The organism is Pseudocolwellia sp. G5-9, assembly GCF_055808995.1.
Map to the genome: position 1 here is coordinate 57,672 of NZ_CM147893.1, position 57,671 is coordinate 115,342.

General features: G+C 35.8%; 47 protein-coding genes (2 of these 47 cut by a window edge). 24 read left to right on the forward strand and 23 right to left on the reverse strand.

The features are described from left to right. The 8 genes from AC0L5Q_RS00245 to AC0L5Q_RS00280 form a co-directional block, all read left to right on the forward strand. Nucleotides 1-2,482, forward strand: partial view of a TonB-dependent receptor gene (locus AC0L5Q_RS00245; protein ID WP_473613509.1) — the 3' portion only. It extends 545 nt beyond the left edge of the window; only the last 2,482 of its 3,027 coding nucleotides appear in the window; its start codon lies beyond the left edge, outside the window; it ends in the stop codon at nucleotides 2,480-2,482. Between the two features lie 244 nt (nucleotides 2,483-2,726). Beyond that, entirely contained in the window at nucleotides 2,727-4,313 is a 1,587-nt protein-coding gene (locus AC0L5Q_RS00250; RefSeq protein WP_473613510.1) for a tryptophan halogenase family protein, read from the forward strand. A 47-nt stretch (nucleotides 4,314-4,360) separates the two neighbouring features. After that, the gene (locus tag AC0L5Q_RS00255; protein ID WP_473613511.1) at nucleotides 4,361-5,089 is read left to right on the forward strand and encodes a SapC family protein; all 729 of its coding nucleotides are present in this window, start codon (nucleotides 4,361-4,363) and stop codon (nucleotides 5,087-5,089) included. A gap of 9 nt (nucleotides 5,090-5,098) precedes the next feature. Next, on the forward strand, nucleotides 5,099-6,115 hold the full coding sequence (locus tag AC0L5Q_RS00260) for a cupin-like domain-containing protein (RefSeq protein ID WP_473613512.1): 1,017 nt from the start codon (nucleotides 5,099-5,101) through the stop codon (nucleotides 6,113-6,115). 57 nt (nucleotides 6,116-6,172) lie between these two features. Then, nucleotides 6,173-7,663 (forward strand): tryptophan halogenase family protein, encoded by a 1,491-nt coding sequence (locus AC0L5Q_RS00265; protein ID WP_473613513.1) that lies wholly within the window; start codon nucleotides 6,173-6,175, stop codon nucleotides 7,661-7,663. A gap of 5 nt (nucleotides 7,664-7,668) precedes the next feature. Then, nucleotides 7,669-8,370: a DUF6445 family protein gene (locus tag AC0L5Q_RS00270; RefSeq protein WP_473613514.1), complete on the forward strand. Its 702-nt coding sequence runs from the start codon at nucleotides 7,669-7,671 to the stop codon at nucleotides 8,368-8,370. Nucleotides 8,371-8,558: 188 nt separating this feature from the next. After that, a complete protein-coding gene (locus AC0L5Q_RS00275; protein WP_473613515.1) occupies nucleotides 8,559-9,065 on the forward strand; it encodes a cytochrome P460 family protein in 507 nt (168 codons plus the stop codon). Nucleotides 9,066-9,117: 52 nt separating this feature from the next. After that, nucleotides 9,118-10,320 carry a bifunctional alpha/beta hydrolase/OsmC family protein gene (locus AC0L5Q_RS00280; RefSeq protein ID WP_473613516.1) on the forward strand — a complete coding sequence of 401 codons (1,203 nt, stop codon included), beginning with the start codon at nucleotides 9,118-9,120 and terminating at the stop codon, nucleotides 10,318-10,320. Nucleotides 10,321-10,614: 294 nt separating this feature from the next. On the opposite strand, the gene AC0L5Q_RS00285 is transcribed toward AC0L5Q_RS00280, so the two are convergent. Continuing rightward, nucleotides 10,615-11,301: a TetR/AcrR family transcriptional regulator gene (locus AC0L5Q_RS00285; protein ID WP_473613517.1), complete on the reverse strand. Its 687-nt coding sequence runs from the start codon at nucleotides 11,299-11,301 to the stop codon at nucleotides 10,615-10,617. 376 nt (nucleotides 11,302-11,677) lie between these two features. Here AC0L5Q_RS00285 and AC0L5Q_RS00290 point away from each other — a divergent pair, with 376 nt between their 5' ends. Together AC0L5Q_RS00290 and AC0L5Q_RS00295 are read left to right on the forward strand one after the other, a co-directional pair. Then, complete coding sequence (locus AC0L5Q_RS00290; protein ID WP_473613518.1) at nucleotides 11,678-14,044, forward strand: TonB-dependent receptor; 2,367 nt, start codon at nucleotides 11,678-11,680, stop codon at nucleotides 14,042-14,044. Between the two features lie 103 nt (nucleotides 14,045-14,147). Further along, nucleotides 14,148-15,554 carry an aldehyde dehydrogenase family protein gene (locus AC0L5Q_RS00295; RefSeq protein WP_473613519.1) on the forward strand — a complete coding sequence of 469 codons (1,407 nt, stop codon included), beginning with the start codon at nucleotides 14,148-14,150 and terminating at the stop codon, nucleotides 15,552-15,554. A gap of 116 nt (nucleotides 15,555-15,670) precedes the next feature. Here the strand turns inward: AC0L5Q_RS00295 and qhpG are convergent, their stop codons facing one another. The 12 genes from qhpG to AC0L5Q_RS00355 all read right to left on the reverse strand — a co-directional run bounded on the left by qhpG (nucleotide 15,671) and on the right by AC0L5Q_RS00355 (nucleotide 28,826). Further along, nucleotides 15,671-16,918 (reverse strand): flavin-dependent monooxygenase QhpG, encoded by a 1,248-nt coding sequence (gene qhpG, locus AC0L5Q_RS00300; RefSeq protein ID WP_473613520.1) that lies wholly within the window; start codon nucleotides 16,916-16,918, stop codon nucleotides 15,671-15,673. Beyond that, on the reverse strand, nucleotides 16,908-17,579 hold the full coding sequence (qhpE, locus tag AC0L5Q_RS00305; RefSeq protein WP_473613521.1) for a subtilisin-like serine protease QhpE: 672 nt from the start codon (nucleotides 17,577-17,579) through the stop codon (nucleotides 16,908-16,910). Before qhpE ends, qhpG begins: the two co-directional genes overlap by 11 nt. Then, nucleotides 17,572-19,314 carry an ABC transporter ATP-binding protein gene (locus tag AC0L5Q_RS00310; protein WP_473613522.1) on the reverse strand — a complete coding sequence of 581 codons (1,743 nt, stop codon included), beginning with the start codon at nucleotides 19,312-19,314 and terminating at the stop codon, nucleotides 17,572-17,574. The genes qhpE and AC0L5Q_RS00310 overlap by 8 nt, the downstream gene beginning before the upstream one ends. A gap of 9 nt (nucleotides 19,315-19,323) precedes the next feature. Continuing rightward, nucleotides 19,324-20,451: a quinohemoprotein amine dehydrogenase subunit beta gene (gene peaD, locus AC0L5Q_RS00315; protein WP_473613523.1), complete on the reverse strand. Its 1,128-nt coding sequence runs from the start codon at nucleotides 20,449-20,451 to the stop codon at nucleotides 19,324-19,326. A gap of 4 nt (nucleotides 20,452-20,455) precedes the next feature. Beyond that, nucleotides 20,456-20,782 carry a quinohemoprotein amine dehydrogenase subunit gamma gene (gene qhpC / locus AC0L5Q_RS00320; protein ID WP_473613524.1) on the reverse strand — a complete coding sequence of 109 codons (327 nt, stop codon included), beginning with the start codon at nucleotides 20,780-20,782 and terminating at the stop codon, nucleotides 20,456-20,458. Further along, nucleotides 20,779-22,221, reverse strand: coding sequence for a quinohemoprotein amine dehydrogenase maturation protein (gene peaB, locus AC0L5Q_RS00325; RefSeq protein ID WP_473613525.1), 1,443 nt, complete (start codon nucleotides 22,219-22,221; stop codon nucleotides 20,779-20,781). The genes qhpC and peaB overlap by 4 nt, the downstream gene beginning before the upstream one ends. Nucleotides 22,222-22,232: 11 nt before the next feature. Further along, complete coding sequence (gene peaA / locus AC0L5Q_RS00330) at nucleotides 22,233-23,849, reverse strand: quinohemoprotein amine dehydrogenase subunit alpha (RefSeq protein ID WP_473613526.1); 1,617 nt, start codon at nucleotides 23,847-23,849, stop codon at nucleotides 22,233-22,235. A gap of 182 nt (nucleotides 23,850-24,031) precedes the next feature. Then, nucleotides 24,032-25,720, reverse strand: a complete 1,689-nt coding sequence (locus AC0L5Q_RS00335; protein WP_473613527.1) for an AMP-binding protein — start codon at nucleotides 25,718-25,720, stop codon at nucleotides 24,032-24,034. A 420-nt stretch (nucleotides 25,721-26,140) separates the two neighbouring features. Then, nucleotides 26,141-26,425, reverse strand: coding sequence for a hypothetical protein (locus tag AC0L5Q_RS00340; RefSeq protein ID WP_473613528.1), 285 nt, complete (start codon nucleotides 26,423-26,425; stop codon nucleotides 26,141-26,143). A 180-nt stretch (nucleotides 26,426-26,605) separates the two neighbouring features. Beyond that, nucleotides 26,606-27,493, reverse strand: a complete 888-nt coding sequence (locus AC0L5Q_RS00345; RefSeq protein ID WP_473613529.1) for a LysR substrate-binding domain-containing protein — start codon at nucleotides 27,491-27,493, stop codon at nucleotides 26,606-26,608. A 106-nt stretch (nucleotides 27,494-27,599) separates the two neighbouring features. Continuing rightward, nucleotides 27,600-27,965: a ribosome recycling factor family protein gene (locus AC0L5Q_RS00350; RefSeq protein WP_473613530.1), complete on the reverse strand. Its 366-nt coding sequence runs from the start codon at nucleotides 27,963-27,965 to the stop codon at nucleotides 27,600-27,602. Between the two features lie 90 nt (nucleotides 27,966-28,055). Next, nucleotides 28,056-28,826, reverse strand: a complete 771-nt coding sequence (locus tag AC0L5Q_RS00355) for a hypothetical protein (RefSeq protein WP_473613531.1) — start codon at nucleotides 28,824-28,826, stop codon at nucleotides 28,056-28,058. Between the two features lie 318 nt (nucleotides 28,827-29,144). On the opposite strand from AC0L5Q_RS00355, the gene cysB reads away from it, so the two are divergent. Further along, nucleotides 29,145-30,119, forward strand: a complete 975-nt coding sequence (gene cysB / locus AC0L5Q_RS00360) for an HTH-type transcriptional regulator CysB (protein WP_473613532.1) — start codon at nucleotides 29,145-29,147, stop codon at nucleotides 30,117-30,119. Nucleotides 30,120-30,176: 57 nt separating this feature from the next. Here cysB and AC0L5Q_RS00365 read toward each other — a convergent pair whose 3' ends face one another. The 3 genes from AC0L5Q_RS00365 to pabB all read right to left on the reverse strand — a co-directional run bounded on the left by AC0L5Q_RS00365 (nucleotide 30,177) and on the right by pabB (nucleotide 33,849). Further along, on the reverse strand, nucleotides 30,177-31,556 hold the full coding sequence (locus tag AC0L5Q_RS00365; protein WP_473613533.1) for an L-serine ammonia-lyase: 1,380 nt from the start codon (nucleotides 31,554-31,556) through the stop codon (nucleotides 30,177-30,179). A gap of 182 nt (nucleotides 31,557-31,738) precedes the next feature. Continuing rightward, nucleotides 31,739-32,308 carry a CoA pyrophosphatase gene (locus AC0L5Q_RS00370; RefSeq protein ID WP_473613534.1) on the reverse strand — a complete coding sequence of 190 codons (570 nt, stop codon included), beginning with the start codon at nucleotides 32,306-32,308 and terminating at the stop codon, nucleotides 31,739-31,741. Between the two features lie 92 nt (nucleotides 32,309-32,400). After that, entirely contained in the window at nucleotides 32,401-33,849 is a 1,449-nt protein-coding gene (gene pabB, locus AC0L5Q_RS00375; RefSeq protein WP_473613535.1) for an aminodeoxychorismate synthase component I, read from the reverse strand. 212 nt (nucleotides 33,850-34,061) lie between these two features. Here pabB and AC0L5Q_RS00380 point away from each other — a divergent pair, with 212 nt between their 5' ends. Continuing rightward, nucleotides 34,062-35,585, forward strand: coding sequence for a fumarate hydratase (locus tag AC0L5Q_RS00380; RefSeq protein ID WP_473613536.1), 1,524 nt, complete (start codon nucleotides 34,062-34,064; stop codon nucleotides 35,583-35,585). Between the two features lie 166 nt (nucleotides 35,586-35,751). On the opposite strand, the gene AC0L5Q_RS00385 is transcribed toward AC0L5Q_RS00380, so the two are convergent. The 4 genes from AC0L5Q_RS00385 to AC0L5Q_RS00400 all read right to left on the reverse strand — a co-directional run bounded on the left by AC0L5Q_RS00385 (nucleotide 35,752) and on the right by AC0L5Q_RS00400 (nucleotide 44,327). Next, on the reverse strand, nucleotides 35,752-38,658 hold the full coding sequence (locus tag AC0L5Q_RS00385) for a TonB-dependent receptor plug domain-containing protein (protein ID WP_473613537.1): 2,907 nt from the start codon (nucleotides 38,656-38,658) through the stop codon (nucleotides 35,752-35,754). 988 nt (nucleotides 38,659-39,646) lie between these two features. Continuing rightward, nucleotides 39,647-42,271 (reverse strand): TonB-dependent receptor plug domain-containing protein, encoded by a 2,625-nt coding sequence (locus AC0L5Q_RS00390; protein WP_473618346.1) that lies wholly within the window; start codon nucleotides 42,269-42,271, stop codon nucleotides 39,647-39,649. A gap of 440 nt (nucleotides 42,272-42,711) precedes the next feature. Further along, nucleotides 42,712-43,755 (reverse strand): FecR family protein, encoded by a 1,044-nt coding sequence (locus AC0L5Q_RS00395; protein WP_473613538.1) that lies wholly within the window; start codon nucleotides 43,753-43,755, stop codon nucleotides 42,712-42,714. Further along, the gene (locus tag AC0L5Q_RS00400) at nucleotides 43,752-44,327 is read right to left on the reverse strand and encodes an RNA polymerase sigma factor (RefSeq protein ID WP_473613539.1); all 576 of its coding nucleotides are present in this window, start codon (nucleotides 44,325-44,327) and stop codon (nucleotides 43,752-43,754) included. Before AC0L5Q_RS00400 ends, AC0L5Q_RS00395 begins: the two co-directional genes overlap by 4 nt. 364 nt (nucleotides 44,328-44,691) lie before the next feature. Between AC0L5Q_RS00400 and putP the strand changes: the two genes are divergently transcribed. The 3 genes from putP to AC0L5Q_RS00415 all read left to right on the forward strand — a co-directional run bounded on the left by putP (nucleotide 44,692) and on the right by AC0L5Q_RS00415 (nucleotide 48,822). After that, entirely contained in the window at nucleotides 44,692-46,179 is a 1,488-nt protein-coding gene (gene putP / locus AC0L5Q_RS00405; protein WP_473613540.1) for a sodium/proline symporter PutP, read from the forward strand. A gap of 353 nt (nucleotides 46,180-46,532) precedes the next feature. Further along, nucleotides 46,533-47,915, forward strand: a complete 1,383-nt coding sequence (locus AC0L5Q_RS00410) for a DNA recombination protein RmuC (protein WP_473613541.1) — start codon at nucleotides 46,533-46,535, stop codon at nucleotides 47,913-47,915. A 55-nt stretch (nucleotides 47,916-47,970) separates the two neighbouring features. Further along, nucleotides 47,971-48,822 carry a hypothetical protein gene (locus AC0L5Q_RS00415; RefSeq protein ID WP_473613542.1) on the forward strand — a complete coding sequence of 284 codons (852 nt, stop codon included), beginning with the start codon at nucleotides 47,971-47,973 and terminating at the stop codon, nucleotides 48,820-48,822. Between the two features lie 63 nt (nucleotides 48,823-48,885). Here the strand turns inward: AC0L5Q_RS00415 and AC0L5Q_RS00420 are convergent, their stop codons facing one another. After that, nucleotides 48,886-49,434 carry a DUF2141 domain-containing protein gene (locus AC0L5Q_RS00420; protein WP_473613543.1) on the reverse strand — a complete coding sequence of 183 codons (549 nt, stop codon included), beginning with the start codon at nucleotides 49,432-49,434 and terminating at the stop codon, nucleotides 48,886-48,888. Nucleotides 49,435-49,449: 15 nt separating this feature from the next. Here AC0L5Q_RS00420 and AC0L5Q_RS00425 point away from each other — a divergent pair, with 15 nt between their 5' ends. The 9 genes from AC0L5Q_RS00425 to AC0L5Q_RS00465 all read left to right on the forward strand — a co-directional run bounded on the left by AC0L5Q_RS00425 (nucleotide 49,450) and on the right by AC0L5Q_RS00465 (nucleotide 56,635). Continuing rightward, nucleotides 49,450-50,373 (forward strand): dialkylrecorsinol condensing enzyme, encoded by a 924-nt coding sequence (locus tag AC0L5Q_RS00425; RefSeq protein ID WP_473613544.1) that lies wholly within the window; start codon nucleotides 49,450-49,452, stop codon nucleotides 50,371-50,373. 7 nt (nucleotides 50,374-50,380) lie between these two features. Then, on the forward strand, nucleotides 50,381-51,526 hold the full coding sequence (locus AC0L5Q_RS00430) for a beta-ketoacyl-ACP synthase III (RefSeq protein ID WP_473613545.1): 1,146 nt from the start codon (nucleotides 50,381-50,383) through the stop codon (nucleotides 51,524-51,526). Nucleotide 51,527: 1 nt separating this feature from the next. Further along, nucleotides 51,528-51,932: a DarG family dialkylresorcinol biosynthesis protein gene (locus tag AC0L5Q_RS00435; protein ID WP_473613546.1), complete on the forward strand. Its 405-nt coding sequence runs from the start codon at nucleotides 51,528-51,530 to the stop codon at nucleotides 51,930-51,932. Continuing rightward, entirely contained in the window at nucleotides 51,929-52,933 is a 1,005-nt protein-coding gene (gene darH, locus AC0L5Q_RS00440; protein WP_473613547.1) for a BtrH-related acyltransferase DarH, read from the forward strand. Before AC0L5Q_RS00435 ends, darH begins: the two co-directional genes overlap by 4 nt. Before the next feature lie 3 nt (nucleotides 52,934-52,936). Continuing rightward, nucleotides 52,937-53,662, forward strand: coding sequence for a 3-oxoacyl-ACP reductase FabG (fabG, locus tag AC0L5Q_RS00445; RefSeq protein WP_473613548.1), 726 nt, complete (start codon nucleotides 52,937-52,939; stop codon nucleotides 53,660-53,662). Between the two features lie 5 nt (nucleotides 53,663-53,667). Next, complete coding sequence (locus AC0L5Q_RS00450; protein ID WP_473613549.1) at nucleotides 53,668-54,507, forward strand: MipA/OmpV family protein; 840 nt, start codon at nucleotides 53,668-53,670, stop codon at nucleotides 54,505-54,507. 13 nt (nucleotides 54,508-54,520) lie between these two features. Continuing rightward, nucleotides 54,521-54,961, forward strand: coding sequence for an excinuclease ABC subunit A (locus AC0L5Q_RS00455; protein WP_473613550.1), 441 nt, complete (start codon nucleotides 54,521-54,523; stop codon nucleotides 54,959-54,961). Nucleotides 54,962-55,148: 187 nt separating this feature from the next. Further along, nucleotides 55,149-55,592, forward strand: a complete 444-nt coding sequence (locus tag AC0L5Q_RS00460; RefSeq protein WP_473613551.1) for a DUF4339 domain-containing protein — start codon at nucleotides 55,149-55,151, stop codon at nucleotides 55,590-55,592. A 50-nt stretch (nucleotides 55,593-55,642) separates the two neighbouring features. Continuing rightward, nucleotides 55,643-56,635 (forward strand): DUF4339 domain-containing protein, encoded by a 993-nt coding sequence (locus AC0L5Q_RS00465; RefSeq protein ID WP_473613552.1) that lies wholly within the window; start codon nucleotides 55,643-55,645, stop codon nucleotides 56,633-56,635. Between the two features lie 77 nt (nucleotides 56,636-56,712). Here AC0L5Q_RS00465 and AC0L5Q_RS00470 read toward each other — a convergent pair whose 3' ends face one another. Next, nucleotides 56,713-57,348 (reverse strand): alpha-ketoglutarate-dependent dioxygenase AlkB family protein, encoded by a 636-nt coding sequence (locus AC0L5Q_RS00470; RefSeq protein ID WP_473613553.1) that lies wholly within the window; start codon nucleotides 57,346-57,348, stop codon nucleotides 56,713-56,715. A gap of 48 nt (nucleotides 57,349-57,396) precedes the next feature. Next, nucleotides 57,397-57,671, reverse strand: partial view of a LysR family transcriptional regulator ArgP gene (locus tag AC0L5Q_RS00475; RefSeq protein ID WP_473613554.1) — the final stretch only. The gene runs 619 nt beyond the window's last position; 275 of the gene's 894 nt are visible here — the last part of the coding sequence; its start codon lies beyond the right edge, outside the window; it ends in the stop codon at nucleotides 57,397-57,399.

The following is a 57,671-nucleotide window of genomic DNA, read 5'->3' on the forward strand; positions in this document are numbered from 1 at the left end:
TTCTTCAACTGACCAAGGTAGTACAACACCAGAAATTAGCGGTTTATACTCACAAACGTTTGCCGATGAAATGTTTGGTATTTCAATTTCAGGTAGTTACCAAGAACGTGAAAGTGGCATGCAACAGTTTTTACAAGACCAAGGCTACAGAGCAAGTGATTACACTAACACAGGTTGGGGTGGTGTACCTGCTGGTGCTGACGGCGGTACAAACAGACCAACAAGTGGTAATTATTCAAACCCACAACAACCTCGTTATGTGTTTGAAGAGCGTCAACGTAAACGTTTAAATGGCCAATTAGTATTGCAATATAAGCCTATTGAAACTTTAACAATTACTGTAGATCAGACAATAATTCGTAATGAAATTGAAGAGCAACATACTGATGCTTCTGTATGGTTTAACTATGCCGGCGATCGTAGCGAAACAGTATGGGACGGTTCTCCAAATGCAGTGCCACTAATTTATTCTGAAATTTATGAAATTAATAGTGATGCTGATCTTGCCGATACTTCTTTAACTGTTGGTGCTTGGGGTAATGAACAAAAAACTGACTCAACGGGTTTAAACATCGATTGGCAAGTTAGCGATAAATTAAACATTACTGTTGATCATCATAGTTCTAAAGCGAGTATGCAAGCGACAGATCCGCGCCATGGTACACGTAATAATATGCAATTACCTTCTTACACTCGTACTCGTACAGGTTTAGATTTAACGGGGGATTTACCAGGTATAGCAACAGGTAATATTGAAGCATTTACTCCACAAACTATGCGTTTATCCGGTAGTTGGTTCTCAAATGATAAATACTCTTCAGAAGTCGATCAAACTCAAGTAAAAGGTGAGTACATCTTAAACGACGAAATAAGTATCGATTTTGGTGTATCAGTTAATACGGTTAATAACCATTACCGTCATACACAAGTTCAACGTGCCGATTGGGGAGGAGTTGGTGAAGTAGGTGATTTTGCTGACGTTGATTGGCGTGAAGATACTATTTTAGATAAGTTTGATGCTAAAGCAGGTAACTTTGAAGGCACAGCAACACAAGGTGATTACGATTTATTTAACAAAATTTTCTTTGCTGATTTTGATGAAATTGTTCGCGCTGCAGAGTTTGCAGATCCAGTAGCTAATGTTGATAGTTTATGGGGTGACTGTAAAGCGCCTGCGGGTGCATCAGCAGGACCTAACGGTGAAGGCCATTTCTGTGCATCAACTAACTGGGATGCAGATACCAACCGTTTTACTGAAGAAAAAACCACAGCGTATTTCGTACAACTGAGTTACGAAGGTGAATTAGGAAGTATGCCGTTTAGTGCCTATTTAGGTGTTCGTCATGAATCAACTGATGTTGACTCAATAGCTTCAGCTCCGGGATATAGCAGTGTTGAATGGAACGAAGATACGTCTACATCAGTAACAGGTGTAACAGGCATTGAAACATTAAGTCAATCGGCTGACTACAGTAAAGTGCTACCAAGTTTAAATGTTAATTTAGAACTTACTGACGATATAACCTTAAGAGCAGCAGCGGGTAAAACAATTTCTCGTGCTTCTTATGGCCAATTGCAAGGTGGTACAACGGTTAATACAGGTGGTAGTTTAAGTGGTTACTCAGGTAACTCAGGTAATCCAGGGTTAAAACCATTAGAGTCAGTAAACTTTGACATTTCTGCTGAGTGGTATTACGACGAAGGTAGTTATGTTTCATTAGGTTACTTTAGAAAAGATGTAACTAATTGGATAACTACAGGTACTGTTGATTCAGATATTTTCAGTCTACCTAATCCACTTGATGGCGCTAAATTTAACGCTGCTGTTGCTGCATTAGGTGCAAATGCTTCAAATCAAGATATTAGAAACTATATCTTTGAAAACTACGTTGATGATCCAAATGTTCAACCAAAATTTGACGAAAATGGTGACTTAGACGGCGGAAAAATTATTGGTGACCCGGCAACAGATAACATTGTTAACTTTAGATTAAATGTGCCTGTAAACGGCGATAATGAAGAAACAATTGATGGGTTAGAATTTAATATTCAGCACATTTTTGGTGATTCAGGATTTGGTGGTGTATTCAACTATACTATGGTTGATTCAGGTCTTGCTTATGATAATAACTCTTTACAAGATACTGCTGCATTAACAGGGTTAAGTGATACAGCTAACGTGGTTGCTTTTTATGATAAAAATGGATTGCAAGTACGTATAGCCTACAATTGGCGTGATGAGTTCTTAAATGAACGCCGTGTAAATGGTGATTTAACAGCACCAATTTATACTGAAGCATACGACCAAATAGATTTTAACGTAAGTTATGAAGTGCCAGCCCTAGAAGGTTTAACGGTATTTTTTGAAGGTATTAACATTACCAACGAATATACCAATGAGTATGGTCGTGATGATCGCCTTACTTATAAATTAACCCAAACGGGTGCACGTTATGCTTTAGGTGCAAGGTATAGCTTTTAAAACGTTGTTTTAATTGTTTAAAAAGCTACTTTTTAGTAGCTTTTTTTATGCCTATTATTCGTTAATCTAAGTTAGATTAACCTTATTACGTTTTACATGAGGCTTTAGTTACCTTAGCTAGTAATTCGATTACTTGTTTGTTATAGTCAAATAAACCTTAAGTTGTCTAGTAGTAGATTAAGGTACTAAAGTTATTGATTACAGGGACAGAAACTTAAATTTATTGAATGGTTAAGTGGTGCATATGCAATCAGAAATAAAAAATATTGTTATTGTAGGTGGTGGTACTGCGGGTTGGATCACTGCGGGATTAATTGCAGCTAAACACACTAAACATCAATCTTCTTGCTCTACAGTTTCAGTTACCGTTATCGAGTCTCCAAATGTTCCTACTATTGGAGTGGGTGAGGGAACGTGGCCCTCAATGCGCGAAACCCTAAAAAAAATAGGTATTAACGAAGCTGATTTATTTACTTGTTGTGATGCGAGTTTTAAACAAGCCTCAAAATTTATTGATTGGCAAAAATCACCTTTAAATCATAACAACACTAGCCATTCTTATTTTCATCCCTTTTCTTTACCCCAAGGCACTTCTCAGTTTAATTTAGGTACAGTGATGGGATCTTTAACTGTTGCCGAAACTAGTACATTGTCTTTTGCTCAGCAAGTTTGTTATCAGTCTGTATTATGTGAAGAAAATTTAGCGCCTAAACAAATAACACTAAAAGCATACGACTATATTGCTAATTATGGCTATCACCTTGATGCGACAAAGTTTTCATTATTACTTAAAGATCATTGTATAAAAAAGCTGAACGTAAAACATATTTCAGCCCATATTGTTGCGGTAAATAATGATGACAGCGGTGATATTTCTTCAGTATCAACTCAATGCGCTGGTGATATTCAAGGTGATTTATTTATAGATTGTTCTGGTGCGCAGTCTTTATTGTTAGGTAAACATTTCGGTATTCCTTTTTGTTCAAAAAAATCAATATTGTTTAACGACTCTGCATTAGCGGTTCAAGTACCTTACGTTAATGAAAACTCTCCTATTGCGTCATGTACCTTGTCTACCGCACAAGCATCTGGCTGGATTTGGAACATAGGCCTACAATCTCGTTGTGGTGTTGGTTATGTTTATTCAAGTCAACACACGAGCGATACACTGGCTGAAAGTACACTTGAACAATACCTTAACTCATTAAGTACAAGCCATAAAAAGTCAGAACCTTCAGTAAGAAAATTGTCGTTTAACCCTGGTTATTATGAAAAATTTTGGCACAAAAACTGTGTTGCGGTAGGTATGTCTGCTGGTTTTATTGAACCACTCGAAGCTTCAGCATTAGCAATGGTCGAGCAAGCGGCTCAAATGATCAGTGATCAACTTCCTGTAACTAAACGTAGTATGGCGATAACCGCTAAACGTTTTAATGAAAAATTTATTAAGCATTGGCAACAAATTATCGAGTTTTTAAAACTACATTACGTGTTATCTAAACGAGATGATTCAAACTATTGGTTAGATAATAGAGATCCATCAAGTATGCCTGAATCTTTACAAGAAATGCTTGAGTTGTGGCAGCATCAAGCGCCGTCGTCTTACGATATTCCACATAATAATCCTTTGTTTCCTGCAGCAAGTTATCAATATGTTTTATACGGTATGCAATTTAATACGGTTTCAGCACGAGAAAATAATGAACATGCTGATCTTATTCAACGAACATTAGCTGATGTACAACATAAACGACAGCAGTTATCAAAAGTGATGGAATCAAACAGAATGCTAATTAATAAAATAAAACAATATGGGCTAGCCACCATTTAACAAACAGTAAACAACAATATAATGATAACTATAAAGTGAGGCACCTCATGGCAAACCATGTACTACTTAACAACATTGAACATAAAGATTTAAAAATTAATGCTGAACGTTCAGCAGTTATGGGTGACAACGTGTGGTATGCACAAACGTTCCCTATGGAGTTTAGAAGTGCTCAAGCCCACTATCCTATCTTATTTCATAAAGACAGTAACACAGGGCAGTTTATGCCAATTACTCTGTTCGGTTTTGAAAATGACGATAACTTATTTTTAAAAGAAGGTAAGTGGGATGCAACGTATATACCGTTAGCAGTGCAACGATTACCTTTTTATATAGGGCAACAAAACGTAGTAAAAGACGGTGTAACCGCGCAAGAACGTGTTATTACCATTGATTTAGATTCTCCTAAAGTAAATACAGAACACGGTATCGATTTATTTTTGGAGTATGGCGGTAACAGTGATTATTTAGAACATATGGCGAATGTTTTAGAGTCGTTGCATGTTGGTTTACAAGAAAATAATGATTTTATAGAAGCTATGGTCACCTGCGAGTTATTGGAATCAGTAACCTTAGATATTGAGTTAAATGATGGTAGTAAAAACCAGTTAATGGGCTTTTATACGATTAATGAAGATAATTTAAATGCTCTCTCACAAGACAAGTTAATAAGGTTACACAATGCAGGGTTTCTTCAAGCGATATATATGGTGATTGCATCACAAGTGCATATCCATGATTTAGTCGCACGAAAAAATGCCCAACTAGCGTCTTAATCATCATTTATGTTATCTATAAAAAATACAGTAAAAACGCTTTTTGACGTAACGCCTAATAATATTAGCGAAGCGATATTAACTTCTGACGAGCCTTTAATTCTTAAAGGTTTTGGGAGTAGCTGGCCAATTGTTAAAGCAGCGAAACAGTCTAACGAACATGCTGTTGAATACCTTAAACAAATGGAAAAAGGTATTACTGTTAATACATGTTATTTAGCGCCTAAAGAGCAAGGACGTATTTTTTATAATGATGATATGAGCGGTTTTAATTTTCAGACTAAACCGCAAATATTAAGTGATGTGTTAACTGAAATACTTGAACAAGCTAACTGTAAAATACCTAAAACGATTTATATTGGTTCAACCAGTATTAAACAAATATTGCCTAGCCTTGTAGAAGAAACATTAGCATCGCCATTGTTGTCTAACGCCATTTATAACATCTGGTTAGGTAATAAAAGTAAGGTTGCCGCACATTTCGATTTTTTACAAAACTTAGCTTGTTGCGTGGTGGGTAAAAGGCGTTTTACCTTATTTCCTCCTGAGCAAATTAAAAACCTTTATTGTGGGCCATTAGATAAAGCACCGGGTGGTCAGCCTATTAGTCTGGTTGATTTTGAGCAACCTGACTTTGAGCAATTTCCTAAGTTTAAAGACGCTATCGATAACGCTATGGTTGCAGAGCTTGAAGCAGGTGATGCTATTTTACTGCCAAGTATGTGGTTTCATCATGTAGATGGGCTGGGTGATCTTAACGTATTACTCAACCATTGGTGGAGAACAAGTCCAAATTATTTGGGAAATCCTACTGATGCACTTCATCACGCAATATTAAGTATTAGAGATTTACCTAAAGCACAGCGTAATGCATGGAAACATTTATTTGACCATTATGTTTTTGAGTATGAAAAAGATAATTTTAATCATATTACAAACAGTGCAAAAAGCATTCTCAATAGTCCGTTAGACGAATTACAAGCTCGAATCTTAAGAGCAAACTTACAAAACAAATTAAGACGTTAGTGCTACTTTTTAGAGGCTCTTACTTTTTAATATTATTAACACAGTAGGAATTACATCATGAATTCATCAGCAATTAAAAATGTGGTTATTGCCGGCGGTGGTACTGCAGGTTGGATGGCAGCTGCAGCATTAGGAAAGTTATTAGGCAAAAATCTAAACATTACTTTAGTCGAGTCAGATCTTATTCCTACGGTTGGTGTGGGTGAAGCTACCATTCCTACATTACATATCTTTCATGATCTTTTAAAAATAAAAGAAGCTGATGTTATGAAGGCAACTAACGCTACTTTTAAGTTAGGTATTTCTTTTGAAAATTGGCGTGATGTCAATCAAGACTACATTCATTCATTTGGGTATTTAGGTCAGGGCTGTTGGGCTGCAGGTTTTCAACATTTTTGGGTTAAAGGAAACCAGCAAGGCATCGTTAGCGAAATTGGTGATTATTGTCCTGAACATGTAGCAAGCAGACGCGGTAAATTTGCTGTTGTACCCAATCAAGACCGTAATTATGCTTATCATCTTGATGCCGGATTATATGCTAAGTTTTTAAGAGGTATGGCTGAAGAACATGGCGTTAAACGAGTTGAAGGTAAAATTAATCAAGTTAACGTTAATGAAGAAAACGGCTTTATTCAATCAATAGCATTAGATAACGGTAAGGTAATTGAAGGCGATTTATTTATCGATTGTACTGGTTTTAAAGGCTTGTTGATTGAACAAGCCTTACATACCGGTTACGAAGATTGGAGCCATTGGTTACCGTGTGATAGTGCTATTGCAGTGCAAACCAAAATACATAATAAAACCGTACCGTACACTCGCTCTATTGCGCATAAAGCGGGGTGGCAATGGCAAATACCGCTACAAAATAGAATGGGTAACGGTGTTGTATTTTGTAGTAAGCATTTATCAGACGAAGACGCTAAAGACTCACTTCTAAATAATATAGAAGGAGAGTTGCTTAACGAACCTCGTGTTATTAAGTTTAAAACGGGCACACGTCGTAAACATTGGAATAAAAACTGTGTTGCTGTTGGGCTTTCTAGTGGATTTATTGAGCCACTCGAGTCAACGAGTATTCATTTAATTCAACAGAGTATTATTCGCTTAATGCAAAACTTGCCGTCAAAAAATATGGAGCAAGCAAATATTGACGATTTTAATAACAAAATGCGTTTTGAAATAGATAACATTAGAGATTTTATTGTGCTGCATTATCATGTAACACAGCGAACAGACAGCGCATTTTGGCGTTACTGCAAAAATATGGAAATTCCGGAAAGCTTACAACAACGCATCAATTTATTTATAGAAAACGGCAACGCCTATAAAACAGAACGCGAGTTGTTTGGCGAAACATCGTGGATACAAGTGATGATAGGGCAAGGCCTAATGCCTAAGTATTACCACCAAATAGTCGACATGATGTCTGATACCGAATTAAAAGGTTTTTTAGATAACATAAAAATGACAATTGAACGCCGTGTAAATAGTTTTCCGGATCATAACGAATTTATTAAAAACTACTGCCAATCAAGTGTCATGTAATTATTGTGATTAAGATCAATCGCCAAGCAACGCTTAATGTTGAGTACATAGGACAAGATAAAATACCTGTTATTATTATTGATAACTATGCGGAAAACCTTGATGAATTAGCAGACAATGTTGTTGCAAACGGACAATTTAAACCTGACGAAATAAGCAATTATCCGGGCATTCGTTCGGCAATTCCCAAGGCGCTTGTAGTGGGGTATTTAAAGCCATTAATAGAAGTGTTATATCGTGTATATAAATTTTCAAATCATTTACAACCCGCCCCCAAAGACAATTATTTTTCACTTATAACAAAGCAACCTGAAGATATTTCGGCCATGCAATCGTGGCCGCATTTTGATACGCCTAACCCTAACCTTATCGCTGTTATTCATTATTTAAACAAAGGCGACCACGGTGGAACTGGATTTTTCAAAAATAATAAAAGTGGCTTAGAACGTATAGATGCCAGTACGAAAGATTATTTTTATCAATGTGCAGATGACTATTTTAATTCATTAAATACAAATACTTTTCACTACTGCGGTGAACAGCACAGTGAATTTACTTGTTATAAAAAAATAGCCTACAAAGCAAATCGTTTAATTATTTTTCCGGGACAATTATTGCATTCAACTTTAGTAAATACCGCTACAGATATTAATGGCGAACCTGCAACAGGTAGATTAACCGCTAACTTTTTTGTTGAGTTTAAATAAACCTTTACGATCTCCTAACTATTCACATCTATGGTTTTACTTCATGCTTTCCCCTTTTTATTCAATGTTTTTTGCCATATGTTGTAAGCATTATTCATAAAGTAATGTTGATTTTTTAAATAATTGAAATTTTTTTTATTGGGTGTCTTTCTATATACAGCATGTATGCAAAACTCAAGGAGCCAAACATGAAACCCTTTCATTTATTTATTCTTTTATCATCACTTCTTTCTACAACATCATTTGCTGTCGATACCAAAGTAAAACCAAATTTAGATGGGCTAACATTACCTGAAAATTATAAAGACTGGAGAGTGATTTCTGCCTCACACAGAACAGATAACAAGAGTATGAGAATTATTCTAGGTAATGATATTGCCATTAAAGCATCACGTTCAAATCAAACCAATCCTTGGCCAGACGGTGCTATTTTAGCTAAACTTGTTTGGAAACAAAAAACTGAAAAAAATTGGCCTACCGCAATAGCACCAGAAGCTTTTATTCATGCCGAATTTATGTATAAAGATTCTAAAAAATTTAAATCTAATGGAACAGGGTGGGGATGGGCACGTTGGTTAGGAAAAGATCAAGTTCCTTATGGTAATAAAGATGATTTGAACCAATCATGTATTTCTTGTCATACGCCTGTTAAAGGAAACGATTGGGTATACACTACACCTGTGCAACTACCTTAATTGGTAACGGGTATATAAACTTAATAAAATTACCGAATAAGAGGAATCGTTTATGCGTCAAAAAGTAGAGTTTACCAGTGGTGACCACAAGCTTAGTGGATTACTTGAAACACCTGAAACGAATATTAAATTTTATGCATTGTTTGCTCATTGTTTTACATGTGGTAAAGACGTTGCCGCTGCATCTCGTATCAGTAGAGCATTAACCGCTAAAGGCATTGCCGTGTTACGTTTTGACTTTACTGGCTTAGGTAATAGTGATGGCGACTTTGCGAACACGAACTTTTCTTCAAATATTCAAGATTTAGTGGCTGCTGCTGACTTTTTACGTAAGGAATATAGCGCACCCAAATTACTTATTGGTCATAGTTTAGGTGGCGCTGCAGTATTAGGTGTTGCTGAAAAAGTTGAAGAGTCGGTTGCCGTAGTCACCATTGGTTCTCCGTCCGATGCGGCGCATGTAGCACATAATTTTGCTGCTCATATTGATGATATTGAAGCAAACGGAGAAGCTGAAGTTAGCCTTGCAGGTCGTAATTTTAAAATACAAAAACAGTTTTTAGACGATATTAACAGTTATGGAAATAGCCATATTAGTAAGCTAAAAAAAGCCTTGTTAGTTATGCATTCTCCTGTGGATAGTACGGTTAATATTTCAGAAGCTGAAAAAATTTATCAAGCAGCACTTCATCCTAAAAGCTTTGTTAGCTTAGACAATGCCGATCACCTATTAAGTCATAAGAAAGATTCTGAATACGTAGCAGAAGTTATTGCCGCATGGGCAAGTAGATACGTACCAAGCGACACTAAAACGTATCAAAGCAGTGTTGCTCAAGGACATGTGTTAGTTGAAGAAAAAGATCACAAGTTTGCTCAGCATGTGAGTACAGCAAGTCATTATTGGTTGGCCGATGAGCCTGTTAAAGTTGGAGGTAAAAATTCAGGCCCAGATCCTTACGATCATTTACTAGCTGGTTTAGGTGCGTGTACATCAATGACATTAAGAATGTATGCTCAGCGTAAAAATCTCCCCGTAGATCATATTAAAGTTGAACTAACGCATACGCGTAATTATCAGGAAGACTGTGAAAATTGTGAACAACAAAGTGGAATAGAAGCTATTGTGCGTAATATTAGTTTTGTTGGAAGTTTAAACGAGCAAGAAACTGCACGCTTTTTAGAAATTGCTGATAAATGCCCAGTACATAAAACATTGCACAGTAAAGTGGCTGTGGTCACTCGTCTTGCTGAGTAGCTAAGACTAGGGGCTGTTGAGCTTTGCTGATTATTTTTGAAGTAGTTTATTAGCCTTTAATATAAGGCAGAGTATATGTTTTGTTATTCTACTCTTAATAGGCGGTAACGTAGTAGAAATGGCGAATAAGTGCCGTTTAAATGTTTCTTGCTCATTGTAGCAAGGAATTTATATAGAACAACTAGGCTACACTTCTTGCGCTGCGAGCAACTAGCATTTAATTAGAACAAAATTTAAATATGAAAGTTCAACAGACCTTAATAGCGCTTATGATTAAGCGCTATTTTAAAGGACTTATACGTCAATATTAGCTAATACCATTTCTTTGTCGGTTGTGGAAATGTTTTTCTGATTTGAGCATTCTTCAACAGGTATTTGACCATGTTCAATTAACCAAAAGAAACTTTGCATCGCTATATTTAACATATTCTCTGTTTCTTTTGCCCATGGTTTTTTGTAACCGATAAAAATGGTATGGCCTTCAAGAGATGAAGTTATAAATAAACTTAAACGCTGCGCCTGCAAGTCGGTAAGTTTAGGGTTAATATCTTTAATAATATCGGCAACTATTGCACGGTACTTACCATACATATTATCCATGATCTTACTGACGTGTTTTTCATGATTTGCCATACTCCAAAGCTCAGGAAAAAATACGGTGGTGTGCTTTGTTTTAAGATCTTTTACAACGGCTTTTATTATTTTTATGAACTGTTCCTTAGGCGATAAATTATCTCTAAACTTTTCAAATGTGTCTAAATAATTTTGAATAACCTGATCAAGTAAAGATTCTAATAAGCTATCTTTTGACGGAAAATAATACTGTAAATTGCCAACACTTACACCAGCTTTAGTGGCAACTTTTCGCATTGAAAAATTATGATAGCCACTATCAATCAATAATTGCTCTGCAGCTTCTAAAATAATTTTTATTCGCCTTTCACCTTTGGTGTAGCCCTTGGAAACCGCTTTGTAAGTCACATCAACCCTTTTCTGATAACACTAATATTAGAATGTATACGTTGCTTTATGATAAATCAATTATGGTAATAGTGAAAATATATTTAAGACTATTTTCATATTACTTAATGTTTTGAAATATAAGATTAAAAATTAAATTTAACTACATAAAAATATAAATACGATTGTACTAATAAAAAATACGCTTGACCTAAAATTGGGTTTGTTCTACAGTTGATTTATGCGTAATGATGCTTAAAAAACACACTACTCATGCCGCTTTGAAAAATCATTAATAAAAAATGCAGAGCAAAGGGGGTTAGCACTTTGAAAAAAATAATAAAAGTTAACGCTCTGTTAGTTGTTAATAAATTTAATTTATTATGGGGAATTAAAGATGTTTAAAAAATCAAAATTGGTTATGTCTATGGCTGCTTGTTTAGGCGTTCTCTCCGCCGGTACATCAGCATCAGTTATTGAAAAAATAGAAGTCACGGCTCAAAAACGAGTTCAACCATTACAGTCCGTAGGTATTGCAGTAACAGCGTTAAGTGGGGACCAAATGGATGCATTAGGTTTAGACAATGCGCAGCAAGTTACTGCAATGGCTCCAGGAGTTACAACCATTCAACCCAATGGTCCATCATCATTTTTTGTAAGTATTCGTGGTGTGGGCCAAAACGATTTCTCAGGTGACCATCAAGAATCACCTGTAGCTATTTACCTTGATGAAGCTTATATCAGTGCAGCATCAGGAGCAGGGTTCCAATTATTTGATATGGAACGAGCTGAAGTATTACGCGGCCCACAAGGTACTTTGTTTGGCCGTAATGCAACGGGTGGTCTTGTTCATTACATTACTAAAAAACCAACCAGTGATGTTGAAGGTTATGTAGATTTAACGTTAGGTGCTTACAACCAACGCAGGTTTGAAGGTGCTATAGGTGGTGGACTTACCGAAGACATTTCAGGACGTTTATCTTTTGTTAAAAACAAGCATGATGGTTATATTGAAAACCGTATTGGTACAGACCTAAATAACGGTAACGATTGGGGGGTAAGAGGTCAGTTACTGATTGAAAGTTTTGAAGATATTGAGTGGCTGATTAGCTTAAGAGCTGGCGAACAAGACATTAACTCAGGTTTTTTTGAACACAGTTCGGCACGTTTAAACCCTGTAACAGGTTTAGGTGAACATTTTGATGGTCCTGATTTACAGGCAACGGGCGATTCTTTAGCTCCTTCTTATCAAGACACTGATAATGATGTTCACGCGGGGGCTTATAACGTTATTGGTTACAACCGGCTAGAAACCGCAGGCGCTACCAACAATATTACAATGGATTTTGGTGAGTACGACGTTACCTTTATCACCGATTATTCAACCTTAAAAAAAGATTACCTAGAAGATTCCGACGCATCACCTAATGACTTTTTTGCATTCTTTTTAAAGAGTGATTTAGAGCAGTTTTCTCAAGAAATTCGTGTAGGTGGATTTACCGACACGGTTGATTGGGTAGTGGGCGCTTTTTACCTTGATATTGAAGGTGAATTTTCCAATGGTGGTGCAGCACAAAACTTTTTCTCAGCTCAATTTCCTGGATTTGGTCTTAACGATACCTCATTAAATCATCTTGGTTTAAACACGCCTTTTGAAACAGAAACTAAAACAACGGCATTATTTGCTCAAGCAGAAATAGACATTACCGATACGTTGTCATTTACAGCTGGCCTTCGTTGGTCAAACGAACAAAAAGATGCCAATTTAACAACTTACTTTTCACTTTTTGATTCAGCGGCTTCTTCTAATGTTGTATCAAACGATGCTTTTGGTTTGGGTGCAGATATTGATTACTTTCATTATGGTCCTGCAGGTGCTGGTGGTGGCGGTTTAGGTGCTGTGTTCGACTTAACTGAACAGGGTACTTACGAAAGCATTGATGACGATTTAATTACGGGTAAATTACAGCTTGATTGGAAAATGGACAAAAATACCTTGATGTATTTAGGCTATAACCGCGGCGTAAAAGCGGGTGGTTATAATGCTCCACTTGATCCAACTGATCTTTTTGACGGTAATCCACTCAACGGCAGTGTAGAAGACATGAGGTTTGATGAAGAAATATTAAATGCTTATGAATTAGGGCTTAAATGGTCTTCTGCTGATGACAAATTAAGAATTAACAGTGCAGCTTATTATTACGATTATCAAGACTACCAAGCCTTTAGGTTAGAGGGTTTAACCACTTTTGTTTTCAATACTGACTCAGTGGTCAAAGGTGCTGAAGTTGAAATTCAAGCAAATCCTATGGACGGTTTAGATATTATGGCAGGGCTTTCTTACATCGATAACAATGTTGAAGATGCCTTTAGACAACCTGACGGGCAGTTACTTGATCGACGCGCGATTATGACGCCTGAATGGAATGCCAACGCATTAGTTCGCTATGAGTGGGAAGTGATGGAAGGCTTTATGGCGGTGCAGTTTGACGCTACGTTCTTGTCGGATCACTATTTCCAACTTAAAAATGCGCCAGTAGGTCATCAATCTTCTTATGTTTTATCTAATGCACGGCTGTCTTATACCAATGCTGACGATACTTGGACGGTTGCTGCTTTTGTAAATAACTTAACAGATAAAGAATATCGAACCATGGCGTTAGATTTATCGGGTACGCCTGCACAAGCTGGCTTTGGTTTAACTGAAAGTTATTACGGTTCGCCTCGTTGGTGGGGAGTGTCGGTTAATTACAGATTCGAATAATAAATAATTTGTTGGAGCCCTTTATCTGATTATTCAGTTAAAGGGCTATAAATTGTAAAAATATCATTAAAAACTAGGGTACTTTTACCTAAAGGGGAGAATTATGAACCAATATAAAATGTTAGTCGCAGGGCAACTTGTTGAAGGTAAACAAACCTTAGATGTTATTAATCCTGCCACTGAAGAGGTTTTTGCTACAGTACCTCGAGCCAGTAAGGAAGATGTAATGATAGCTGTTGCTGCAGCAAAAAAAGCTCAACTATTATGGAAGCATGTACCTGAAGCAGAGCGCAGAGCCGTTGTTAATAAAATAGCCGATGCTATAGCCGAAAATGCGGAAGAACTCGCTAAAACCATCACCTTAGAGCAAGGTAAAGTACTCGATTTTTCTCGTATGGAAGTACAATTTGCTGAAGCCTTTTGTCGTTCACTCGCTTCACACGAATTTCCAGTTAAAGTATTAGAAGAAACTGAAACTAATCGAGTTGAAGAGTACCGGACGCCGCTAGGTGTTGTAGCTGGTATTATTCCTTGGAATTTTCCGTTATTAATCGCTGCTTATAAATTATCTCCTGCACTTGTAACAGGTAACGCGATTATTTTAAAACCGGCACCAACTACACCGGTTTCTACACTTATTTTAGGTCGTATTATTGCGAATATAGTGCCGGAAGGTTTGGTTAGCGTTATTGTTGATGATAATGATTTAGGACCAACACTTACCTCGCATCCAGATATTGCTAAAATTTCATTTACTGGCTCTACTCCAACAGGTAAAGCGATTATGAAAAGTGCAGCCGATACCATGAAACGTTTAACGTTAGAGCTTGGTGGTAACGATGCTGCAATTGTACTTGATGATGCTGACCCGAAAACGATTGCACCGGGTATTTTTGGTAGTGCCTTTATTAATAGTGGCCAAGTATGTATTGCCCTAAAACGTTTATATGTGCACGAATCTATTTATGATGAGTTGTGTGATGAAATTGCTACTTTAGCCAATAACGCGGTTGTAGGTAATGGTATGGATGAAGGCGTGCAATTTGGTCCTGTGCAAAACAAAGCACAGTACGAAAAAGTATTATCTTATATTGCTGCAGGTAAAGCAGAAGGTACAGTTATTGCGGGTGGTGAAGCATCAGATCAACCCGGCTATGTTATTCCGTTAACGGTTATTAAAGACTTAAAAGATGGTTGTATTTTAGTTGATGAAGAACCTTTTGGCCCAGTATTACCTATTGTTAAATACTCTAATTTAGATGATGTTATCGCCAGTGCTAATAACAGTAAAATGGGCTTAGGTGGTTCAGTGTGGTCATCTAACCTTGAAAGAGCATCACAAGTGGCGGCTCGATTAGATACAGGTACTGTGTGGATTAATCAACATTGTGCTTTTGGTCCTCAAATTCATATGGCACCGGCAAAAGAATCTGGCGTAGGAGCTGAATGGGGTAAGGAAGGTGTTAAAGAGTTTACCGCTTGTAAAATTATTAACATTAATAAGGCTTAGTACGTTAATAATGTTTAATGTAAAGAGTTTCATTTGCATAATTTTTATTTCATATTGTTTTGCCTTGTAGATTTTATTTTGAGCTGCAAGGCTTTTTTATTTGTAGGGTATTGATTTTAATTAATTAACTTTAACTGTTTTAATTGCACACTCATTACATCAACCGCATTTTGGTTATTAATTTTCCAAATCCCTAATGGTTGCTCCGCAGTAATAACCACCTCTTTCTCTTCAATAAAATGGCCATTAATAACAGGACGTTTTCTAACGCTCATAATGCGGTCTTTTTCGTGATGAGCAGGTTGTTGATCTGGCCATGCGCATCGTTCTTGCCAAAAAGGATGTTGCTGCCAACTAGATTCCATTTTGTAGAAGTCTCTACCTATTCGGCTAAAACGATAAAATAGATGCTTTAAGCGCTCTGTATAAAGTATTTCTGCTAATAGCTTGTTCTCTGGTTTATGAAATAAAGTATTAATAACCACAGGAGCAATAAGTGCTGACGACAGAGATTGAAATATACCATTACCAGAAAGAGGATCAACAGACATAGCCGCATCACCTACACATAACACACCTTCTTCTATCGGCGCTTTATTAAAAATGGGAGTACTCGAACGAGCGAGTACTTTGCCGTCGGGCTTAATGTAAGGTGTTATATGGGTTAACTCAGGTCTTGATAAAACCAGTTTATGTATGAAGGATGAAAGCTTATCGTTTGCAGCGCCTGTATTACTTTTAGCGCTAATACTGACTTGAGTGAAAATATTGCCTTTGCCGTTATTGGCTAACCACAACCAACCATTTTCAATACTAATAGCCATCGCTTCTGGCGACATTAATGATGGCTGTGTAGTTTTCCAATTTTGACAAATAGAAAGAGAGTCTGCTCCTTTAATATGAGAGCTTTTAGTCAGTGGCGCAGCTCTGCCTCTGGCTTCAACAATAAAATCAGTAATAAAGGTTTTACCTGATTTACATAAAACACACTGTTGATTGTTTTGCTTTTCTACCTTGAGAATAGTTTCATCATAAAAGGGAATATTAGCATTGGCTAAATCTTTTAATAATGCGGTATCAAAATCGACTCTTCTAATGAGCCGCTCTGTGTTTGCTGCACTATGAGAACCATTCCAACTCACACTTCGAGGAATAGGGGGACTGATTGTTTTTAATGCGTGCTGTACACCTAAATATGATAGTGATTGATACACTCGTTCAGAAATGCCTTCGGTTACATTATGTCGCCTAACATTCGCTATTACACAAACGTTGTAACCCATTTTAGCTAAACCTAATGCGGTGACTATGCCAGCAGGGCCACAGCCAAGTACGGCAATTTGGGTCTGTTGGTTATTTATCATGACGTTGCCCAACAGCTATTCTTGAACTGTCTCGTTGCGTTCCTTGATGGTTTACTCTTTGCTTTAAAGCTTTAATTATCTCGGCTTGATTATAGTGTGGATATTTCATTTTTATTTGTGCAATAGCGGCGGTTACCGACGCGCAACCAATACTTGCACCAGCAGGACCTAAATGGGGTTTACCCGAGTAACCGGCAAAATCAGCTTGTGGTGAATTTAACCAAGAAATTTCATTGGGTTTACAGCGAGCATCACCTGTCGCTCTTATAATTTCATTATAATTTGATGGATATACTGGATCGCCTTGCGAAGGTGCGGCAGCTACTAATATAATGTTTTTTCGTAAGGCCTTTTCACAAGCTTCTCGTAATATACTGCGATCGTTTCGTAGCCCAAAACTCATATTAATCATGTTAACTTTCATTGAAATTAGCCAGTGTATTGCTTCGGCTATTTGAGAGGGGGTACATACTAATTTATCGTGAAAAACACGGGCAGCAATAATGCTAGCTGGTAGGTTGTGACCAATAATATGAGTTACGGCTGTTCCATGGCCTAATTGATCTATTATAGCCTGATTACCAGTAAAATCTTTTACTTCTTCTACACAATAAGAATAAGCAGGTGGTAAGCCACTGTCGATAATTCCTACTTTAAGCATCGTATTTCTCAGTTTTAGTTACGTTAAGTGATGATGAGGCTATTTCAATTAACATATCGGCGTTGGCAATAGGTTTACCGCTATGGCTAACAATAATGCGTGTTGTGTTAGCAAATAGCTGATCAATTTGTTCAATGATATGGTTTTCAGTTACTTGATCTGTTGCTGATGTGGGTTCATCTAAAATAACAATAACAGGATCTTTTAGTAAAACTCGTGCTAACCCAATACGTTGTTTTTCTCCTCCTGAAAGGGCTGTACCGCGTTCACTTATGGTGGTATTTATTCCGTCTGGCATTTTTAAAATAAGTGATTCTAAACCTGCAGAAATAGCGGCGTTGTATACCTCAGTGTCAGAAGCTTGAGGGTGACCATAACGAATGTTATTGGCAAAACTGTCTCTAAATATCACGGGATCTTGCGGTGCGATAGCTATCCGTTCTCGCCATTCTTGCACTTTTACATTGGCGAGGTTTATCCCATCAATTTCGATGGAGCCTGAACGAGGTAATAAATGGCACTGTAGTAAATCGAGTAAAGTTGATTTACCAATACCAGTTTGCCCAACAATACCGACTTTACTGCCTGCAGGAATATGTATGTTTACATGGTTAAAAATTTCAGATTGTGGCGTATGGCCAAAGCATAAAGAGGTTAGCGTTATGTCACCTTTTAGTTGTTTGGGTAGGGTGTGGGCTTGCGCTAATTGTTCGTTGTTTTGTGCTAGTGGTTGCTGGCGTAAAAAGCTCACTCGGTCTAAGCTCACCGTAAGTCGTTGCCATGCCAAATATAAACCTAACAGCGATTGTAAAGGGCCTATGGCCATAGCAACATAAGCTGTAAAAGCAATAAGCGAACCTAAAGAAAAACTATCCTCAATAACCCAATAGCCACCGATTAAAAAAATAACCGCGCGTGACAGCGACACTAAAGTGCTGGGTATGGCTGATGTCCAAAATTCTGTTTTTTGCAGTGAAATAAGTTTACCTAAAAAGCTATGGTTTAATTGCCCCAGCTTATCAAGCTCTTGTTTTTCAGCACCAGAGGATTGAATAAACTTAATGACAGGAATTTTTTCAGCAAAGAATGACGAAATATCAGCCGCGCTTTCGCGTACTTTAATGTTTTTACGTTCAACTTTAGGTCTCATTTTAAATAAGTAAAAAAGCTCAAAGGGGATCAAAACCAAAAGAATAAGCGATAACTGCCAATGTAAATGAATCATCATTATGGTGGCTGCACTTAAGCCTAGAATAGCAGAGAAGGTTGAAAACAAAGTGTCTACAGCAAAGCGCTGTATTTCAGCCACATCGCGATCAATTCGAGAAGATATATCGCCAACACGTTGGTTATGATAAAAAGTGCTCGGTAATTTTTGTAAATGTTGAAAGACGTCTTCACGTAACGCAAACAGTATTTTTCCTGATAATTGCGTGTGTTTTATGCGGTTGTAGCCTGAGAGTAAGGTACTTAAAATACCCACAAAAAATAAGCTACAAGAAAATAAAACCAAGGCGTCAAAGTCTTTTTTTAACAAACCTTGATCAATAATTAATTTACTTAAATAAGGTACTGAAACGACGAGAGTAGTAGTGATTAAAGAAAATAACGCGAGAAAGAGTATCTCGCGCTTATGCAAGGCTAAAAAACTATATAGCCACGTTAATGCTGTCCTTCTTGCTGGAGAAGGACTGTTTGATGAGTTTTTTGCTGAAAGTAAGTCAGCTAAGCTCATTATGCTTTGTTAACCTTGGCGTTTAAATACAATACTGGTTGACATAGCACCATCACCTGTAAGGGGAATGGTCGCAATGTTTTTAAGAGTATCAGCGTCATAAACGGCTACATCAGCAAGGGCACCTGAAAGATAAATTTTAGATCCATCGTGCGAAAAATTAATACAGTAATAGGTGTACGGTAAATCAACTGAACGTATGAGTTTTTGTGTATTTGAATCGTATTCTTTCAAGTCATTCAATGTACCGTATACTCGGTTAAGATGACCTGGACGACGTATTGAAGTAAACAATACGGTTTCAATAGGCCCAAAATCTTTTGCGGACGCCTTACCTGTTTTTAAGTCAACTATTTCGTGGCCCCATATATATTCAGCGTTAGCTAAATCACCATCTTCACCGTTATATTTAGCTCGACTATACATTCGATAAAATTCATTATTAATTTTCCCCATTTGCCAAACCGTTAATACGTCTTTACCTGAATAACCCGGTTGATTGTCGTGTAAGCTTGGTAAAATCATCTCGTACTTACCTGAATGAATATCCATTAGAAAAATATCTTGTCCACCCATAATCAACTCACCAGACTCTAGTCTATCCATAGTGACTATTTGTCTGGGGGCATCATACGTGCGGTTTGCTTTTACGTTTAGCCCGTCTGCGGTGTTAAAAACGGCAATTTGTGGAGGAAGTAATTCGTAATGATCATTCATCAGTCTTACACGATTTTGATGAGTATAAATTTCTTTACCATCAGGGCTTATTGCAATAGATGCAATAGACTTTACACGAATGTTTCCGGTAGATTGCTGTGTTGAAAATACCACTTCACAGTTATCAATATTAACACCGTAAATATCACTAAAATGATCTGTTAATATATATACGATCGAATTATCTGGCGACATCACTAAAGTACCAGGGCCGGGTCCTGCTGTTAGGTCACATTGACGGATCACTTCATTTTTTTGTAAATCAATTAAATGTAGTGTGGTGTTTGGTCGTGTTACGGTAACCAAAAATTCCTTTTCTGTACTTTTTACAGAGGATTGATTTTCAAAGCTAGTGCTTTTGCAAGCACTTAACAGTAAAACTAAACTACTCAAGAATAACGTTGGGTAAAAGTTGTTCATTGTTTTATTCCTTTTCGTCGGGATACACAGAATCAAGATTACGCCAGTCTTTGGTTGCAGAGTCGGCATTTTTCGACCAGTCAGGGTAGGTGTTCATCATGTCGGGTACTTGAGCAGGCCACCAACAAGGGTCTGAACAACCGTATAAGTCAGCTTCCATAGGTTGACATAACCCTGATACGCTACCAAACATATCGACTTCCCAACCAGGATCTGTGGTAGCGGTACAACCTACTGGAGATTGCATTGCCATAACTTCATCAAGTTCACCTGTTTTTACCGCTTCATCAACTTTGCGAGCTTTGTTGTTTATTGCTTTTAAGTGTTTCATGATTGGGCCTTCCTCGGAGCTATATAAGTGTCGTAAAAAGCTGGATTGTGTTCCATTATTTGTGTGTATACCTTTATGCCAAAATCTACCCAGTCTCTCATTAGGTCACAGTAATGAAGGGTAGGTTTCGCAGGGTCGCCATAGCGAGCGTAACTTTCGTGATAACAACCACCGGCACATAAATTACGTATGTTACAGGTAGAACAAACCACACCATTTTTATCGAGTCTTTTATTTAAAAAGTCATTTAGTACGGGTTTGTCTAAGCCATTAATTACATCGCCAAGTAACGCTTGGTCTGAACCAGTAAATCGATGACAAAGGTTAAGGCCACCTTCATGATCTACGGCTACCATACCAACACCTGCGCCACAAGGAAGTGCTTTTTTAGTGCCTTCGTGAATGTCGGTGATTAGTTGATGCAAGTTTGAAAAACCAATGGTTTTGTTTTCGAGTGCAGCTGCAAGGTATTTTTCGCCAAGCTTTTTCATGTTAGTAAAAACATCAACTAGTTCTTCGGGCTTAAGGTTGTAATCACTAACATCGCCTGAAGTTACAGGAGCAAAACCAACTTCGCTAAAACCTAAAGTATTAAATAGGTGATCCCAAATAGTATCAATGTCGGTAAGGCCTGTGGTTAAGGTTACTCGCGCACCAATAGGGCGACTACGATACTTTGAAAGCAACATTTTTGCTTTTTTAGCAACGGTGTCGTAAGTGCCTTTACCGTTAACAGATATACGGTTACGGTCGTGATAGGCTTTTGGCCCGTCAATACTGATTGATAAACCTACATTGTGTTTATCAAAATACTCTACGTGTCTTTCAGTTAATAATGTTGCATTGGTTGTCATTGAAAAATCAACAATTTTACCTTTTGCTGGAAACACTTCTTCTGAGTAAGCAATAACTTCTTTAATTAAGGTGAAGTTTGATAAAGGTTCGCCACCAAAAAACACCACGTTATAACGTGATTGATCGGGCGACTCTTTCAGTAACATATCAATAGACTGTTTTGCGGTTTCAAAGTCCATTTTCTTACCGGCAGAAGGAACATCAAGATCTTCTTTATAACAGTAGGTACAGCTTAAGTTACAACCCGTATTAACACTAAGTACTACGGTTGTTAATGGCGCGCTGTCTAATGCTAAAGGAACAAACTCTTCCACGCCGTTATTTAGGCCTTTTTCACCCACTAACGATAGGCTTTTTAATTCACCTAAGGCTGACATAATGTCGGTTTCTGAATAACGGCCGCTTAATGCTTGCGTTAATGAAGTATCAGTAAAGTTCTCTTGTCCTTGTATTGAAGACAATATGTCGCCCGTTAATTCGTCGCGTTCAAATAAACTTGTCGTTGGAATATGAAAGATAAACGATTTATCTTTCACTTCTACTTGGTGAAGATTATTTTCTATGACTTCTAATGTTGAATTCATACGTTATCACCTTATTTAAGTGGTGGATTATTCCAGCGTTGCAAGGTTACTAGTAGGCGACCTATGCCACTGATCTCATTTCCGTTTTCAGTTAATTTTGCAATAACATTTAAGTTACCCGCGTTGTTTGTACTTCGGTAACGTTCTGGGTTTGGTCCTGCATTTGCTGGTGAGAATAAACCTGTGTTGGTATTCATTTTTCCGGCAAACTTAACGTCGTTATCTTTCTTAGCTGTTTCGTCGCGCGGAACAACTTGCCAAGTCACTTCTTCTATATAACCTAGGTTTAAGTCGTCTTCTGTGTTTGGAATACCGTCTTTACCGTAATCAGTACCTATAGCTCTGAAAAGGGTATCGGTTTTAGGTGTAGAGCCACCGTTGTCGCCAACACGAGAAACACCATAAGAAGGAATAACTTCTAACGCGTTAACTTGTTTATAAATAGCTAATTGTTTAGTAAGTGTTGCTTTACCTACGTTGATGTCGGCATAACCAATATCAGCATCACTTTTAGCCGTAATGTTAACCATCATACGGTTTGCACTATGACTAATGACATTATTAACAACAATGCTTGAAGGTAGCTTTAAGGCTGAGCTTAAACCTGTACCTGTAATGGTTAATGTAGTGGTTTCTCCTTTTTTAATATGATTAGGGTAAACACTTAATAGCTGTGTTTTTGGTGCATCTTTAATAGCGTTGATTCTCATGCCAACAAGCTCTTGGCCTTTTTGATAAAATCGACCTGTTAATGTTTGGCCGTCAGCACTTGCTGCAAGGGTTTGGCGTAAACTTATATCACTAAAGTTAATGTTACCTCGCCATTCGTAACCGGTATAAACCACCGAGCTACCTGTACCTTTTATCGCTTCACCGTTTGCATATTTTCCTTCAATGTTTAAAGCGTAATTATCTTTTTTGTTTTGATTTACTTGCATAATAGCGCTGAAATAGCCTTTACCTGGCATGTGACCACTAAGGATCCATTGACCTTCAAGTTGAGGTTTTTTAGCTTTAGACCAAGCCGACCATGCTTTGCTAGCAAAAGGGTATTTTTTAGAAACATGCGGTACCATTTTGTTGCGTGCAATGCCTAACCAATTACGGTCTCGGCCAAACATTGAATATTCAACAGATGGGAATTGGCCTAAATGAAAATCAATTAAGTAGTTCCATTCTTTGGGTTCTCTGCGCTGTAAAGCTACTCGAGCACCAGAATGACAACGAGCACACATAATTTGAAATTCGTCATCAAATTGTGTTTCTATTTGATTTAGGTCTTGTTCTAGCAAATATCTCACACCTTGCGTTTCACTAGGCGCTAAGCCTTGGTTGTCGGCTAGGTATTTAACAATTTCATGTAAGCCGCTGCCTTTTATGTCTAAATCACCTTTGTTAATTTTTAAACCGTGCATTAAACGCATTCTGTTGACGGTCATTTCCCATCCTTCAGGCGTTTTTCTTTGGTAACTTATACGGCTTAAGCCTTCATCAGTTGGAACATGGCAGCCTAAGCAATTAGAACGAATTAATTTAGCTCCTGCAGAATCATCTTTATTTAATGACGCAGCAAAGAGTAGTGGGGCGGTCAGTATTAATGTAATACCTAATAGTGTTTGTTTTAACAAAATGTATCCCTCTGTCTAAAATTTATTTAAAATAGTACGAATGACCTATTTTATTAAGACTATTCCTTTAATTCTTTTCTGTCAAGAAAGCCATAAAAGGAATAGTCTGCTTGTTAACTTCAGCGACAAGTTTCATTTTTATAAAATGTAGATTATCGTTTTTTGTGTTTATTTTAAGATCGTCACTTTTTTTTTACGCGATCTAGTTCTTCTTGTTTTAATTCTCTCATTTTAAATTTTTGAATTTTACCTGTTATTGTCATTGGGTATTCAGTCACAAAGTCGATATAACGAGGAATTTTAAAATGGGTTATTTTGCCTTTACAGAATGCGATAATTTCGTCGCTTGTTGCTTGTTCGCCTTCTTTTAATTGCACCCATGCACAAACTTCTTCACCCATTTTTTTATCTAGTACACCAAACACTTGCACTTCAGTGATTTTAGGATGAGTGTATAAAAACTCTTCAATTTCTCTTGGGTAAATATTTTCACCACCACGAATAATCATGTCTTTAATTCGACCTGTAATTTTTACGTAGCCTTTATCGTCCATAGTGCCAATATCGCCTGAGTGTAACCAACCAGCGTCATCAATTGTTTCACGGGTTTTTTCTTCATCACCCCAGTAACCTTTCATTACAGAGTAGCCACGTGTACATACTTCACCGGGTTCGTTTAATTCACATACTTGACCTAGTTCGTTGATTATTTTTATTTCAACATAAGGTATTGCACGACCTACAGTTTGGGTTCTGTGTTTTAAAGAATCGTCAGGCTTGGTCATATGGTTAAGGGGGCTAACTTCTGTTTGGCCGTATCCAATCAAAATGTTTCTTAAATTCATGTTTTTAATCAGGCTATTCATTAACTCAACAGGGCAAGTAGCACCAGCCATAATGCCTGTACGTAATGATGAAACGTCAAAGTTAGTAAACTCAGGGTGCTCTAATTCCATAATAAACATGGTAGGAACACCATGTAATGCAGTGCATTTTTCTTTTTCAATGGCCTGTAAGGTCGTTAAGGGGTCAAAAGCTTCAGATGGAAAGACCATAGTTGCGCCATGGCTTACACAGGCTAGTACACCTAAAACCATGCCAAAACAGTGATACAAAGGAACAGGGATACAGAGTCGGTCTTTGTCGGTAAATTTCATACCGTTAGCGCAAAGTGCACCGTTGTTTAAAATATTACAATGGGTAAGTGTAGCACCTTTTGGTTGGCCAGTAGTGCCGCTGGTAAACTGTATATTAATGGCATCGTCAGGTTGTAAGGAATCTCGTAATACTGCCAATTCGTTTTGTTCTTTGGGGCCGCCATATTTACATATAGTATTAAAGTTATACATACCAGGGGTTTTAGCATCGCCCATACGGATAACCGTGGTTAAATGTGGGAGGTTTTTAGATTTGAGTTTACCAGCTTGAGTATTTTTGAGTTCAGGAATTAGCTCATTGAGCATTAACAAATATTCGCTAGTTTTAAAAGATTCAGCACTTATAATCGCTTTACATTCAACCTTATTGAGTGCGTATTCAAGTTCATATAATCGGTAAGCAGGATTAATACATACCATGATCACGCCGATTTTAGCGGTAGCTAATTGTGTTAATACCCATTCGTAACTATTGGGCCCCCAAATGCCTAAGCGGTCGCCTTTGCTCAAACCTAAAGCAAGTAAGCCTGTTGCTAGTTCATCAACTTTTTCGTTTAGTTGTTTATACGACCATTTTATATCTTGATGACAAACCACTAGCGCATCATTACTTGAGTACAGATGAGCTATCTCTTCAAATTTGTTTCCTATTGTATTGTAAATTAGTTGCTGGCTTCCCTCACCACAGATATAGCTTTTTGTAATTTTGTTCATTTTGATTTCCACATAATTATTATAATAATTTTTATATTTACATTAGAGTAAACCTTAAAATAGGTCAACTGTATTTTTATTTTTTAAAAAAATAGGTTATAAACTCAAGTTATAATCACCTTAAAGCTTGGTAAGTATAAATATTACTTAACCTGAACTCGGTTTAATAAATGCTTCTCTAGCAGCCATTTTTCCTAACTTCTGCGTTAAATTTACTTGCAATAGAGGAGGAGTATTGACGCGAAATTTGTATAGAATTTAAGTACTAGATATATGGAGGATTGTTAGTATGACAGGAGAGTAACTATTTAATTTAGTTAAAGATTTTTATTATTAATATTATTTAGTTATATAAATTATAATATTATATTTTTAGACTCTAATAGGGGGAATATTTGTAAGTTATAAAAAACTAAACGCCTAATATAAAGAAGAGACCGACTTAGTGTGCTGCTCTCTTTTATTACTTAAATCTATGTTTTTATTTTCGTTAGTCGTTGTAATAATTAAGCTGATAGCATTTAAGATATTACGTATTTTTTCATCAAGGTAAATGGCAATAAAGGTTAAAAATAAGCACAACAATGGAATATAAATAAACGAAGTAATAATACTGCCATCAACTAAATAATTAATAACAATAGGTAAGGCAATAAACAAGCACATTAAGATACGATATACGGCGATGAAAATAATTTTTAACATGGTAACTCCATAGTTTATTTAAAACCTGAGGCTAAAGTTAAAGCAACCACAGGTAATATTTTAAAAAGTCTTAAAATATTTTTAAGTTTTCTATGTCGTTGAGTGTAAAGAGGTCGGCTATTTAAAACAAAAGGATAATATTCACCATTTAGGTGAATGATATTCATCTAAATGCATATCTTATTGTAGAGTAGGGGATTTTCTCAGCCAGCTTAAGAAGCATTGAATATCATGGCGTTTTTCGTCTTCAGCTCGATAAACCGCATAAACTGACTCAGGGTAGGAGAGGTTTTCGTTAAAGGGTCTTACAAGTAAACCATTTTCTTCGTGTACTCTTTCCATAGGGAACATAGCAAGGGCTAAGCCTAATCCTTGTATTGCAGCTCTAATAGACGAATCGTAATCGCTAAAAGTAATGGAACGTTTAAGAGGTATATCGGGGAGTTTTACTGTATTTGACCACGCTTTCCATATATCGTCCATCATGGTTATATCTATTAATGGCGCGTTGCTAACGTCTTCCAATTTGCTTAGCTTGTGCTTATTAACAAAAGCTTTAGACGCAACGGCAGCAATTTCAATATCCGTTATTTTAGTGGATATAACATTAGGCCATTTACCAGCGCCCACTCTAATGGCTAAGTCTATATCGTCGTATCTTAAATCTGCTACGTGGTTACCTGTTTCAATACGAATATCAATGTCTGGATGTGCCTCTTGGAAAGCTCCCATTTGCGGAATAATAATATTACTCGCTAAAGTACTAAAACAAGATATTTTTAAGCTAGGAGAAGAGTGACGATGCTTGACTTTTTTTGTGCCTTGTTCAAAGGCGGTTAAGCCTTGCTGAATATAATGTAGGTACATTTTCCCTGCGCTATTTACAGCAACCCCTCGGCTTTTTCGTTGAAATAATTCAAAGCCGAAATGCTCTTCAAGCGACTTAATTTGATGGCTAACGGCTGATGGTGTAATAAATAGCTCTTCACTGGCTAATTTAAAGCTCTCTAAACGTGCGGCCGCTTCAAAAATAGTGAGTAAATGAATAGGTGGTATTTTAAGTGCCATTATTTAGCCTAAGATAGAATAGATATTATAATTTAACATAAATTTTATTCATGTATAGAGGGGATGCTTTAGGTGTGTAGTTTTACGATGTTGAAGTAAGCTTTAACTAAAACTCTTCTAGCTCGTCAATTACTATACGTGCTTCGGCAATTGTACAGTCTGTTCTTGCCATTAATTGGTTTATTGATATGCCGGGTTGTTTTCTTGCTATGTTTAATAGTTCTTGATGGGTTAAGTTGTTTTTTTGTTCGCTGATATGATTCGCAACCCATTGCCAAGTGGGTTCTTCTGATGAACGAATATATTCTACAACGTGTTCTAATTGTTCAAAAGTTGCTGATAATATCCAATGTCTTGATCTACCTTTACGTTGCAATGTACAGCCTAAAGATCTTATTTCTGCTTTTAAAGCATAAGCCTTCATTACTCTTCTTAAAAAGGAAGATAAGGTGATTTCAAATAGTTTTTGCACACTAAGTTATCTGTATTTTTGTGATTAAAAAAGCCAGCATAACGCTGGCTTATCTCATTAAGCTATAGAGCTAAAATATACTTTAATATATTACCATTTTTTCTTAGGTTGAAATAGCATGTCTAAATCGTTTTCTTCATCTTTAGCTTTTTTCGCTGCATCTTTAGCATTGGTTGTTTTAAGAGCTTCAGTAATATCTTCTAATTGAGACTCTATTTCACTACGTTTTACTTTAGTGTATTCAGATTGGTTAGGGTGACTCATTAATGTTTGTAAGGCTTTTTCAAAATATTGGCGAGCAGAGCCTAACATTTCTTTAGAATAAGCTTTTTGCCCTCTACTTATTATGCTTTCTACACCTATTTTGAGCTGCATTGCGTCAAGGCGAAGATCTTGTTGGCTAAATGATTGAGCATCTAAAGCGCCTTTAGATTGCTCTGCTTTAAGCATGGCTCTTAATTTCTTAATATTTTGTAATATACCAACAAGCTGTTGTTCGTTGTCAGGTAAAATGAAAGTCTCATCACTTGCTGTTTGATTTGATGCTGAGTCTTTTGCGGAGGTTAAAGCTGCTTCAAGTTCTTGTACTTTTTGTTTTACAAGTTTTGAATCAGGAGTGAGTTGTCGCATTGCTTTTGCTGCATTTAGACTTCTTCTGATTAAAATTTCAATGAGTACAGGGCTTGGTGGAAGATTATTTAAATTAACAATGAGCTCTTCTGACTCATCAATTATGGCTTTATATTTAGCTGATTGTGCACGTCGTTCTTGTTCTTGTTTTGCTTTGTGTTGCTGCATAGCATTTACCACAACTACGCCAATCACCAATAAAACTATCAATCCGATGATAATAATAATCATATTTTTTACTCAATGTTATTTGATTAGAGGTTATTTGAAAAGATTCATCAATGAGTCTACAAAAAATGTTTAACTCTTCATAGTGTTAAATTGTTTTAACCCTCATTAATGGTAAATAAAGGGATGTTTTTGTTGTTAATAAAAACAAGAATGTTAAGAAGAGGTAAACAACTTAGTGAAAGTTTAAGTTTATTTTTCACTATTTGGTATAAATTATAAACTTTTTGAATAAAAATTGACTAATTTAAAATTTATTATGGAATAAACTTTAAATTAAGTATATATTTTTGGAATAAGAAAAATATATAGCTGCTATTTATGAAATTACAACAACTGCGTTACATTGTTGAAGTACTCAACAATAATCTCAATGTTTCCGCCACAGCGGAAAGTCTATTCACTTCTCAACCTGGTATTAGTAAGCAAGTTAGAATGCTTGAAGATGAATTAGGTATCCAAATTTTTGGTCGTAGTGGTAAGCATTTAACTCATGTAACCTCTGCGGGTAATGAAGTGATTAATATTGCTACAGAAATATTGTCTAAAGTTGAAGCTATTAAAGCGGTTGCTCGTGAGCATACTCAGCCAGACGAAGGTAAATTACGTATAGCAACAACGCATACACAAGCGCGTTATGCATTACCTGAAGTGATTAAAGGCTTTATGAAGCGTTACGATAAAGTTTCACTACATATGTACCAAGGGACTCCAGCGCAAATTAGTGAGTCTGCTTCTAAAGGTGATACCGATTTCGCCATTGCGACCGAGTCGCTACATTTATATAACGATTTAATTATGCTGCCTTGTTACCACTGGAACAGAAGCATTATTGTTAAATCTGATCATCCTTTAGCTAAAAAACGTGATATCACTATTCAAGATATTGCTAAATACTCTTTGGTTACCTACGTTTTTGGTTTTACGGGGCGTTCAGAGCTTGATACTGCCTTCTCAAATGCTGGATGCGAACCTAAAATCGCTTTTACTGCAACTGATGCTGATGTTATTAAAACCTATGTACGTATGGGCGTTGGTATTGGTGTTATTGCGTCTATGGCTTTAGATCCTAAAGTTGATGGTGATTTAGTGGCTATTGATGCAAGCCATTTATTTAAGCCAAGTACAACTAAAATAGGCTTTAGAAGAGGAACCTTTTTAAGAGGTTATATGTTTGATTTTATTGAGCGTTTTGCCCCTCATTTAAATCGTGACTTAGTCACTCGTGCGGTATTACTGAAAAACAATAACGATATAGATGAGTTGTTTTCTAATATTGAATTACCTACACGTTAATTGGGTTAACTATTCATTTATTACATGAAAAGGAAGCATTATGCTTCCTTTTTGTTTCTAGCATTCAGTAATATTTACTGCTAAACCGCCTCTAGAGGTTTCTTTGTATTTGGTTTTCATGTCGTTACCTGTTTCCCACATGGTTTTTATTACCTTGTCTAAAGTAACTTTATGAGTACCTGAGCCTCTCAATGCTAACCTAGATGCATTGATCGCTTTTATTGCTCCCATCGCATTGCGTTCAATACAAGGTACTTGAACTAAACCACCAACAGGATCACAGGTGAGTCCTAGGTTATGCTCCATGCCTATTTCTGCGGCATTCTCTACTTGGCTAGGGTTACCACCCATTATTTCAGTTAAAGCGCCTGCAGCCATTGAGCAAGCCACGCCGACTTCACCTTGACAGCCCACTTCAGCACCAGAGATTGAAGCATTGGTTTTATATAAAATACCGATAGCCGCTGCGGTTAGTAAATATTTAATACAGTCATCTTCACTTACTGGGTTTACAAATTTATTGTAGTAGCATAAAACCGCAGGAATAATTCCCGCTGCACCGTTTGTTGGTGCTGTTACAACGCGGCTACCAGCAGCATTTTCTTCATTTACAGCTAAGGCAAATAAATTCACCCAATCCATAGTAACTAACGGATCATTATTTTTTTCTACTGAGAGTGTTCTATACAAAGCAGGAGCTCTTCGAGTAACTTTTAAGCCACCAGGTAATATACCTTCTGTTTTTATGCCTCTAGCAACACAATCTTGCATTGCCTGCCATATTTCTAATAATTTACTTCTTACAATTTTTTCATCATTTAAGCACTTTTCGTTATTCATCATAATGGTGCTGATGTTTAGATGTTTATCTGCTGCTTCTTTAAATAATTCTGTTGCGTTAGAAAATAAATGAGGACGCTTAATATTATTATGTAATGAGAGTGCTTTATCTTTCTCTTTTGCAAAATCGCAGTCTTGCACAATGAAACCACCGCCAATAGAAAAATAGGTTTCTTCTAATATCAGATTATTATTTTCATCGTATGCGAATAAAGTCATACCGTTTGAATGAGCACTTAAGGTTTTTCTACGGTGATAGATAATGGCGTTGTCTTTAGGGAAAGAAACCGTATGTGTTTTGTTTAACAAAAGTGTTTGAGATTCCACTACACTATTAAGGATCGCTTCTATAGAATCAACAGGAATAGTATCAGGCTGTTCGCCACATAAACCTAAAATAACGGCTTTACCTGTTCCATGACCTATGCCTGTTTGTCCTAAAGATCCGAATAGCTCACATTTTACTCGGCTAACACTATTGAGTTGCTCATTTTCATTTAAATGCTGCACAAATAAATGGGCCGCTTTCATTGGACCAACAGTATGTGAACTAGAAGGGCCAATGCCGATTGAAAACATATCAAATACACTAATCATGATGTAATACCGAATTTAAGTTTGTTGACTTTTGTTTTGGTGAAATATTATTTTGTAATGGTATATGAAAACTCTTATTTATAACAACAAAAATATGATCATTTTTGTTAGATGTTTTTAATTTTAGCAGGGAGTTGAATAAAGGTAGTAAGTGGAGGGGATTTAACTAACCAGAGTTCAGGTTAACTAAGATGAATAGCTAAGTCTTTCAACATTGAAGCGGTTGCGCCCCATATGTTGTGCTGTTTGTATGGCATAAAATGCACATTATGGGAAAAGCTTTTACGTTGTACGTTAATTGCTATGTGGTTTGATGTATCTAAAAAATACTTTAACGGTACTTGAAATATATCACTTACTTCATTGGTATCTTTAATGAATTCATAATCGTTAGGAATAAAAGCAATATAAGGCGTTACAATAAAACCTGAAATGACCTGATAAGAATGTAAGCTCCCTACAATATTAATTAACTCAGGTGGGACGCCTATTTCTTCGAAGGTTTCTCGTGATGCGGTATCAATTAAGTTGGTATCTGTTTTTTCAACCTTTCCACCCGGGAAGCTAATTTGACCTGCATGATGCCTTAAATTTAGTGAGCGTTTAGTTAGTACTACGTTTAACTGATCACCATCGTCAACAAGAGGAATAAGTACTGCAGCTTCTTTCAGCGGTTTGTGGTGCTGGTATTTATGTAAGGAATCAGAGCGCTTATTTAATGAATACTTAAGTAAAAATTCGTCTTTTGTCATTAAGGACTCGATTAAAAAGGTGTTATTTATAAATACTTTTAGCTTAACTTAAGTTTGGCTAACAATCTAATTCAAAAGCAGTATGTTAATTATTAAGTTTTTGAATGAAAAAATGTCCCTTTAAGTACAGGTATGATTTTATTCACTTTATCGAAGGTTTCTTGGTATTCATCAGCGAGAACCGAATCTGCAACTAAACCGCCACCCGCCCAGCAATATATTTTATTGTTTTCACAAATTAAGGTTCTAATCGTTATGCTAGTGTCCATATTGCCACAGGCAGAAATATAACCGATAGAGCCGCAATATACACTTCGTCTATGAGGCTCTAATTCTTCAATAATTTCCATTGCTCTAATTTTAGGAGCGCCAGTAATTGAGCCACCGGGAAAAGCACCGCGTAATAAGTCTGTTGCGTTAAATTGCGCAGAGAGTTTTCCTTCAACTGTGCTAACCAAATGGTGTACCGCGGGAAAGCTTTCTATATCAAATAACTTAGGTACAACAACAGATCCTGCTTCGCATACTTTACTGATATCGTTACGAAGTAGGTCAACAATCATTAGGTTTTCAGCTTTGTCTTTTGCAGAAGCTTTTAGGTCTTCTGCGGCTTGTTGATCAAGCTCAGGTAAGTGATGCCTTGGGCGTGTCCCTTTTATTGGCTTACTTTGAACTTGATGTTCGTTAAGTTGTAAAAATCGTTCAGGAGATATACTTAAAATAGCCGCATCTTCAAGGCGTATGAAAGCCGAAAAAGGGGCGTTGTTTTCTTCACGCAGGGTTTTATACGCTTGAAATTCGTCGCCAGAATAACTGGCTGAAAAACGTTGTGCTAAATTTATTTGGTAACAATCCCCCGCTAATAAGTATTCATGTACTTGATTAAACTTTTGCGCGTATTCTGTTTGGGTCATATTTGATAACCAATCAGAATCTAATGTAAATTCTAATCTCTTGCTTTGATTGGCTGTTTTAATTAGAGCAAAAAGATCGATTTCAGTTTGTTTTCTTTCGTTTTCTAAACAAAGCAAATGAAAAACCTGTGTTTTGTTATCAAAAATTATTGCTTTGTTGTATATACCTACCGACATTTCGGGAATATGAATATCTTGCTCGCAAAGCTCAGGTAATACTTCAAATTCTCTTCCTAAATCGTAAGCAAAATAACCGACAGCGCCTCCTTTAAATGGAAATTTTATTGATGCTGAAATGTTAATATTTGAAAAGGTTTCTTCAATAGCTTGGTTAACCAAGAAAAGTGGATCTTCAGTACTTGTTATTGTTGAGTTATTTGCAACATTCACTATTTTGGTTGTTTTGTTTTTTGTTGCTAAAGTAACAACAGGATCCCACACTAAAATATCAAACTGACTATCAACATGATTGTTATCACAAGAATCTAGCCACATTGCCCAAGGTAAATTTGATAAGTGTGTAAAAATATCACTAGACACAATATTGTCATCAAAAATAATGACGTTAGAAGTTAATTCAACGGCTGAATTTATAGGATGAGATGAATGAGTGTGTTGTTTTAACAAAGGCTGCATACTTTTTATAAGATGAATGTTTAATTATAAGGTGAATAATTAATATTACTAAACTGAATTAAGATACTTCTATAAGTTAGTAGCAGCACCTTAGTAAGCAAGGTATCATATCGGCAAAATTATAAGTTTCAACTAATTCCTCTCATGAATTCTTTATTCATAGGGTTTATCTAAATTCAAGGTAAATGTGACAAAGGTAAATTATGGCTATTATCAAACAGCAAGACCTCATCGATAGCATTGAAGATGCACTTCAGTATATTTCTTATTATCATCCGCTTGATTTTATTCAAGCATTAGAAAAAGCATACAACAAAGAACAAAGCCAAGCCGCTAAAGATGCGATTGCACAAATTCTTATTAACTCTCGTATGTCTGCCCATGGTAAACGTCCTATCTGTCAAGATACTGGTATTGTTACGTGTTTTGTGAAAGTAGGTATGGATGTTCAGTGGGATAAAACTGATTTAACCGTTCAGCAAATGGTTGATGAGGGCACACGTCGTGCTTATATGAATCCTGATAATCCTTTACGTGCTTCTATTGTTGCAGACCCCGCGGGTAAACGTATTAATACGAAAGATAATACACCAGCGGTTGTTCATATTGATATGGTTGCTGGCGGCGGTATTGAAATTATGATCGCAGCGAAAGGCGGCGGATCAGAAAACAAATCTAAAATGGTAATGTTAAACCCAAGCGATTCAATTGCTGATTGGGTTGTTAAAACGTTACCAACTATGGGCGCAGGCTGGTGTCCTCCAGGAATGTTAGGTATAGGTATTGGTGGTACGGCTGAAAAAGCAGGTGTATTGGCTAAAGAAAGCTTAATGGACCCTGTAAACATTCAAGAACTTATTGACCGTGGCCCACAAAATGCGGAAGAAGAACTACGTTTAGAAATTTTTGAACGCGTAAATAAATTAGGTATTGGTGCTCAAGGTTTAGGGGGTTTAACAACGGTTGTTGATATTAAAATTAACTCTGTGCCAACTCATGCGGCATCTAAACCTGTAGTTATGATCCCTAACTGTGCGGCAACTCGCCATGTACACTTTCATTTAGACGGTTCAGGTCCTGCGGATCTTCAGCCACCTAAATTAGAAGATTGGCCTGAAATTACATGGGAAGTAGGTGAAAACGTACGTCGTGTTAATGTGGATGAGCTTAAGAAAGCTGATATTAGCGAATGGAAAACAGGCGAAACTGTTTTACTCTCGGGTACTATTTTAACAGGTCGTGATGCAGCTCATAAACGCATTCAAGAAATGTTAGCAGCAGGTGAGAAGTTACCCGTAGACTTTACTGACAAGTTTATTTACTACGTTGGACCAGTAGATGCTATTGGCGACGAAGCGGTTGGTCCGGCTGGCCCAACAACCGCAACACGTATGGATAAATTTACTGAAATGATGCTAGCTGAAACAGGCTTGTTAGGTACTATTGGTAAAGCTGAACGTGGTGCTGCAACGTGCGAAAGCATTAAAAACCATAAGTCAGTTTACCTAATGGCCGTTGGTGGCGCTGCATACTTAGTGTCTAAAGCAATCAAAAAAGCGAAAGTGGTTGCCTTTGAAGACATGGGTATGGAAGCAATATACGAATTTGAAGTTGAAGATATGCCTGTAACAGTTGCTGTAGATTCTACAGGTGAATCAGCACATGTTACTGGTCCTCAAATTTGGAAATTAAATATTGAAGAAGAAGACAAGAAAACTAAAGGCTAAAATCTTTAGTTAACGCTTATCTAGCTTTACTAAAACGCTATAAGGTAAAACTTATGGCGTTTTTTATTGCTTAAAAAACAGGAAGCGTAAAATAATATTGTTTTATAGCTATATTTGATCTTTATGAAAAACATAACTTTATTACTGTTGTTGTCGTTTTTTTAGATTAGAAATCCCACCCCATACTAAGGTAATAATAACCACCATTAAAGCCACTCGGAGAGTTTAAAGGGTATATAGCACCTAAAAATCCAGATTTACGCCCTTGACTATATTCATCTGGAAATACATTAAAGATATTTTTAGCGCCCAAAGCAACTTCTATATTATCTGTAATATCATATGAAATTTCCATATCAGTTATGATAACAGGATCAACTTTTTCAAGCAGAGATACATCATTAAATTGTGCATTATAAAAACTTCCATAATAATTTATACGAAACATTGTATGTAATGCTTCTTGTGAGTGTGAATATGTTAATACACCTCTAGTTTTTGGAATTCCATCTTCACGTTCTTTACGTACATTAGCATTTGATATGGGGCTTTTAGGATTAGTAACATCTAGTTCTGTGTCAGTATAATTAAACGCTAACGATAAAATATCGCTTCCCCCCATAAATTCAAATGGTAAACTGACTACTAAATCAATGCCTTGAGTTACTGAGTTGAAATCGTTAGCATAATATTGAATGTTGGTTACGTTTGAACTAATTCCTGAGATAGATAATAATGGTGTGTCACTTGCCACTATTTCACTCGTAAATAGTGATAATCTATCATCTACATCAATATAAAAATAATCCAAAGTAACATTAACAGGGCTTATTTCAGATAATATACCGAAGCTAAAACTAGTGGCTGTTTCTGGTTCAAGCTTTCCTCCTGAACGTGCCGTTGCAATAGGGCTCAAAGCACTTATTAATTGTGAGCCTTGTTGAACAACTACATTATTTTCGATCGAATTGGATGTGGATATACGTTGAAGAGTTGACTGGCCAACAGTGGGGGCACGGAAGCCAGTACTTAGCGTTGAACGTAATGCAATTTCATCGGTAAGCTGTATACGGGTAGAAAGCTTACCGTCAAAAGTATTACCTATTTTTTCTATTTTTTCATACCTTATCGCAAATGATACCGAAAGAGCTTCAGTTACGTCGGCTTCAATATCTAAATATACGGCATTTGATGTACGAACGTTAATACCAGCAGTATCTGGTGAGAAACCAGGGAAACCGTTTGAACCTATGGCTTCACCATTACTCGAAAAAGGGCCTATTTCATAAGATGCACTATCTCCAGCGACAACTTCAAATTGTTCAAAGTAGTTTTGGTAACCAAAGGCAACATTGAGTTCAGATTCAAAACCAACATCAATAGGATAGGTAAAGTCAGTATTGAATACACGCTCTGTTTGAATTTGAGAACCTAATTTAAAATCTTTTGGTGAATTTTCACCTAACGAGGCATTAGCACTGTTAAATAATTCATAATCAATATGATTTCTACCTACGGCCATACTTATGTCATAAGTTAGTTCAGCGTCATTGTTATTTAACGAGCCCCGTATACCCGCCACTATACTACCATCAGTTACTTTACCGCCAAATATAGGGGTGAAGCCACCTGGAAAACGTTCATTAAAAGAAAAACAATTAGGATTGGCTATAACTGCTGCTAAGGCTTCAGCATCGCCACTACTGCCAGGGATAGTCGGTACTGGACAGTTCCCTGTTTGATTATTAGTCATGTCAAAGAATAGGCGAGTACCATTGTCTGGGTTAGTAAATATACTTGCTCTTGTATTAGGGTTACGATAAAAAAAACTGCCATTTACATCACGTTGCGCCCAGTTACCAAAAAGATAAAGTTGCTTATAATTGTTGTTATCCCCAACATCTATTTCTACATTGCCAAACAGTTTTAGGTTATTAGCAATATCCGGGGCTCCCCAGGGTACTACAGGATCTTGTATATCATTTTCGCTAATACCACTATCAATTAAGCTTTGAACCGCAGGATCTTGAACCCCACGAGATGTGGGATTACTTTCTGAAAACTCGAATGATAAATTGGCTGTACCACTATCATTAATAGTGGTTCCTAAAATACCAGATAGCTTATATTGAGCACCATCCCCTTTATAATATTGACCCGTATGCACTTCAATACGATTGACCTCGGCACTGTTTTCTAATCGAAAGTTAATCACACCAGCTATAGCATCTGATCCATATTGCGCAGCAGCGCCATCTCTTAAAACTTCTACACTTTTAAGAGCAATACTAGGTATAGGCTCTAAATCCACTCCGTGGGCCCCTACATTTAATCCTGAAATGTATTCATAAATAGCACCACTACGATGACGTCGTTTACCATTAACTAATATTAAAATACTATCAGTAGGTAACCCTCGAATATTTGCGGGTCTTACTATAGTACCTGCATCGCTAATGGCTTCCTGATTTACGTTATACGAAGGCATAACAGTGGAGAGTGTCGATATAATATCGAGACTACCTCGTGTTTTTAAATCTTGTTTATTAATAATATCTAATGGTGCTAGTGCTTCATTAGGTGAACGATTTATTCGACGTGAACCTGTAATTTGAATACGTTCATCTTCGATTTCTATTGTAGAATTTTTAGAAGGGGATTCAGGGAACGAAGCTGAGTTAGTAGTGGGTAAGGTGGGGGTTGTTTTAATTACCTTGTTTTTTAAATCTTCGAAATTATTTAAAACAGATGATACAGCAATGACTCTTTTTTTAGTCGCAATGGCATTGATAGGAGTATTTAAAAGAATCTTTGTGAGAGCATCTTCCAGTGAATAAGTACCTATAATAGGGTTAGTCATGACAACAATTGAGTCATCAAAGGGGTATAAAAGAGAATAGCCAGAGATATCAGCTAATTTATTGAGAGCGGTAGCCGCATCCATTGCTGGTAATTTAAAGTGGTAACGTTCAGCAGCTTGACACACTAGAGTATTGCCTAACCATAATAAGAAAAACATAATATGAAACTGAATATTTTTTTCTTTATTATGTTTTAATCGGCGACTTAACACTTAATACTTATCTCGCTGTTTGAGTGAATGTTTTGATTATTTTTCTTTGTTGTATATGGTAACTATTGGCATCTTCAATCAACTGTTTCAGTGTGACAACAACATCATGCTAGCCAGTATTACTGTTATCTTATCATCATGAAAGAATTTCGACTATTGGCTATAGCTTTAATTAACCTCAACTCGGGTTAATGAATGTTAGATAATAAATTAAAACTATTATTTATCAAAGGCTTAATCTGTATCGTTGTTTTCCTAAGTTATATTAGTCTCTCAACATTGATATTTTTGTGTATAACAAGGCGAATTTTTCTATCTAATAGCTAGCTATTAGTAATAAATTCAACGAAGTTAGGCATAAAAATAGCTTGTTGAGTAACTTTGCTTATCCCGAGCTGAGGTTAATTAGGGTCTATTGAACTTTTATGTTTAAATTTTGTTCGAATTAAATGCTTGTTGATCGCGGTGCAAGAAATGTTGCCTAGTTGTGCTATGTAAATTTCTGCAACAATGAGCAAGAAATAGATCCGTAGGATAGCGTTTATTAGCCATTTCTACTACGTTATCGCCTATTAGAGTAGATAACCTGAGCTTGGCTTAACAAATGCTTCTCTAGCAGCTAGTTTTCCTAACTTCTGCGTTAAATTTACTTGTAATAGGGGAGTATTGACGCGAAATTTTCCTTGAATTAAGAAAAATTAGCAAACTAGAGGAACAATGAAATTGTTTTTTATTATATTTCAATGTGTTAAGTGTATCTTAAACCGAGTTCAGGTTAGATAACGACAAACATATGCTCTGCCTTGTATAAAAGGCTAATAAACTGCTGTAAAAAAATCAGCAAAGAGCAGCAGACCCTAGCTGAGTTGTTTTATTAAAGTTGAGTTGTTTTATTAATTAAATGTGATGGTATTAGTCAGTGCCTTAAATATAAAAATCTCAGCCGAAGCTGAGATTTTTATAAGAACAAATTTACTTTATTTATTGATTAAAAGTTATAAGATGCTTTTACGTAGTAGAAACCACCGTTAAAGCCAAATGGAGAGGTTTCATAATATTTGCCCCCCCAATTGTTGTTATCACCAGACCAATCAATTTTTTCTGCTTCTTGGTCAAAAATGTTTTGAGCCCCTAAAGAAACAGTAATATCGTCATTTACAAAGTAACTCACTTCAACATCAACAGTTACTGCAGCATCACCTTCTTTGATAGTGGCATCATAATCAACATGAACACCTTGATATTTGCCGTAGTAGTTTACACGAGTAAACATACTAATCATTTCCCAACCTTGAGACCATGTAAATGTTCCTCTATGGTTCGGTAAATCATTTTCTAAACGAGATACTTTGAAATCACCCGTAATTTCAGGAGAAAACTTATCAACTTCAGTTTCATTCCAGTTATAAGCTAATGCAAACGTTGTATCACCATCGAGCAATGAAGTTGAGTAGTTCGCTACAAAATCAACCCCTTGAGTGGTTGTATCAAAATCATTAGTAAAGAAACTCACTTGTTGAATAGAGTCAACATTGGGTACACCTGCCGCTTTTAATACGTCTTTATCATTATCGTCTAAATTATATTTAGCTGATTGAGAAATACGATCTTCAACTTGGATGTTATAGTAATCTAATGTGAAATAGAAACCATTAATATCCCATACAGCACCAAAAGCATAACTTTCAGACTCTTCAGGTGTGAGCTCTGTTGCGCCTAATTGGATCGCTACTGGGTTTGTCGGTGGTAGTAGGGCTGAGTCGCTTAACACACCATCACTTAAGTTTGTTTGTACATTTGAATAGTTAGCTTGACCAACTGTAGGCGCTCGGAAACCTGTACTTAATGAGCCTCGAAGTGAGAACTCATCAGTAATATTGTACTGAGCTGTTAACTTGTAATTTGTTGTATCACCAAATGAGCTGTAATCTTCATAGCGTAAAGCTGCGCCCATTAAGAAATTTTCAGTAAATTGTGCTTCTACATCGACATATAAAGCATAGTTTTGACGAGAGAATTTACCGGCGGCAGAAGGTTTAAAACCAGGGAAACCATTTGAACCAATACCAAAACCTTGAGAAGTTAATGGACCCGCTTCAAAAGCCGCGACATCACCTGAAGTCACTTCAAATGACTCTGAATGCCATTCGTAACCCCCAGCAACAATTAATGGAGACTCCATACCTGCTTCAAATTCTTTCACTAAATCAATGTTAAATGATTTTTCTAATTGAGTATGTTTACCCGGACTAAAGTCACGCGGAGTGACAGGACCTAAAGAAGCATTAAGCGTATCATAGATAACATAAGTGGATTCGTTGAAACCAACTGAGCCGCTTACATCATATTTAAGTGTATCGCTTATCTCACCACGAGTCCCCATAGTAATAGCTGTATCAACGATGTTACCACCGAAGTTAGGTGTAAAACCACCCGGTAACATTTCATTAAATGCGAAACAGTTTTGACCAACGGCTGTATTATCATCCGCAATTAAAGCGTAATCACTTTGTGTTAACACATTACTACTGGTGACATTAACTGTAGGACAAGCAATACCATTATCAAGCCCATCTAAATCAGCAATAAGAATGTTAGGTTGATAGTTTTCATCTTGAACGCCATTAACTATATCACCATTGATTTTACCATCACCATTTGTATCTACGCCGTCTGTATCACCATTACTATATACACCACTACGAGTATGTGGGTTACGGTAGTAAAAACCACCTTTAATGTTACGTTCAGAGAAGTTACCAAACATGTAAGCTTCTTTACCATTTCCTAAATCTAGACCAAAGTTACCAAAAACAGTCAGATCATCTTCTACTTCAGGAGAGCCCCAAACTTGAGCTAAACTATCAACATCCGTGTTACCGGCTTCGATTAAAGCGGCGGCATCAGCACGCTGTACACTTCGGCTTGTAGCATCAGCTGTTTTATATTGAAAACTTAAATTAGCAAAGCCATTGGCAGATAATGGTAAGCCTATGTTACCGGACACTTCTGTAGTATCGCCATCTCCTTCGTAGTATGAACCATGACGCACCGTAAGGTTTCCACCCTCATCATCATCTTTTAAAACAAAGTTCATTACACCCGCAATAGCATCTGAGCCGTATTGTGCCGCAGCACCATCTCGTAATACTTCAACTTGCTTTAACGCAGCACTTGGAATAACAGAAATATCTGGACCTTGTGCACCATCATTAATACCACCACCTAATAAGGCAATAACAGAGGCACGATGACGACGTTTGCCGTTAACTAGGATTAATGTACTGTCAGATGAAAGACCACGTAAGTTAGCGGGTTTTACTAAACTAGCCGCATCTGAGATAGGATTTTCATGAACGTTAAAAGAAGGAACGGTTCCTTTAATAAGGTCTAGCATATTAGTGTTACCTGCTTTACCTAATTCGTCAGCTCCAATTAAATCAACGGGAACGGGTGAATCATTTACTGAGCGAGGCGCACCACGTGAGCCTACTACAGCGATACGTTCAACTTTTTCTTCTTTTGCGCCGGCTTCATTCTCAGCAGCAGAAACAGCGGTTGTTCCTAGAGCAACACTCACAGCAAGCGCTAACGTAGTATTACGAAATTTTATAGACATATTTTTCCCTTATTAAATTTGAAGACTAATTCTTATTATTGATTTTTTAATTATTTAGTTCAGTTGCTATTTATTTAACATTTGCAACTTAGTTCTAAAGAGCCAATATGTATGGGAATCCGTAAAAAAACTTATTTATTTTTTGTTTTTTTTATTTTTAATTTTTTTGTTGTTGATTTTATTGTTTATTTTTTTGTACTTGTTATTGCTAGTTAACCCGGATTTGGGTTAATTATTCAAATTGGTATGAATGTCTTGTATCGATAGGGTTAGGTAGATAATGTAATAAAACGGGTATAAAAGATTTTTCTTAAATATTTAGAATGTTTCTGTAACCATTAATCTGACAAAATAATAGGGGCTTTTAGGCTTTATCACTTTTATTATAAAGCCTAAGGTACTGATAATTTATGTTATTTTATTTTTTAAGGTGGTTATGTTTTTTTAGTAAGCAATATTTTATTTGAATCAAGGCGCTGAGACTTCATATTAAAAGAAAGTTCTATAGCTTCAATTAGCGCTTCACTATCTTCTAAGTCAAAACGGCCACTTATTCGTATGTTATGCAGTGAGGGATCTTTTAGTACAATCTCTATGTTTACATAACGGTTAATTTCTTTAATGACATCTGCAAACTCTTTATTATCAAATACTAATTTTCCATCAATCCATGAAAGTTCACGTTTGATATTTTCAGGGTTAATACGTGTTAATTTTGGAGATTGATCACTGGCTACTATAACTTTTTCACCCTTAGCAATATAAACGTCATCTTTATTAATTGTTGTATTATTTAACTCTTCAATATCGGTTAATTTAGTATTAAGTGCTACTTTTGACATTTTAACTTTACCGTCAGTAACCGTGACTTGAATATTCTCAGGTTCCAAATGAATGACAAACTTTGTTCCTATAGCTTGAACTAGACGATCTCCAGCATACACAATAAATGGGCGATTAGGATCATGTGCAACTTCAAATAAAGCTTCTCCTTTTATTAATTTAATTATACGTTTATCATCAGAAAATTCAGTTTCAATTCGGCTATTAGTATTTAAGTGTATGATTGAACCGTCATCAAATGTTGCATTCATTTGTTGTCCTACTAAAGTAGCATATGAATTTTTTTGCACATTATTAGGTATCGCTAACCAAATAAAAACAGCTAAAAAACTCATGCTTGCGGCTAAAACATAAGGTGCAAAAATAGGCTTTAAGACTGACCATAAATATGTGTTTTTTGACGAGCTTTCATTATCATTATCAATATTAATAAGTACTTCATCTATATCATCCCAAATGTTAGCCATAGCTTTTAATGCTATAGGATGTCTTTTATCTGCTGCTAACCAGATCTTTAACTCTTTTCTTGATTGATCAGATAAATTACCATTATCTAGTCGTACTAACCAAATAGACGCTTCGTCATCAATCGTATTCTCTGAATGAAGTGGAATTACTTTATTGCTTGGATTCATTTTATACGCTCTTTGTTTGATTGATGTAGCTGTGTTGGAAGTTCAAGTTCATTGATTTCATATCCTTGTGCATAAAGTGATTGTTTGCACTGTTTTAAGCCTGTAGCAATATATTTCTCAACTGAACTAACTGATACATCCATTTTTTTTGCTATTTCTTTATGGCTTAAGCAGTATAATTTTCTTAACAATATCGCCCGACGGTTTTTTTCAGGTAATGAACTTAATACTTTACTAAAACGCTCAAACTTACGTTTTTGGTATAGCTCTTTTTCAACTTTATTATCAACATCGTCTTCTAGTAAAGCCTCATCTAATTCTGTATGTATTTCTTTTGATTGTTGTATTAATTTTTTTAGAACTAAATTTCTTGAAACAACAAATAGGTAATCTTTAGGGGATTTTATTTGTTGTTTAGCATTAGAGTTTAAAACCCTAATAAATGTTTCCTGTAAAATATCATCAACATCTTGTTGTTTTACACTCATCTTCATAATCGAACGCACTAAACCATCTCTACATGATTGAAAAGCGGCTAAAACTTGATTGTTCGACTGCTTATTTGTTGGCATTTAATGTTTCCAATAATACGCTATTTTATTAAAGAGTTTAGTTACGGCTTAATCCGTAATTATTTTAGTAAAAACGATAAAAAAATATTACATAGAAATGAATATTCAAGTCACATTCAAGGTGACAAAATGTTCATCTTGATAGGGGATGAATGTATTTAAATATAGCGTATAACAAAAATAGATTATAATCGAAAATTTCTTAAGCTATATTTTATAGAAGGTTATGTTTGTTGATAAAAGCTGATGATTATAAATATTTTGATAAATATGTATGGATTAGTTGTTAGATAGACTCTTTAACTGTATTGATAAATAAATTTACGTACACAATTAAAATATAATTATAACGGTGGAAATTATTTTGGAATTTGAAACACTTTTTTCTTTAGGTCTTTATTTTAGTGCAATGCTTGGTATAGGGCTTTATTCGTATTATAAATCAACAAATGATGTTTCCGGATATATGCTTGGCGGGAGAAGCTTAAGCCCAAGTGTTGCTGCGCTTTCTGCTGGAGCATCTGATATGAGTGGTTGGATGTTAATGGGCTTACCTGGCGCTATGTATATTTCAGGTCTGAGTAGTTTATGGATTGCAATAGGCTTAGTTATAGGCGCATTTTTAAATTATATTATCGTTGCGCCTCGCTTGAGAACTTATACTGAAGTGGCTAATGATTCAATTACATTACCCGATTTTTTTGAAAATCGCTTTAATGATAAGTCACGCATGTTAAGGATAGTTTCTTCGATTGTTATTGTTGTTTTTTTCACGCTTTATACCTCAAGTGGTATTGTTGCTGGTGGCAAGTTATTTGAAAGTTCTTTTGGTTTAAATTATGAAGTTGGCTTATATGTTACAGCGGGTGTTGTTGTAGCGTACACATTATTTGGTGGTTTTTTAGCTGTGAGCCTAACTGATTTTGTTCAAGGCTGTATAATGTTTGTTGCATTGGTCTTAGTGCCCATAGTAGCGATTAGTGAAGTAGGGGGCTTATCAGAAATGCATTCAAGCATTAATACCATAAATCCTGCCTTGTTAGATGTTTTTAGTGGGGTGAGCTTAATTGGTATTCTTTCAGCGATGGCTTGGGGGTTAGGTTATTTTGGTCAACCTCATATCATTGTTCGCTTTATGGCTATTCGTAGTGTTAAAGATATGCCTACAGCTCGTCGTATTGGCATGAGTTGGATGATTGTTTCTATTATTGGAGCTATGGCTACAGGCTTTTCTGGTATTGCTTATGTGGCCAAAACCGGCATAGAGCTTGATGACCCTGAAACTATTTTTATTCTCTTGTCTCAAATTCTATTTAGTCCATTAATTGCTGGGTTTTTATTAGCAGCAATTTTAGCTGCCATTATGAGTACCATTTCTTCCCAACTATTGGTTACATCAAGCTCTTTAACTGAAGATTTTTATAAAACATTTTTACACCGCGATGCTACAGATAAGCAACAAGTATTCGTAGGACGTATATCTGTGTGTTTAGTGGCGTTAGTTGCAATTTACTTAGCTTACGATCGAGACTCATCTATTTTATCATTAGTGAGTAACGCTTGGGCAGGTTTTGGTGCCGCTTTTGGGCCTGTTGTTATTGGTAGTTTATATTGGAAAAAAATGACCAAAAATGCTGCTTTAGCTGGAATGATAACAGGAGCGATAACTGTATTATTATGGGTCTATGTTCCTATCACTATTAATGGTGAGTCATTAAGTTCAGTAATGTATGAAATCGTTCCTGGGTTTATTTTATGTTCTTTAGTTATTTATGTGGTAAGTAAATTGGCACCTCAAGATGATACTGAGGTTTTAGCTAAGCATGATGAAATGTTAACGCATCACATTTAATTTTATAGCGTATTTGAAATATCGCTGGATATTGAGATTTTGGTATCTAGCGAAGTTTTATACCCGTAAGCATTCAAGTGCTCTGAAATAGTCCCTTGATTGGTAACGGGTATAAGACCATTCTAGTCAGCCTAATGGTTAATTACTTGTAAAGCTATCTCACAGCCTTTAGTACTAGCAGCGTTACAGCCAATCATAAAACTATTTTTAATCAAAGTCGTCATAGTTGTTTTAAACTATGACCAAGCTTTTGGCTTATTTAAATAAACTTCACATTATTAACGAATTAAACTTAATCTTAGAAAGAAAATATGCTCTAATTAAACTGGTTATTTATACAGTTTTGGACAGGTATGCAAATAGACGAGTTATTTAGGTTGTTAAACGAGTATTCAACAGTAGGAATTTTTATATTACTTGTTGTGATCTTTGTTATTAATATCGTTCAGTATTTTAGTCAGCGATCGAAAGTGTCTTTAATTAACGAACATTTATTTCAGTTAATAAATGATCAAACCTTAGCCAAACAAAATAGTATTGAACGAGGTGTTGAATTAAGCCAATTAAGTCAAATTACGCATTCATTTAAACCTTACATGGAACAACAAATTGCTGATCTGAAAATGAAACTCATGCGTCAGCAATTAGAGCAAAGCCAGCAGCAACAACAGCAACAAAATACATTCAGTGAACAAATTCTTAAAGCGCTACATGAACACCAACAGCAGTTTAGTCAAAATCAACATAAAGCCGTTGACCAACTTGTTGAACATTTATCTAAAGCAAGTCAATCTAATCGCCAAGAACTCGCTAAATCTCTTGAATCGTCTGCTGTACAATTAAGCCAAGGTATTGAAAAACTCACTGAGTCAACCGATAAAAGACTGAAAGAAATTAACGCGCAAGTTGAGCAACGCTTAGCGGAAGGCTTTGAAAAAACCACTAAAACCTTTAATGATATTTTGAAAAGACTCGCGCTTATTGATGATGCTCAAAAGAAAATAACCGAGTTATCAACCAATGTTGTGAGCCTACAAGAAGTACTTGCAGACAAACGTTCAAGAGGGGCTTTCGGTGAAGTACAACTTACCGCGTTAATCAGAAACGTGTTACCAGAACAACATTTTTCATTGCAGCATACTTTATCAAACGGAAAAATAGCAGACTGTTTATTAATGTTGCCCAAACCTACGGGTAATGTAGTTATCGATTCCAAGTTCCCATTAGAAAGTTATAAAAAAATGGCAGATAATCAGTTAGGTGATTACGATCGAAAAGCCGCTGAACGTCAATTTAAAGTGGATATTAAAAAACATATAAATGACATTAGCGATAAATACTTAATAGATAAAGAAACCTCAGACGGCGCTATTATGTTTATTCCTGCTGAAGCTATTTTTGCCGAGATACATGCTCATCAAAGTGACTTGGTTGATTACGCTAATAAAAAACGCGTTTGGTTAGCGTCGCCAACAACGTTAATGGCTATATTAACTACGTCTAGATCAGTACTGAAAGACGAAGAAACACGTAAACAAATTCATGTAATACAAGCTCATTTATCAGGTTTGTCGGATGATTTTGGGCGCTTTAGAAGTCGATTTAATAACTTAGCCAAACATATAGATCAAGCGGCAAATGATGTTAAGCAGATTCATACCTCAGCAGATAAAATATCAAACCGTTTTGAAAAAATAGAAAGTGTTGATTTAGATTTAATTGAAGAAAAGAAGTAAAATAAATTTTTAAGCCTATTTACATTCGGTACATCGTATTTTTAAAGGACTATTTGTGAAAAAATTATTAACGTCAGCTTTAGTATTATTTATTATTTCGTTTAGCTTCATAGCCAAAGCTGATGTTTATCAGCAACTTATTTCGGGTAACTTATCTCAAATAAAAATAGCTTCTCAAACAATGGCTGCAGGTCGTGAAAACACTCGAAATAATGCTGATATATTAGCTGAAATATTATTATCTAAATATGAAAATGCGCTATCTATTGAAGTAGATACTTTATCTTGGGCATGTAAAGCGTTAGCGGCGACAAACGATGGACGTTATAGAAATTTACTTATAAATATAGCGAATAGTAAAACTCATAAAAAATTAAGAAAATACGCCAAAAGTTCTTTTAAAAAACTCCCTAAAAGCCAAGATGAATATAAAAGAGGGAGTATAGATTTAACTGCAGTAAATAAATCTTCAGTAAATAAACCTGAAGTAAACAAGCCGCTAAAAATTAAATCTGTTGTACCTAAAGCGAGCTTAAACAAAAAAGAACGTACCTTGTTTGCTATTGCAAAAGGAGACTTACGTTCAATAAAAGCCATTGCTCAAAGAGTTCAAGCTAATGGCGAGGTTGATAGTGATATTGCCGATGCTTTAAGCGAGTTTATTCTCAATAACCATACCAAAGCCGCAGCATACGAAGTTGATCCACTGGCTTGGATTTGCCGAGCATTAGGTGCTCTTAATAATGGACGTTACACTCAAGTTATGGAAATTGTCTCTGAAAAATCGAATGTAGCTAAAATAAGAGATTATGCTCATGATGCTTATAACGACTTACCAAAAGTTGAAAACTCTTATGTTAAAGGTACGGTAGATTTCAACGCTATTATTCAAAAATATAAGGCCTAACTTAAAACGCTAAAGCTTTTGTTTAATTGTCGATTTTATAAAAGCTTTGTGGGGAGAGTTGTATCACTTGTGTTTCTTCTTTTTCTTCTTTTTAGGATGCTTAAAATTAAGTGGTATCGTCATATCCGATTGAACCAAAAACATTGTATCTTCAATTGTAGGCTCACCGCTAAATAAACTGGGGTTTTGTGAAAAAGCTACAGGCTCTTTAGGAATTGAAGATATAGACGTATCTAATATATTGTTTTTATTTATATCTTGAAAAGCTCTGATTGAATATTTCCCTTGCGTTACCCCATCAAAATAAACAATAAGCTGATTATCATTTAAGGTAATAGTTTTTGTTTTTAGTGGCTTGAGTAACGTCCATTGTGCTGACTTTTCATTAACGATCTTAAATAATTCAAATGTTATTGGCGCATCAAGTGTTTTTAATTTTTTGATGGTGATGGCTAACTTAAATGCTTTATCTTGTGGTGTAGCGAGTGAGATAAAACTAAAAAAAAAGAATGTAAATATAAATAAGTATATGAGAGGCTTGAAGTTCACGAGTAGGGCATTTTTATTTACAAAAGGTTTTGCTATGATACGCCACTTAATTTTATCGGGCAATAAAAGGACTATTTAGTGCGAAATGTATTAGTTATTGGTTATTCGCAAACAGGGCAATTAACTCAAATAACAAACGCTATTACAGGGCCTTTAAAAGCAGCTAAAGACATTAATATTGATTACCATCAAGTTGTTCCTAAAGCAGCCTATTCTTTCCCTTGGTCTTTTTTTGATTTTTTTCAAATAATGCCTGAATCGGTTTATATGAAGCCGATCGAATTATCATCGCGTGCACCTATCCATAAAAAATACGATTTAATTATTTTGTCTTATCAAGTGTGGTTTTTGTCGCCTTCTTTACCTATATCAAGCTTCTTACAAACAGAAGACGCCAAAATACTTTTTAAAAACACGCCAACTATTACCGTACTGGGTTGCCGTGGTATGTGGTTAACTGCGCAAGAGAAAATGAAAGGTTTATTGAATAATTTAGGCGCGAAGTTAATTGACAATATCGTTCTGGCAGATGAATGTGGCGCTGGTTTTAGCTTTTTAGCTACACCTCTATGGATGTTTACTGGCAAGAAAAAATCATGGTCTTGGGTGCCAAAAGCAGGCGTTTCAGATAAAGATATTACGGATGCAAAACGTTTTGGTGATGCGATTATTGAACGATTTGAAGACGTTGAACTAAATAAAAAAGATTTGTCTGAACCGATAATGCAAGGGTTGCAAGCGGTAAAAGTAAATGAAAAATTTATTTTTAGTGAAAAAATAGGGCATCGCAGTTTTAAAGTTTGGGGCAAGTTATTAATGCTTTTAGGTCCTCAAAATACGATACGTCGAAAATTAGGGTTATGTTTTTATACCACTTTTTTATTAGCTTTAATTATTACTGTTGTACCTATTACCGCATTAATTATTAAATTACTTTCTTCAATTTTTAAAGATAAAATATCTAAACAAAAACAGTATTATGCTCAACCTTCAGGAGAGTAAACGAGCTATGGTAAAACGTGTATTTATTAATAACATTTCAGCAGTACTTCCTAATGAGAAAGTTTCAAACTCAGATATGGAAGAAGTTATTGGTAAAATAGCAGGTAAAAAATCTCGTGCTAAACCTGTAATTTTAAGAAGTAACGGTATTAAATCTCGCTACTATGGTATAGATCCTCAAACAGGTGAATTTAATTATACTAATGCGTCTTTAGCCGCAGCTGCCGTACGTAAACTTTTTAATTCTGAAGCTGAACTAAACGCTATTGATAGCTTAGTTGCTAGTACTTCTATGGCAGATCAAGTTATGCCAAATCATGCAGTTATGGTGCATGGTGAATTAAAGAACCCTCCTTGTGAAGCTGTTTCAACGTCAGGTATTTGCTTATGTGGTATAACTGCATTGAAATATGCTTTTTTAAATATTAAAGCCGGTGAAAGTAATAAAAGTGTTGTGGTAGCAAGTGAACTTGCGTCAGGTATTATGAAATCTGAGAACTTTGAAGCTGAATGCGAACATAAACTTTCACAGCTTAATACAACACCTGAAATCGCTTTCGAGAAAGACTTTTTACGCTGGATGTTAAGTGACGGCGCAGGTTCTGTTTTAGTGTCAAATGAACCTAACGCCAAAGGAATCTCGTTAGAAATTGATTGGATTGATGTATCTTCTTTTGCTAATGAAATGGAAGCTTGCATGTATTCTGGAGCTGACAAAAAAGATGGGCAACTCGTTGGTTGGATGAATTACAGTGCTCAACAAAGAGAACAGCTCTCGATAATGTCGGTGAAGCAAGACGTTAAATTGTTAAATGAAAATATTGTAAGAACCACTGTTGAAAAAGCTTTGTCTCAAATTATCAGTAAAAGAGGCATAGTAGCGCAAGATTACGATTACTTCCTTCCTCATTATTCTTCCCATTACTTCAGAGAAAGATTGTTTGAAGGTTTAGTGAATATTGATTTTTCTATTCCGTATGAAAAGTGGTTTACTAATTTGACTGAAAAAGGGAATACAGGATCAGCCTCTATTTTTATTATGTTAGAAGAACTATTTAAAACTAAAGCGCTTAAACCAGGACAAAAAATATTGTGTTATATTCCTGAAAGTGGACGCTTTTCAAGCGCCTTTATGCAATTAACCGTGGTGTAATATGAAAAAAGAAGAAGTTCCTCAAGACTCATGTAAATCATACAGTGGCCATAAAAAGCTGATATATGCAGTAGGTGACGAAGGTCATTATGAAGGCGTAAAATCTTCTGGCTGGGAAGTAGAAGGCTTTGCAACCGAAATGGCAGTAAAAGCTTTAGATGAACAATTAGCCCAAGCGACAATCGATTACCAACAAGGAAAAGTATCGCCTTTAGGTTATTACATTCCATTATTTCGTTTCGACTTAATGTCTTTAGCTCATGCAACTGGCTTTTTTCAATGGCAAATTAAGCGTCATATCACAGTGAAAACATTCAATAAATTATCAGACAAAAAATTAATGAAATACTGCACTGTGTTTAATATTTCATTAGAAGAACTTAAAAAACCGGTAATAAAATCATGAATGCGCCTTTAAATCATATTGTTCATCGTCAATCCTCTCATTGTGAATCAGGCGTAGTGGCTAACATGCTCAATAGTCAAGGGTATGAGTTATCAGAACCTATGGTATTTGGTTTAGCTTCAGCATTAATGTTTGTGTATTTACCTATGGTTAAAGTGGGCGGACTACCGCTTATTGCTTATCGTATGCCGCCTAAGTCAATTATCTCTTCAGTGTGTAAAAAGCTTAATGTGAAATTAACTTCGCAAAAATTTTCAAATGAAGACGAAGGAATGAAAGCATTAGATGAAGCTTTAGCAAATGGAAAGTTAGTGGGCCTACAAACTTCAGTTTATTGGTTACCTTATTTTCCTGAAGATATGAGGTTCCAATTTAACGCACATAACTTAATGGTATATGGAAAAAATGAAGCAGGTGATTATCTGATCAGTGATCCTGTGTTTGAAGACGTTGTTACTTGTCCTGCAGAAAACTTAAAACAAGCGCGTTTTGCTAAAGGTATGCTGGCGGCAAAAGGTTTAATGTATGTTATGGATAAACCCGAAGTAACAGGAGATCTAGCTATACAAATTAGAAAAAGTATTAAAAAAACAGCCAAAATGATGAATGGTCTTATACTGCCTTTTTTTGGTATCAAAGGCATTTATCACTTAGCTAAAAAAATAGATAAACTCAAAAACGCGCCAGAACAAGAAGTTGGCATGTTTTTAAGTAATATCGTTAGAATGCAAGAAGAAATAGGCACCGGCGGTGCAGGCTTTAGGTTTATGTATGCAAGCTTTTTAGATGAAGCTTCGCAATTATTAAAAGACGATGAACTACATCAAATCTCTCAATTTACCACCGAAGTAGGTGATTTATGGCGAGAGTTTGCGATGAAAGCCGTACTGTTTTGTAAAAAACGTAAAAATATCACTTTAGAAGAAGTATCTGCAAGTTTAAGAGTATGTGCTGAACATGAAACTCTTTTACGAGAAAAGCTATTAGCGTGGAGCAAATAAATAATGAATCGTAGAGTTTTAGTCACAGGATCAGGTAAAGGGATTGGTAAAGCTATAGCATTGAAGCTTGCTGATATGGGATTTGATATTTGTTTACATTGTCGCTCAGACATAAACAGTGCAAAAGCGGTTGCAACATTAGTTGAAGAAAAAGGCGTAAAAGCAAATGTTGTTCAGTTTGATGTTGCTGATAGACAGTTAGCGAAGCAAGTGCTTGATGCGCAAATTGAATCATTTGGAAGCTTTTATGGCGTTGTATGTAACGCTGGTATTTCAGCTGATACGGCATTTCCAGCAATGACAGAACAAGAGTGGGACAGTGTTATTCATACAAATTTAGATGGTTTTTATAATGTATTACACCCCCTTGTTATGCCAATGGTTAGTGCACGCAAAGGTGGTCGAATTATTACTATTTCTTCTTTATCTGGAGAAATTGGTAACCGTGGACAAGTGAATTACAGTGCATCAAAGGCAGGGGTTATTGGCGCAACAAAAGCCTTAGCGCTTGAATTAGCTAAACGTAAAATCACCGTTAATTGTGTAGCTCCAGGCTTAATTGAAACTGAAATGACAGATGATTTAGCGATTGGTGATATTAAAAACATGATCCCATTAAGAAGAATGGGTAAACCTGAAGAAGTTGCTAGTGCTGTCGGTTTTCTTATTTCGGATGATGCCGGTTACGTTACACGACAAGTGATTTCTGTAAACGGCGGGATTTCATAAAACTTATGTTCCTCGTTAATCAAAGGGTTATTACTTTTGTTTTTTTTGTATTTACATACATTCATAATGTAAATGCAAACGAATCCTCATTTTTAAAAAATGCTCAATACTCTATTGGAATGGGAGCTGGTGTTACTTACCTTAATGATTATATAGGTTCAGATGAGTCTACTGCTTATTTGTTTCCATTTCCTTTTATCTATTTTAAAAATGATTATTTGAAAATTGATAGAAATGCCTTTGAAGGAAATATCTTTACTAATAAAAAATGGCATTTAGCGTTTGATGCGGCAGGAAATTTACCTGTTGATAGCGAAAATAACAAAGCTCGAATGGGAATGCCTGATTTAGATTGGGTGGGTGAAATTGGCCCTTCTATTGAGTATTATATTCAAGGTGATACCCAAAGCAAAAATAAGCTCTATATTGATTGGTCTGTTCGAAAAGCGATAGCAACAGACTTTAAACATATCGATAATATTGGCTGGGTTTCACAACTGAGTTTAACTCAAAAATATGTTGTACAACAAAAAGTACAGGGTGGTGATGTGGTTATCGACTCATCGATTTCAGCACTGTACAATTCTTCACAATACTCAGGTTATTATTATGATGTACTGGTTGAGTATGAAACTGATGTAAGGCAGCAGTATACAGCGAGTTCAGGATATGCAGGATTTAGGCTTGCAATTGGTGGCACTTGGCGTAAAAATAACTATTGGGTAGGTATTTTTACTCGGTACAGCAATATTGATAAAACAGCGTTTGAACACAGTCCCCTTGTTAAAAAAAATCATAACTTATTAGCTGGGATTGCTGTTTCATATATATTTTTAGACAACTAAAGGGAATAAAAAAATGAATATAAGTAAATTGGTAATTGCTTCAATTGTAACTCTGGTCATGACATCATCAGCGCAAGCTCGAGATGATCGTAATAGATATGACATTCAATCTTTATTGGAAAGTGAAAAAGCTAAAAACGCACTATTAGATGTGCCATTGCATTTTGCTGAAAATAGTCCAACAAAATTTGAATCAAAGTATGGTGAAGTGTCTACGAATAAAAAAACCAATGCTTTTATGAAAAGTGATCAAGAAGCATGTGAGTGGGCAATGTTGTCAGCATTAAAAGCGTTACAAGAACGTGCAGTAAGAGAAGGAATGACAGATGTAATTAACATTACATCTAATTATAAAAACCAACCTTTTTCATCAGCAACTGAATTTGAATGTGGTTCTGGTGCCGTTATGGCGGGTGTTGCATTAAAAGGCACACTAGTAAAAATAGCTAAATAATTTTACACCTACGCTGTGATGTTTAATTGCCATGGCGTAGGTATTTGAAAAAATTATTAAAATAATAGGTGCATAATTTAATGTAACTTGATAAGTTTACGTTTAAAAAAAGGACACATACCAAAAAAGGACACATACCTCGTTGGTATGTAATTTCTGTTAAAAATAAAATAAAGAAGAAATTAAAATGAAGAAATGGCTTTTTTCAAATAATGGTGAGATCACCAACCCCTTCACTTTTGCTGAAGCGCAAGCATATATTTCAGAAAACTCAAATCTAGATTTATATGTTTGGCATCCGTCTTTTACCCATTGGATGCCACTGAATAGTATTGATGATTTTGATGTTGAAATATCTATCCCTATTCCCCCTGTAGCTCTACCAAAAGAGCTTATAGAAGAATATAAAAACCAAGAGCAAGGATTGTTTAAAACATTAGTCCGAATAGACAATACGCTAGGCAATACTCGAGCGGCACTGTCTGAACTTGATAATGATATTGATACATATCAAAGCTTTACAGAAAAGCTAAATACTGAAGTTGAAATCACACTCAAGAATGTACGTAAACAATATGCTGCTTTACAAAAAAGTATTGATGACTTTAAAAAGGATGAACTTGTTTTTTGATTATAAATAAGTTTTAACATTTAGTTTATAATAACAAGAAGATAATAATTATGAAAAAATGGTATTTTTCAGATAATGGCAAAGTAACAGGGCCATATAGTCTAAATGATGCAAGTTCTTTACTTGCTAAAAATAATGAGTTGTATGGATGGACTTCTTCTTTTAGTCAGTGGTTACCCGTTGCACTCATTCCAGAATTAAGTGAATTTATTTCTGACGCTAAACCTGCAGTTCAGGTCTCAAAAGAGTTAATAGATAAATTTGTCACTAAAAAACGTGATTTGAATAAAAAAGTTGTATTAATTGATGAAAAGATTAAAAAAACTCAAGCGCATATTAATACTTTTGAAAAAGAAATAAATAACTACAAAAATTTAACGGAAAGTTTATCTTCAGACGTGCAAGATAATATTTTACCTTTAGAAAAAAAATATCAGTTGGTAACTAAACAGCTTAAAGAGCTAATTAAAGCATCTGAAATATCTAAACATGAAATAATTGATGTTGTAGAAGAGTTTGGCGATTTAGTTTTAAGTAAATCTAATGAAGATTCGGCAGTATTATCAGAACTTAAAGAATTGCCTGAGCTTAACAATACAGCAGATAAAGTTGTTCAAATAAAAGAAACAGTTAAAAAAACGCCTGTAAAGGTTAGTCCTCCAGAGGTTGTAAAAACTGAAGCGCATAAAACTGTTGGCAAATCAGCTGTTGTTGATAAAACGACCGTAGAGAAAGTTGTTCATTTAAAAGAAAGTGCTGAGCCAAATACACAAACATCACCTTCAAGCCATACTGATGAGCCTATAGAAGAAAAATTAGCTGATGGCGAAAATAAAGCTTTTATGGGTGTTAAAAATAAGTTCAAGTCTGTTTTTAAACCTAAAACTGAAGAACCTGTAATGAGGTTATCGGATCAACTAAAACAATTAGACAAAGTACCTAAAGAAGAACCAGTATTTATTGATTCTGATATAAATATGGATGATGATTTACTTGAAGATAATGACGATAAGAAAAAACGTAGAAGACGTAGACGTTTTTAATTGCTCTGAGTAAAAAGGAAACAACGATGTTTCCTTTTTACTATCTAGAGGGAGGAAATACTTAGACTTTAATTAACCTAAAGAATAATTGTTCTAAAAGTTAAATTTATTCTAGGTGAATGAGTTTGAGTTGTTGTCGGCAGTTTGTGTAACCAATAACGCTGAACCTCATCTTTCATCACCAAAATACTTCCATGCTGTAACAATAAGTTGATCGTTTCTTGTGATTCTTTATGCTTAAAAGAAAATTTCCGTTCAGCACCAAAGGTTAAAGAAGCAATAGCGCCATGAGGCTTTAAATCTTTTTCATTGTCGCTGTGCCAGCCCAAGCCTTCAGAGCCATCATGATATAAATTTAGTAAACATGAGTTATAGCTTTCGCCTGTAACTAACTCGACTTTTTCTTTTAATTTACATAGTAATGGTGTCCAAGGTAATGCTATTTTACTCGCATTAGAATAAGTATAACTAAAGGGCTGAGAGCCATACCAAGCCACTTTTCGTTTTGTAATGATGTGTTTCCCATACATAGCGGCTTCGTCATTTCGAAACGGAGTATTATTTAATAGTTGCTGATAACAAGCATTTGCAGTTCGAAGAGAAAATACAACACCGTAATAGTTAACTGTACCATCTCGGTGTAGCCAGTTTTTTAATGATTGATCTGATCCTTCAAATAAATCCATTGATAAATTATCGCTAATTTTATTCATTTTTTACGACTTTTTAAGCTATTGGCTGTTGAATTAACTAAAAGATAATTACCTTAAAACTTTATTACCTTCTTTTATTATTGTATCAGACACTTTTTTAAATAACCCTTTCAGTAGCGACCATCTGTGCCAGTATAGTGTTCGAATAACTTGTTTTTCAGGTAATAAATTGACTAATTCACCTGACTTTAGCTCGTTTTTTATTTGTAATTCAGCTATTAAGCAATAGGCTAACCCTTGTTTGGCAAAATTGACAAAAGCTTCTGACGAGTGCACCACATGACAAGGGTAGCTATCAGATAATAAACCAAATTCTGACTTAA

Bases quoted from the DNA above. Each gene is read 5' to 3' on its own strand.
- AC0L5Q_RS00430 (WP_473613545.1), top strand. From the start codon at position 50,381: ATGGTAAAACGTGTATTTATTAATAACATTTCAGCAGTACTTCCTAAT.
- AC0L5Q_RS00395 (WP_473613538.1), bottom strand. From the start codon at position 43,755: ATGAATCCAAGCAATAAAGTAATTCCACTTCATTCAGAGAATACGATT.
- AC0L5Q_RS00280 (WP_473613516.1), top strand. From the start codon at position 9,118: ATGCGTCAAAAAGTAGAGTTTACCAGTGGTGACCACAAGCTTAGTGGA.
- AC0L5Q_RS00455 (WP_473613550.1), top strand. From the start codon at position 54,521: ATGAATATAAGTAAATTGGTAATTGCTTCAATTGTAACTCTGGTCATG.
- AC0L5Q_RS00275 (WP_473613515.1), top strand. From the start codon at position 8,559: ATGAAACCCTTTCATTTATTTATTCTTTTATCATCACTTCTTTCTACA.
- AC0L5Q_RS00265 (WP_473613513.1), top strand. From the start codon at position 6,173: ATGAATTCATCAGCAATTAAAAATGTGGTTATTGCCGGCGGTGGTACT.
- AC0L5Q_RS00410 (WP_473613541.1), top strand. From the start codon at position 46,533: ATGCAAATAGACGAGTTATTTAGGTTGTTAAACGAGTATTCAACAGTA.
- AC0L5Q_RS00380 (WP_473613536.1), top strand. From the start codon at position 34,062: ATGGCTATTATCAAACAGCAAGACCTCATCGATAGCATTGAAGATGCA.
- peaB (WP_473613525.1), bottom strand. From the start codon at position 22,221: ATGAATTCAACATTAGAAGTCATAGAAAATAATCTTCACCAAGTAGAA.
- fabG (WP_473613548.1), top strand. From the start codon at position 52,937: ATGAATCGTAGAGTTTTAGTCACAGGATCAGGTAAAGGGATTGGTAAA.
- AC0L5Q_RS00365 (WP_473613533.1), bottom strand. From the start codon at position 31,556: ATGATTAGTGTATTTGATATGTTTTCAATCGGCATTGGCCCTTCTAGT.
- qhpC (WP_473613524.1), bottom strand. From the start codon at position 20,782: ATGAAACACTTAAAAGCAATAAACAACAAAGCTCGCAAAGTTGATGAA.
- AC0L5Q_RS00355 (WP_473613531.1), bottom strand. From the start codon at position 28,826: ATGATTATTATTATCATCGGATTGATAGTTTTATTGGTGATTGGCGTA.
- AC0L5Q_RS00370 (WP_473613534.1), bottom strand. From the start codon at position 32,308: ATGACAAAAGACGAATTTTTACTTAAGTATTCATTAAATAAGCGCTCT.
- cysB (WP_473613532.1), top strand. From the start codon at position 29,145: ATGAAATTACAACAACTGCGTTACATTGTTGAAGTACTCAACAATAAT.
- AC0L5Q_RS00470 (WP_473613553.1), bottom strand. From the start codon at position 57,348: ATGAATAAAATTAGCGATAATTTATCAATGGATTTATTTGAAGGATCA.
- qhpE (WP_473613521.1), bottom strand. From the start codon at position 17,579: ATGCTTAAAGTAGGAATTATCGACAGTGGCTTACCACCTGCTTATTCT.
- AC0L5Q_RS00335 (WP_473613527.1), bottom strand. From the start codon at position 25,720: ATGAACAAAATTACAAAAAGCTATATCTGTGGTGAGGGAAGCCAGCAA.
- AC0L5Q_RS00450 (WP_473613549.1), top strand. From the start codon at position 53,668: ATGTTCCTCGTTAATCAAAGGGTTATTACTTTTGTTTTTTTTGTATTT.
- AC0L5Q_RS00400 (WP_473613539.1), bottom strand. From the start codon at position 44,327: ATGCCAACAAATAAGCAGTCGAACAATCAAGTTTTAGCCGCTTTTCAA.
- AC0L5Q_RS00260 (WP_473613512.1), top strand. From the start codon at position 5,099: ATGTTATCTATAAAAAATACAGTAAAAACGCTTTTTGACGTAACGCCT.
- AC0L5Q_RS00250 (WP_473613510.1), top strand. From the start codon at position 2,727: ATGCAATCAGAAATAAAAAATATTGTTATTGTAGGTGGTGGTACTGCG.
- AC0L5Q_RS00465 (WP_473613552.1), top strand. From the start codon at position 55,643: ATGAAAAAATGGTATTTTTCAGATAATGGCAAAGTAACAGGGCCATAT.
- qhpG (WP_473613520.1), bottom strand. From the start codon at position 16,918: ATGATAAATAACCAACAGACCCAAATTGCCGTACTTGGCTGTGGCCCT.
- AC0L5Q_RS00435 (WP_473613546.1), top strand. From the start codon at position 51,528: ATGAAAAAAGAAGAAGTTCCTCAAGACTCATGTAAATCATACAGTGGC.
- AC0L5Q_RS00255 (WP_473613511.1), top strand. From the start codon at position 4,361: ATGGCAAACCATGTACTACTTAACAACATTGAACATAAAGATTTAAAA.
- AC0L5Q_RS00290 (WP_473613518.1), top strand. From the start codon at position 11,678: ATGTTTAAAAAATCAAAATTGGTTATGTCTATGGCTGCTTGTTTAGGC.
- darH (WP_473613547.1), top strand. From the start codon at position 51,929: ATGAATGCGCCTTTAAATCATATTGTTCATCGTCAATCCTCTCATTGT.
- AC0L5Q_RS00340 (WP_473613528.1), bottom strand. From the start codon at position 26,425: ATGTTAAAAATTATTTTCATCGCCGTATATCGTATCTTAATGTGCTTG.
- AC0L5Q_RS00345 (WP_473613529.1), bottom strand. From the start codon at position 27,493: ATGGCACTTAAAATACCACCTATTCATTTACTCACTATTTTTGAAGCG.
- AC0L5Q_RS00310 (WP_473613522.1), bottom strand. From the start codon at position 19,314: ATGAGCTTAGCTGACTTACTTTCAGCAAAAAACTCATCAAACAGTCCT.
- AC0L5Q_RS00295 (WP_473613519.1), top strand. From the start codon at position 14,148: ATGAACCAATATAAAATGTTAGTCGCAGGGCAACTTGTTGAAGGTAAA.
- AC0L5Q_RS00460 (WP_473613551.1), top strand. From the start codon at position 55,149: ATGAAGAAATGGCTTTTTTCAAATAATGGTGAGATCACCAACCCCTTC.
- peaD (WP_473613523.1), bottom strand. From the start codon at position 20,451: ATGAACAACTTTTACCCAACGTTATTCTTGAGTAGTTTAGTTTTACTG.